43 protein-coding genes and 1 tRNA gene are annotated in these 46,297 nt (G+C 69.9%); 19 read left to right on the top strand and 25 right to left on the bottom strand.

From position 1 onward, the window contains the following. Positions 1–154 precede the first annotated feature (154 nt). Positions 155–451: a (2Fe-2S)-binding protein gene (locus ACFVIU_RS10085; protein ID WP_385841770.1), complete on the bottom strand. Its 297-nt coding sequence runs from the start codon at positions 449–451 to the stop codon at positions 155–157. 40 nt (positions 452–491) lie between these two features. Continuing rightward, positions 492–653, bottom strand: a complete 162-nt coding sequence (locus ACFVIU_RS10080; protein WP_385841769.1) for a hypothetical protein — start codon at positions 651–653, stop codon at positions 492–494. 104 nt (positions 654–757) lie between these two features. Here ACFVIU_RS10080 and ACFVIU_RS10075 point away from each other — a divergent pair, with 104 nt between their 5' ends. Next, positions 758–1,771 (top strand): helix-turn-helix transcriptional regulator, encoded by a 1,014-nt coding sequence (locus ACFVIU_RS10075; RefSeq protein WP_385841768.1) that lies wholly within the window; start codon positions 758–760, stop codon positions 1,769–1,771. A gap of 21 nt (positions 1,772–1,792) precedes the next feature. Here the strand turns inward: ACFVIU_RS10075 and ACFVIU_RS10070 are convergent, their stop codons facing one another. From ACFVIU_RS10070 to ACFVIU_RS10030, 9 genes are all read right to left on the bottom strand, one after another. Next, positions 1,793–2,815, bottom strand: coding sequence for a LuxR C-terminal-related transcriptional regulator (locus ACFVIU_RS10070; RefSeq protein WP_385841767.1), 1,023 nt, complete (start codon positions 2,813–2,815; stop codon positions 1,793–1,795). Between the two features lie 212 nt (positions 2,816–3,027). Continuing rightward, positions 3,028–4,131 (bottom strand): sugar ABC transporter substrate-binding protein, encoded by a 1,104-nt coding sequence (locus ACFVIU_RS10065; protein ID WP_385841766.1) that lies wholly within the window; start codon positions 4,129–4,131, stop codon positions 3,028–3,030. A gap of 283 nt (positions 4,132–4,414) precedes the next feature. Beyond that, complete coding sequence (locus tag ACFVIU_RS10060; protein WP_385841765.1) at positions 4,415–6,145, bottom strand: type IV secretory system conjugative DNA transfer family protein; 1,731 nt, start codon at positions 6,143–6,145, stop codon at positions 4,415–4,417. An 89-nt stretch (positions 6,146–6,234) separates the two neighbouring features. Further along, complete coding sequence (locus ACFVIU_RS10055) at positions 6,235–8,376, bottom strand: peptidoglycan DD-metalloendopeptidase family protein (protein ID WP_385841764.1); 2,142 nt, start codon at positions 8,374–8,376, stop codon at positions 6,235–6,237. 7 nt (positions 8,377–8,383) lie between these two features. Next, positions 8,384–9,052, bottom strand: a complete 669-nt coding sequence (locus ACFVIU_RS10050) for a hypothetical protein (RefSeq protein ID WP_385841763.1) — start codon at positions 9,050–9,052, stop codon at positions 8,384–8,386. Positions 9,053–9,254: 202 nt separating this feature from the next. Continuing rightward, entirely contained in the window at positions 9,255–9,620 is a 366-nt protein-coding gene (locus tag ACFVIU_RS10045; RefSeq protein WP_385841762.1) for a DUF4913 domain-containing protein, read from the bottom strand. Next, positions 9,617–10,627: a hypothetical protein gene (locus ACFVIU_RS10040; RefSeq protein ID WP_385841761.1), complete on the bottom strand. Its 1,011-nt coding sequence runs from the start codon at positions 10,625–10,627 to the stop codon at positions 9,617–9,619. The genes ACFVIU_RS10045 and ACFVIU_RS10040 overlap by 4 nt, the downstream gene beginning before the upstream one ends. A gap of 41 nt (positions 10,628–10,668) precedes the next feature. Continuing rightward, positions 10,669–11,286 carry a hypothetical protein gene (locus ACFVIU_RS10035; protein WP_385841760.1) on the bottom strand — a complete coding sequence of 206 codons (618 nt, stop codon included), beginning with the start codon at positions 11,284–11,286 and terminating at the stop codon, positions 10,669–10,671. A gap of 42 nt (positions 11,287–11,328) precedes the next feature. After that, on the bottom strand, positions 11,329–11,838 hold the full coding sequence (locus ACFVIU_RS10030) for a hypothetical protein (RefSeq protein ID WP_385841759.1): 510 nt from the start codon (positions 11,836–11,838) through the stop codon (positions 11,329–11,331). Positions 11,839–12,155: 317 nt separating this feature from the next. Between ACFVIU_RS10030 and ACFVIU_RS10025 the strand changes: the two genes are divergently transcribed. The 12 genes from ACFVIU_RS10025 to ACFVIU_RS09970 all read left to right on the top strand — a co-directional run bounded on the left by ACFVIU_RS10025 (position 12,156) and on the right by ACFVIU_RS09970 (position 25,822). Beyond that, positions 12,156–13,925: a conjugal transfer protein gene (locus ACFVIU_RS10025; protein WP_385841758.1), complete on the top strand. Its 1,770-nt coding sequence runs from the start codon at positions 12,156–12,158 to the stop codon at positions 13,923–13,925. Between the two features lie 56 nt (positions 13,926–13,981). Beyond that, complete coding sequence (locus tag ACFVIU_RS10020; RefSeq protein ID WP_385841757.1) at positions 13,982–14,257, top strand: TrbC/VirB2 family protein; 276 nt, start codon at positions 13,982–13,984, stop codon at positions 14,255–14,257. Positions 14,258–14,353: 96 nt separating this feature from the next. Beyond that, positions 14,354–14,836: a hypothetical protein gene (locus ACFVIU_RS10015; protein WP_385841756.1), complete on the top strand. Its 483-nt coding sequence runs from the start codon at positions 14,354–14,356 to the stop codon at positions 14,834–14,836. 36 nt (positions 14,837–14,872) lie between these two features. After that, entirely contained in the window at positions 14,873–17,863 is a 2,991-nt protein-coding gene (locus ACFVIU_RS10010) for an ATP-binding protein (protein WP_385841755.1), read from the top strand. Positions 17,864–17,892: 29 nt separating this feature from the next. Then, complete coding sequence (locus ACFVIU_RS10005; RefSeq protein WP_385841754.1) at positions 17,893–18,519, top strand: hypothetical protein; 627 nt, start codon at positions 17,893–17,895, stop codon at positions 18,517–18,519. Between the two features lie 52 nt (positions 18,520–18,571). Beyond that, a complete protein-coding gene (locus ACFVIU_RS10000; RefSeq protein ID WP_385841753.1) occupies positions 18,572–20,872 on the top strand; it encodes a hypothetical protein in 2,301 nt (766 codons plus the stop codon). 36 nt (positions 20,873–20,908) lie between these two features. Next, positions 20,909–21,538, top strand: coding sequence for a hypothetical protein (locus ACFVIU_RS09995; RefSeq protein WP_385841752.1), 630 nt, complete (start codon positions 20,909–20,911; stop codon positions 21,536–21,538). Positions 21,539–21,563: 25 nt separating this feature from the next. Beyond that, positions 21,564–22,187: a hypothetical protein gene (locus ACFVIU_RS09990; RefSeq protein WP_385841751.1), complete on the top strand. Its 624-nt coding sequence runs from the start codon at positions 21,564–21,566 to the stop codon at positions 22,185–22,187. Then, the gene (locus tag ACFVIU_RS09985) at positions 22,184–23,407 is read left to right on the top strand and encodes a hypothetical protein (protein ID WP_385841750.1); all 1,224 of its coding nucleotides are present in this window, start codon (positions 22,184–22,186) and stop codon (positions 23,405–23,407) included. The genes ACFVIU_RS09990 and ACFVIU_RS09985 overlap by 4 nt, the downstream gene beginning before the upstream one ends. Continuing rightward, complete coding sequence (locus tag ACFVIU_RS09980) at positions 23,404–24,015, top strand: hypothetical protein (RefSeq protein WP_385841749.1); 612 nt, start codon at positions 23,404–23,406, stop codon at positions 24,013–24,015. The genes ACFVIU_RS09985 and ACFVIU_RS09980 overlap by 4 nt, the downstream gene beginning before the upstream one ends. Before the next feature lie 127 nt (positions 24,016–24,142). Continuing rightward, positions 24,143–25,522, top strand: a complete 1,380-nt coding sequence (locus ACFVIU_RS09975; protein ID WP_385841748.1) for a WhiB family transcriptional regulator — start codon at positions 24,143–24,145, stop codon at positions 25,520–25,522. A gap of 39 nt (positions 25,523–25,561) precedes the next feature. Continuing rightward, positions 25,562–25,822, top strand: a complete 261-nt coding sequence (locus ACFVIU_RS09970; RefSeq protein WP_385841747.1) for a hypothetical protein — start codon at positions 25,562–25,564, stop codon at positions 25,820–25,822. A 99-nt stretch (positions 25,823–25,921) separates the two neighbouring features. Here the strand turns inward: ACFVIU_RS09970 and ACFVIU_RS09965 are convergent, their stop codons facing one another. The 5 genes from ACFVIU_RS09965 to ACFVIU_RS09945 form a co-directional block, all read right to left on the bottom strand. Further along, positions 25,922–26,371 carry a heat shock protein transcriptional repressor HspR gene (locus ACFVIU_RS09965; protein ID WP_385841746.1) on the bottom strand — a complete coding sequence of 150 codons (450 nt, stop codon included), beginning with the start codon at positions 26,369–26,371 and terminating at the stop codon, positions 25,922–25,924. 5 nt (positions 26,372–26,376) lie between these two features. Then, entirely contained in the window at positions 26,377–27,546 is a 1,170-nt protein-coding gene (gene dnaJ / locus ACFVIU_RS09960; protein WP_385841745.1) for a molecular chaperone DnaJ, read from the bottom strand. Positions 27,547–27,585: 39 nt separating this feature from the next. Continuing rightward, positions 27,586–28,251: a nucleotide exchange factor GrpE gene (gene grpE, locus ACFVIU_RS09955; protein WP_385841744.1), complete on the bottom strand. Its 666-nt coding sequence runs from the start codon at positions 28,249–28,251 to the stop codon at positions 27,586–27,588. After that, positions 28,248–30,080 (bottom strand): molecular chaperone DnaK, encoded by a 1,833-nt coding sequence (gene dnaK, locus ACFVIU_RS09950; protein WP_385841743.1) that lies wholly within the window; start codon positions 30,078–30,080, stop codon positions 28,248–28,250. The genes grpE and dnaK overlap by 4 nt, the downstream gene beginning before the upstream one ends. A 94-nt stretch (positions 30,081–30,174) precedes the next feature. Then, positions 30,175–31,218, bottom strand: coding sequence for an MraY family glycosyltransferase (locus tag ACFVIU_RS09945; protein WP_385841742.1), 1,044 nt, complete (start codon positions 31,216–31,218; stop codon positions 30,175–30,177). 205 nt (positions 31,219–31,423) lie between these two features. On the opposite strand from ACFVIU_RS09945, the gene ACFVIU_RS09940 reads away from it, so the two are divergent. Further along, positions 31,424–33,706, top strand: coding sequence for a (Fe-S)-binding protein (locus ACFVIU_RS09940; RefSeq protein WP_385841741.1), 2,283 nt, complete (start codon positions 31,424–31,426; stop codon positions 33,704–33,706). Between the two features lie 165 nt (positions 33,707–33,871). Here ACFVIU_RS09940 and ACFVIU_RS09935 read toward each other — a convergent pair whose 3' ends face one another. Further along, the gene (locus ACFVIU_RS09935; RefSeq protein ID WP_385841740.1) at positions 33,872–34,198 is read right to left on the bottom strand and encodes an antibiotic biosynthesis monooxygenase family protein; all 327 of its coding nucleotides are present in this window, start codon (positions 34,196–34,198) and stop codon (positions 33,872–33,874) included. 198 nt (positions 34,199–34,396) lie between these two features. Between ACFVIU_RS09935 and ACFVIU_RS09930 the strand changes: the two genes are divergently transcribed. Beyond that, a complete protein-coding gene (locus ACFVIU_RS09930; protein ID WP_385841739.1) occupies positions 34,397–35,452 on the top strand; it encodes a Yip1 family protein in 1,056 nt (351 codons plus the stop codon). 64 nt (positions 35,453–35,516) lie between these two features. On the opposite strand, the gene ACFVIU_RS09925 is transcribed toward ACFVIU_RS09930, so the two are convergent. Together ACFVIU_RS09925 and dcd are read right to left on the bottom strand one after the other, a co-directional pair. Next, positions 35,517–36,014, bottom strand: a complete 498-nt coding sequence (locus ACFVIU_RS09925) for a phosphoribosyltransferase (RefSeq protein ID WP_385841738.1) — start codon at positions 36,012–36,014, stop codon at positions 35,517–35,519. Between the two features lie 13 nt (positions 36,015–36,027). Then, positions 36,028–36,603 carry a dCTP deaminase gene (gene dcd / locus ACFVIU_RS09920; protein WP_362111351.1) on the bottom strand — a complete coding sequence of 192 codons (576 nt, stop codon included), beginning with the start codon at positions 36,601–36,603 and terminating at the stop codon, positions 36,028–36,030. A gap of 550 nt (positions 36,604–37,153) precedes the next feature. On the opposite strand from dcd, the gene ACFVIU_RS09915 reads away from it, so the two are divergent. Then, positions 37,154–37,227: transfer RNA gene (locus ACFVIU_RS09915), tRNA-Gly, on the top strand. Positions 37,228–37,329: 102 nt separating this feature from the next. On the opposite strand, the gene ACFVIU_RS09910 is transcribed toward ACFVIU_RS09915, so the two are convergent. Further along, on the bottom strand, positions 37,330–37,626 hold the full coding sequence (locus tag ACFVIU_RS09910) for a hypothetical protein (RefSeq protein ID WP_385841737.1): 297 nt from the start codon (positions 37,624–37,626) through the stop codon (positions 37,330–37,332). After that, positions 37,623–40,025: an N-6 DNA methylase gene (locus tag ACFVIU_RS09905; RefSeq protein WP_385841736.1), complete on the bottom strand. Its 2,403-nt coding sequence runs from the start codon at positions 40,023–40,025 to the stop codon at positions 37,623–37,625. Before ACFVIU_RS09905 ends, ACFVIU_RS09910 begins: the two co-directional genes overlap by 4 nt. A gap of 1,024 nt (positions 40,026–41,049) precedes the next feature. Between ACFVIU_RS09905 and ACFVIU_RS09900 the strand changes: the two genes are divergently transcribed. From ACFVIU_RS09900 to ACFVIU_RS09890, 3 genes are all read left to right on the top strand, one after another. Next, positions 41,050–41,298, top strand: a complete 249-nt coding sequence (locus tag ACFVIU_RS09900; RefSeq protein WP_385841735.1) for a helix-turn-helix transcriptional regulator — start codon at positions 41,050–41,052, stop codon at positions 41,296–41,298. Further along, positions 41,295–41,825 carry a hypothetical protein gene (locus tag ACFVIU_RS09895; protein ID WP_385841734.1) on the top strand — a complete coding sequence of 177 codons (531 nt, stop codon included), beginning with the start codon at positions 41,295–41,297 and terminating at the stop codon, positions 41,823–41,825. The genes ACFVIU_RS09900 and ACFVIU_RS09895 overlap by 4 nt, the downstream gene beginning before the upstream one ends. 661 nt (positions 41,826–42,486) lie before the next feature. Next, a complete protein-coding gene (locus ACFVIU_RS09890; RefSeq protein WP_385841733.1) occupies positions 42,487–42,927 on the top strand; it encodes a hypothetical protein in 441 nt (146 codons plus the stop codon). Between the two features lie 238 nt (positions 42,928–43,165). Here ACFVIU_RS09890 and ACFVIU_RS09885 read toward each other — a convergent pair whose 3' ends face one another. From ACFVIU_RS09885 to ACFVIU_RS09870, 4 genes are all read right to left on the bottom strand, one after another. After that, on the bottom strand, positions 43,166–44,236 hold the full coding sequence (locus tag ACFVIU_RS09885) for a CU044_5270 family protein (RefSeq protein ID WP_385841732.1): 1,071 nt from the start codon (positions 44,234–44,236) through the stop codon (positions 43,166–43,168). Then, a complete protein-coding gene (locus ACFVIU_RS09880) occupies positions 44,233–44,853 on the bottom strand; it encodes an RNA polymerase sigma factor (protein WP_385841731.1) in 621 nt (206 codons plus the stop codon). Before ACFVIU_RS09880 ends, ACFVIU_RS09885 begins: the two co-directional genes overlap by 4 nt. A gap of 212 nt (positions 44,854–45,065) precedes the next feature. Continuing rightward, complete coding sequence (locus ACFVIU_RS09875; protein ID WP_385841730.1) at positions 45,066–45,272, bottom strand: hypothetical protein; 207 nt, start codon at positions 45,270–45,272, stop codon at positions 45,066–45,068. 186 nt (positions 45,273–45,458) lie between these two features. Next, complete coding sequence (locus tag ACFVIU_RS09870; protein ID WP_385841729.1) at positions 45,459–45,833, bottom strand: hypothetical protein; 375 nt, start codon at positions 45,831–45,833, stop codon at positions 45,459–45,461. Between the last annotated feature and the right edge of the window lie 464 nt (positions 45,834–46,297).

The following is a 46,297-nucleotide window of genomic DNA, read 5'->3' as shown; positions in this document are numbered from 1 at the left end:
GTGGGTCGGTGGTGCCCGCCTCGCGGCCCCACCCCCCCCCCCAGATCCTCTCTTCACACCCCCGTGCGGGCCCCCCCCCCCCCCCACCCCCCCCCCCCCCCCCCCCGCTGCGGGGGGAAGCACCTGAGCGATCTTTTACGACGGGGGAATCGCGTCAGGCACTGCGGGGGGTGGCTGAGATGGTCGTCAGGTCGGGGTCCGTCGACTCGCACTGCCGGTGGTCCCGCTGGTCCAGGTTCACAAAGATCATTCCGTACCGGATGGCACAGCGCACCGGCTGCGGAGCACCACGCGGCTTGCGCAGGCACCGGAACGCCCGCACGTCCCCGTCCTCGTCCCGCGTGACGACGACCGGCTCACCGAACACTGTCACCATCAGCGAGTCACCACTGTGGGGGATGGCGGTGACCAGATCGATGAAGTGCCAGCCCGACCGGTAGGCGGTGGCCATTTCACGACGGAAGGAACGGTCGTCGGGTGGAGTTGTCACGTCAGCTCCCGGCTCCGTTTTCCGCCGTGTGCGCGGCTACCGTGGGCCACTCGGTGATCGCCTGAACGTCGCCCTTGACGCCGGCCACGCCGCTCAGCACACCGAGGGCAACCAGGGCGGAAAAGGCGGCGCCGAGCACCGAGCGAAGCAGTCTGTTACGCATAGTCGGCTTCGTCCTCACTTGAAGGTCCCCTTTTCCCCCGTCGGGTACGACGATGGCTTATTCGGGCACGTGATGGCCACACAATCAGTGCATCATGTTCCTGCATGTTCAGGACCCTGGGGGGTGGAGATTTGTCAGCAAATCAGGGGAAATCGGGACATCCCCATGGCGTAGCCGAGTTGTGCGACGCGGGTAGTCGCCTTTACGCCACCGCCCTGCGCGCGGGACGCGTCGCCCGCGCGGACGCGGAGGACGCCCCCTGCCTGATGGAGTTCGCGCTGCTCCACCCCGATCCCGACGATCCGGCCTGGCTGCTGCCGGTGCCGCCGTCCATCGCCCTGGCCCGGCGGCTCAACCCGATCGAGCAGGAGATCACGGACCGCCGCCAGCTGTCGCTGGAACTCGCGCGTGTCTTCGAGCCATTCATGGCGCTGAGCGCGGAGACCAGCACCTCCAGCGACTACCTCACCGTGCTGGAGGGCGGCGAGCGGATCAACGCGGCGCTCAACCTGGCCACCGCCCAGGTGCAGACCGAACTGCTCACCGTCCAGCCCTCCGACCGGCTCTCCGAACACAGCCTGTTGCAGGGGCTGGAGCGGGACCGCCCGCTGCTCGAACGCGGCGTGAAGATCCGCAGCCTGTACCAGCACACCGCCCGCTACAACCCGGAGAAGCTGGCCTACGCGGCCCAGTTGTCCGGCGGCAGGGTCGAGTACCGCACCATCGACGAACTGGTCGAACGGCTCATCATCTGCGACGGCGCGGTCGCCTTCATCCCCGCCCGCGACGACCAGAAGATCGCCCTGGAACTGCGCCACCCCGGCCTGGTCCGCTACCTGGTGAAGGTCTTCGAGTACCTCTGGGCCCGGGCCGTGCCGATGAGCGCGGGCGGCCCGTACGAGACGGACTCCGACGGCATCACCGAGATCCAGCACTCCATCGCCAAACTCCTCGTCGAGGGCCATGTCGACGAGGCCATCGCCCGCCGCCTCGGCATGAACGTCCGCACCTGCCGCGCCCATATCGCCAAGCTCGCCCAGGCCCTCGGCAGCGGCAGCCGCGCCCAACTGGGCTACCTCATCGCCCAGTCGGGCATCCTGGACCGGGACGGCCCCTGAGGCGGCAGCGGACCGGGTCGGCTAGCGGATGCTCGGCGTCTGCTGGTCCGGGCTGGTGAGGCGGCTGCCGTCCAGGCCCACCTGGGCGATCCGGACGCCGAGTTGGGTACGGCTGGCCGCGCCCAGGGTCTCCGACAGCCGGGCGATGTGCGCGCGGCAGGTGCGGACGCTGATGCCGAGGCGTTCGGCGATCACCGCGTCCTGGTGGCCCTCGGCGAGCAGCGCGGCGATGGACTGCTCGCGGTGCGAGATGCCCTCGATGCCGGTGTCGGGCAGCGGCGCGGTGAGCGGGATCGCGAGCCGCCACAGGCGCTCGAAGACGGTCACCAGATAGCCGACCAGGGCCGGGTGGCGCAGCTCCAGGGCCATCGTGCGGTCGGTGTTGGCGGGGATGAAGGCCACGGTCCGGTCGAAGAGGATCAGCCGGTCGATCACCTCGTCCAGGGTGCGGGCCTCGACCGCGTCACCCATCAGCTCCAGGTAGTTCAGCAGGCCCTGGCCGTGCCGGGCCACATGCGTGTACAGGTCCCGCATGTGCACCCCGCGGCCGCGCAGCGCCAGCGCCCGGTGCAGCCCCTCGGTCAGCTCGGCCTCCCGCCGGATGCCGCCGGGCTGCACGGTGAGCACCTCGGTGGTGCACGCCTCGGTCGCCTCGTCCATCGCGGCCTGGATCCGGGACAGCCCGTCCAGGACCCGGATGGAGCTGCCCTCGGCGGGTGCGGTCACCGCGTTCAGCTGCCGGCCGAGGCCCGCGTACCAGTCGAAGGCGGCCACCGCCGAGCCCACCCGTCGCTGGCTCGCGCTGACCTCGTCGTAGACCCCGCGCAGCAGCCGGGTCATCACCTCCTGCGGGGAGGTGGGCACCAGCCAGTCCATGTCGTCGGGGTCGGGGTGCAGCAGGGCCAGTTCCAGCAGGCAGGGCACCGGTTCGGCGTCCGTGCGCGGCACCCGGCCCCGGCGTACGGCCCGCGCGTACACACGGTCCCCGGCCGCGCACAGCCGGTCGGCGCCGTGTGGATGCTCCTCCGTCCCGCGCCCGGCCATCGCCCATCCCACCCCCGGTGTGCTGCCACTTCCGCAGCGCAACTATGCGCGGCGCCGACCCGGTCCGCAACACGGCTCGTCCGGGGCGGACCAGCGAGTTGCACCGGTATGCCCCGATTCGCTCCAGGCTTCGCCCCGCGCGGGACAGCCCTCGCGGACAGCCCTCGCGGGACGGGAGGAGCCGGCGCACCGGCGGGTCGGCGTCGCGGGTGTTACTTCAGGCCGATCGTGGCGCACGCCGCCCGGTACTTGGCGGTGCAGATCTCGTCGACGGTGTAGATGCCGTCCTCGATGACCGTGTTCTTGATGGTGCTCTTGGTCAGCGCGCTCACGGAGACCAGCTTGGCCGGGATGTCCTTGTTCGTCGGGCTGTCGACCTTGTCCTGGGTCAGCGCGTCGAACTGGATGTCCTTGCCCTGCACCTTGGCCACGGCCATCTGCGCGGCGGCCTCGGCCTCGTCCGGGTAGGACTTGTAGACGCTCATGTACTGCTCGCCGGCCACGACCCGCTGCACGGCGTCCAGTTCGGCGTCCTGGCCGGTGATCGGCGGCATGCTGGTGACACCGGCGGCCTTGAGGGCCTTGATGACGCCGCTCGCCATGCCGTCGTTGGCGGCGTAGACACCGGCGATGTTCGCCTTGCCGATCTGGGCGATCGCCTCGGTCATCTTGGCCTCGGCGTTCTCCGGCTTCCAGTCCTTGATGTCGTAGCTGTCCGCGATCGTCACCTTGCCGTTCAGCTCGGACAGCGCGCCCTGCTTGAACTGCTTGGCGTTGGGGTCGGTCGGCGAGCCGTTCACCATGACGATCTTGTCCGTCAGGGAGGCGCCGCCGATCGCCGCCAGCAGGGTGCGGCCCTGCACCTCGCCGACCAGCTCGTTGTCGAAGGAGATGTAGGCGTCGATCGGTCCCTCGGCGAGGCGGTCGTACGCGATGACCGGGATGCCCGCGTCCTTGGCCTTCTTCACCTCGCCGGCGATGGCGTGCGAGTCGACGGCGTCGAGCAGGATGACGTCGACCTTGTCGTCGATCATCTTCTGCATCTGCTCGGCCTGCTGCGAGGGGGACGCGGCGGCGTTCTCGTAGGCGACCTTGCCCTGCTTGCGGGTGAGTTCGGCCACCTTCTGCTTGATGATGGGGTAGTCGAACTTGTCGTAGCGGGAGTTGGTCTTCTCCGGCAGCAGCAGCCCCACGGTGACGTCGTCGCCCTTCGAGGGGCTCGCGCTCGCGCCGCCCCCGGTCGCGTTCAGCATGCCGCAGCCGGCCAGCGAGAGGGTCATCGTGGACGCGGCCACGGATATGGCGATACGACGCATTCGGGGGCTCACTTCAGGTGCGATCCGGACGTGGGTGCTGCTATACGACCCAGGTGTCTGAAAAGACAACGCGGAGCGCCCACCCGGCGTCAAGAAGAACCACTTAACGAAAGCGCAACATCACCCTCCGCTTCCCCCGTGAAGGCCCTGGAGACCCCCGCAAATTGGCCTTCAAACGCCCTTTACGGACCCTTCACCGGAGCACACCGACCTCGCACATGCGACCGAACATTCCCGGCCAGCCGAGACCTCGTCACCGGCCGGCCGGGCAGGGGCGCACGGGTTACCGCGCCCCCGGGTCGTACTTGCGCAGGGAGGCCTGGACCTCGGCCGCGTACGGGCCCTCCCACCAGGGGATCGTCTCGACCAGCACCGGCTTGGTGCCGGAGGCGAGGACCAGGGCGCGGCCGGGGGGCATGGCGCCGAGGTCGGAGACCTGGAGCACCCGCTCACGGCGGACCGACTCGCTGACCGTGCGGTTGCCGGACCAGCCGTAGGACTCCGACTCCCGGCTGGTCTGGTACTCGCGCAGTTCGAACTCGCCCGCCAGCTCGCTGAGGTCGCCCAGGAAGCGGGTGTCGGAGACACCGCCGCCGTACACCCGGACGTTCGCCGCGGACCACAGCTTCTCCATGCCGCGCTCGCCCCACACCTCGATGCCCTGCGCCCAGGACTGGAGGATCGTCATCAGGATGATGCCGCGCGAGCCGTAGTGCGAGTACAGGTCGGGCAGGGAGCGCCAGCGGCACACGTTGGCGGCCTCGTCCAGCACGCCCACCAGGGGCAGCGGGAGCCGGCCGCCGCGCTGGGTGGTGGCGTACTCCTCCGCGGCCTCGACGACGGCCACGGTCAGCGCCGTCACCAGCGGACCGGCCGAGTCGCGCCCCTCACGGGACAGCGAGTACAGGGTGCCGCCGGTGCGCACGAAGGCGTGCGGGTCGAACTCCGGGGCGCGCGGATCCGCGGGCGGCGTCACCCAGCGGTTGACCTCGGGGTTGATCAGGCAGGACGCCATCTGCTGGGCCACGCCGTAGATACCGCTGCGCTGCTTGTCGGGGGCGGTGATGACACCGTTCAGCCCGTCGGCGGCCATGGTGTGCCCGGCCGAGCGCAGGATCCGCTCCGGGGTGTCGTCCTTGGGGTTGGACAGCCAGGTGTAGATCTGCGTGATGGGCGCCTTGGCGCAGGCGGCCGCGAGCAGCAGGTTGGCCAGCAGGTCCTGGCCGGCCGGGTCGAAGAAGGCGTCGGTGGAGGCGTTCGCGTCCCGCGACCCGGACGCGAAGTGGTCGGCCATCTTGCGGGCCTTGGCGACGTCGGTGACGTACGACAGCGGGTTCCACCACCAGCTCGGCGCCTCCGCCGCGACCTGCTGCGGGTCGAACACCCACACCGGGCCGCGCGCGGCGCGCGGGCCGCGGGTGGCGTCCACGATGTCCCGCTTGTTGGAGGTGACGAGCACCGCGCCCGGGCCGTCCAGGATCGCCGGGATCGCCCGCCGCGTGGTCTTACCGGTGCGCGGCCCCCAGATGTCGACGTGCATGTCCTCGTACGAACCGAACAGCGGCTGGCGGCCCTTGACCGAGCGGCCGATGAACACGCCCGGCGTCTTCGCCTGCACGCCGAGCCGCTCGGCGGTGGCCGCCGCGCCCTTCATCGTCAGCTTGCCCAGCTCCTCGCCCTTGGCCAGGTGCTGGGCGGCGCCGTCCACATCGGGCTTGTTCCGCAGCCGCTGCCGGATCCGGTAGCCGGCCAGCAGGACGACACCGAGCAGCACGGCCTCACCGGCCGCGACCGCGCTGGCCGCCGAACCGGGCCAGCGGTAGTCGCCCTTGACCATCGCCACCAGGAACGACAGCGGGTTGCCGGGCGGTTCGGGGGCGTGGTCGAAGGACGCGCCCAGCTTGGCGGCCAGCCAGGCACCGCCGACGGCCAGCAGCACGATCGCGATGAGCAGGACGATCTCCATCGTCCAGTCGTCCTCGGCGCGGGGCTTCTTCTGCTGTTCTGCGGTCACCCGCGGGATCCTTTCTGGGGTGCGAAGACGAAGAGGTCGCGGCCGGCCAGGAAGCTTCCGCCGTCAGTGGTGACGTTTTCGGCCACCACTCAGGCTCCCTTTTCCTTGCCGTTGCCGTTGGTCTCCACGGGGTCGGTGCCCTGGGGGATCGGCACCCGGTACACGCCGGTGATCTGGGCCTGGTAGTCCCACTTGCTGAACTCGACCGTCTTGCCGGGCCGCGGAGCGTGGATGATCGTGTGGCCCTTGGGGTCCCAGACCAGGCCGACGTGACCGGAGCGGCCGCCGCCCTCCGGGTGGAAGAAGATCACGTCACCGGGCTGCGCCTTGTCCAGCGGCACCTCGTACTTGCTGAGGTACGGCTGCTGGTCGTACGTCGTGCTGCCGATGTCGATCTTCCCGCCGCTGGCCATGTAGTACGCCCACTCCGTGAAGCTGGAGCAGTCGAAGCTGGTCGGGTTCTGGCCCTGGAGGCGCGGGGCGCCGTACACGTAGGGCACGCCGATGCCGCGCTGGGCCCAGCCGAGGACCGCCCGGATGACCGGGTCGTCGGCGTCCGGGATGACCCCGGAGGCGCCGGCGCCGTCCGGCGGGACGTTCGCCCCACTGCCGCCCGCGGCACAGTCGGCGTACTGGCCGTCACGGCTCTTGCCGGAGCCGTTGCCGTTGTCGGAGCCCCCGGGCACGGTGCCGTAGTCCGGGTTGGCCGTGATCCGGCCCTTCATCCACTCCACCGGGTCGACCATGCCCGGCCCCTGGTCCTGGCCCGCGACGAACGGGTTGTCGACACCGGGGACCCGGACCTCCCAGTGCAGATGGGGGCCGGTGACATTGCCGGTGGAGCCGACCGTGCCGATCAGGTCGCCGCGCTTGACGGACTGGCCCATGGACACCTTGATGGTGGTCTGGTGGGCGTAGAGCGTGATGACGCCGCCGTCGTGCTCCAGCTCGGTCATGTTGCCGTACGCGCCGCCCGGGCCCGCGTGCACGACCTTGCCGTCGGCGGGGGCGTAGATCGGGGTGCCGGCGGACGCCACCAGGTCCTGGCCGGTGTGGTAGCCGAGGCTCCACATGTTGCCGCGCTGGTGGTAGGGCGTGCCGAGGGTGTAGGTGCCCTCCTTCATCGGCCACTGCCAGTCCTTGCCGCCGGTGGAAGGCTGCTTGGCCTGCGGGAAGGCGGCCGGGAGAACACCGGTGGAAGCCGGGAGGACATCGGTGGAAGCCGGGAGCACATCGGTGGAATAGGCCGCCGGGGCCATGGCCGTCGTGGTCGTGGCACCGCTGTCGGCCAGCGGCGGGGTCGACCAGGAGCGGGGCGTGCTGGCGGCGATCTTGAGCGCTTGGTCCGGCTGGGCGTTGTTGTCGACCGGCTCGGGAATGTCCGCCCTCTGGCCCAGGGTCGGGAAGGACGGGTTCTTGTCGATGGTGGCCTTCAGGTGCGCGTACCAGCGCTCGATCAGGTCCTTGTCACCGGTGAGCACACCGCGGTAGCGGGCGGCCTGAGTGAGGACGACGCGTGGGTAGACGGTGTTGGAGGCGGTGGAACCCGAGTAGGACAGCAGCGCCTGCCAGGGGTGCGCCTCGGCGTGCAGGGCGTGCAGGTAGTTGGCCGCGCCCCAGGCCGCGTCGTCGACGTTGTACAGGTCCTTCTTGCCGTCGTTGTTGCCGTCCGCGCCGTACTCGCTCCAGGCGGGGTGGCCGAACTGGAGGATGCCCATGTAGCCGAGGGAGTTGGCGCCGCCCGGCGCGGCCGAGGGGTCCTGGCCGTACTTGGTCTCCTGGTACATCTGCCCGGCGATGAGGGTCCAGTCGAGGCCGTCGTAGCGGGCGGCGGCGCGCATGGCAGCCAGGATCATCCGCGGCGGTACCTCGGCCCGGGCGGTGTCGCTCGGCATGTACATCTTGCCGGCCGGCATGATCGGATTGGTGGCTGCCGCGTCACCGGTGTTGCCCGCGTTGGCGTTGTCGCCGTAGTCGGAACAGGCGGCGTTCGTCGCCCCGTTGCCCACGCCGCCGACCATGCCGCCGATGAGCAGCAGCACGAGGAAGATGACGGACACAGCGGCAAGGCCGCCACCGCCGCCGAGGATCATCCAGATCTTGAAGCCGTTGTCCTTCTTCCCACCGCCGGATCCGCCGGCAACCCCTTGTCGGCGCTGAGCGGACTGCTTGGCCTTCTTGGCAGCCTTGGCGGCCTTCTGGGCGGCCACGAGTACGGCGGGTGCCACCATGCCGGACTCACTCCCCCGACTCGTCGGAGGCGCCGACGTCACCGAGCCCGAAGATGTTGAACCCATTGACGAGCCACTGCCCGCCGTTCTCCTTTGCGGACACCAGCCACTCGGTGGACTCGGTGGTGGACTTGCCGGAGGTGACGCGCGTGGTGGTCACCTTCACCAGGCTGGAGATGGTACGGCCGCTCCCCCGTACCAGGTCGTCCGAGATCACGGCGTCCCGCTCCACCACCGCGGTGCCCTTCGACGAGCAGCTCCCGGCCTTGCACTCGGCCCAGGTCTTCCCGCTCGGCAGAGCGGTCAACTGCTTCATCTGAAGCTCGCCGGTGGTCAGCTCGAGCAGGGGCGGGCTCCATGACGCCGTGCTGCTGTTGTGGTCATAGGTGTTCAGGCCGGCCATGTACTGGGTCATGACCGCATGGGCCTTGGCGAGTTCGGCCAGCGAGACGATCGGGGTGGCTGCGGGCGCACCCGGCCGGCCGGCACTGCCACTCGTGCTGCCGTCCCCCTGGTCCGCCGGGGCGGAGGCCGAAGGCGTCGTTCCGCTGCTGCCGCTCGTCTCCTCGTTGTCCCCGCTGAAAAAGGTCAACACAGCGAGCACGGCGACCAGCAGGACGCCGAGCACCGCAAGGGCCAGCAGTGCCGCGCGCTTGTTCTCCGCAGGCAACTCCACGTCTCCGCGTCTCCCTTGTCCTGATCCGACCGGCGTTACGGGGGATGACCGGGACACGGTAGGTGGCGGCGGAGCGGCGGGGGTGCGGGGAATTCCCCACGGGAAAACCCCGGGAAAGCAGGACGGAAAGCCAGGAAACCCGGGGACGGCCTCCGGGCAAGTCCCCGATCAGGGCAAGTCCCCGGTCAGGGCGAGGACCGGATCAGGCCGGGCGCGGGTCCACCGGCAGCGGGTCGAACGGGTACGCCGTATGGCCGCCCTTCGGCGAACAGGCCGCGAACGGGCCGCCGTCGGGATCCATGAGGACCCGCAGATGCGGGTCGGCGTGGTGCAGCCACCACGTGGACATCCCGAGCGCCGGGTCCTGGCGCAGATGCTCCCAGGCCAGCCACAGCGCGGACAGCCGCGCGCCCGCCTCCGGGTGCTCCCACCAGCTGGGGCACCAGGTGGTCGAGGAGCCGTTGACCCGGCGGCGGATCATCTGGGCGAGGTAGTCGGAGACGAAGGCGTACACGTCCGGGAAGTAGAACTGCGGCTCTTCCTCGGCCTGTTCGGCGGGTGTGGTCATCGCTCCACTCCTGTGGGCTGCTGTACGGCTGCGGGAGGCGGCAGGGTGAGGGCCGCGGCCGGGTTGATGACACCGTGCTGGGAGGCCGGAGCACGCGCGGCGGCGGGCATCGCGACCGGCCGGATCTTCACCCCGGGAAGGAACTCGTTCCGCATCACCGGCGTCCGCTGCTCCCGCTGCGGGGCGGGGGCGTTCAGCTCCTCGTAGGAGTTCGCCGCACCGAGCCGTCCCAGGGCGGCCGCGTGGGTCTCCTTCAGCCGCTCGGGAACGTCCATCCCGGCCAGCTTCTGCGCGAAGTCCTTGGGCGTGGACGCCGTCGGGTCGATGTCCTCCATCCGCCACTGCGAGCGCAGGGTCTTGTCGCCGATCAGTTCGTCGATCTCCCGCGGCAGTTGCTCGTGCCGGGGCATGTCGATCGGGAACTCGATGTTCTCCTTGCCGACCTTCTCGTGGGCCAGCAGCCGGGGCAGTTCGTCGGCGCCCAGGACCGAGTCCCGGCCGATGTCGGCCGTGAACGCCACCACCGGGCCGGTCGCCGCCTCGGCGTAGCGGCCGGAGACCGTCTTCCACACCTGGTTGGACGTCTCCTCCAGCTGGGCGGCGTCCACCTGGAAGTCCTGGGCCAGCGCCTGCCGCACCGGCCCCTCGAACAGCCAGTAGGAGTCCAGCTTGCGGCCGGCCGGGGTATCCTCCAGCACCTGCATGCCCCGGGACTCGCCGCAGGCCTGGGCGAGGTAACGGTGGCCCACCTCGCGCGGCGCCCCCTCCGGCTGCGACCGCCAGGACCAGAAGGCCCGCACCTCACCGCGGTCCGCCCGGGTCACCGAGTCCTCGGCCGCGACGCCCTTGATGTAGGACAGCAGGTCCGGGGCCGCGGGCCGGCCCTGGGGATCGGCCTGTGCGGCCTCGATCTGGGCCTGCCAGTCCTGGTAGATGCGCAGGGCGGTCTCCGCGCCCTGCTCCGGAGTGCGGGGCCGTCGGCTCTGGTGCTCCTCCTCCAGTGCCATGGCCCGCTGTATCTCGCCCTGGGAGGGGGGTGCCGCCTCGTTCACGGCCGGTCACTCCCGCCGTCGACGGGCCGGTGCACCGTCAGCCAGATCATGGACCCTCCGGGCGCGGCCTGGCCCCAGGTGGGAAATGACACGGACTGGTCGAGGACGACGAAGGGCCCGTCGGCGCCGGGCCGCCAGTAGGCGAACCGGTAGGGGCGCCGGCTCCGGAGCCGGAAGTCACGGCTCGGCCAGTAACTGCCGTGCGGGGGCTCCGGGAAGTCCGGGGCGTCCCAGGGACCGGTCCACAGGGGTGCGCCGAGCACGCCGGCGGCGGCGTCCAGGTACCGCGCCCATGCGTCCGCGGCCGCGCCGATGACCTGCTCGTTGTCCGCGGGGGTCGCTGCCGCCAGGTCCCAGGCGACATGGTCGAGCCGGTCCACGGGGTTCCACTGCCCGCCGGAGCCGAAGGTCAGCCGACCGCCTGCGGCGGTCCGTACGATCAGGTTCCCCTCGGCGTTCTCGGGCTCCCAGGCGTACCGCGCACACCACTCGCGGAACGCCGGCGAGCCGCCCTGCGGCGGGCCCGCCCAGACCCACGGCCAGTCCAGGCCGGACAGCGCCGCCAACTCGGCCGCCAGATCCTGCGGTGAACGGCCCGTCTTCTCCGTCAGCATGGCGCTCCTCCCGTTTCGTCGACCACGCGGATACCCGGGCGATCAGGTCAGGACGATACCGAGCAGCAACAGCACCACCACGATGGCGCCCATCACGATCCGGGCCGTCGGGTCCTCCCGCTCCCACAGGTCGTGCACCACCGCCCAGCCGGTCAGCCGGGCCGCGCGGCCGCTCTGGAGACGGGCGGCCCTGTCCTCGGCCATCTCGTCCGGCCCCTTGGCCGTCTCCTCCTCCGGCTCCGGTTCCGCGTCCAGTCCCACCGGCAGCCCCTGCTGCTCCTGGGCCACCAGGACCATCGGCTCCAGCAGGTCGGGAATGGTGTTCGGGGTGAGTGGATAGGCGACCGTGCCGTAGGGAGTCTCCAGGCACAGGCGGGCCTGCCACGGGTCACCGGGCTCATAGCCGTCGACCCACGCCCGGGACGCCTGGAGCGCCTGCGGCACGACCGGCACGTGCGGGACCGCCGGCTGCTGTGCTGCCGCAGGCGTCTGCGGGGCGTCGGCCCAGGTGCGCGGGTCGGGGGATTGCGGGTACCCGTTCTGGTCGGTCAACTCTCGTCCTTCGCCGGGGCCGTGGGATCCGTGTGTGATGCGTGGGGCACGCCACCCGGACCTGCCCCGCGCATTGTGGTCCGAGCGCGCGCTCGGACCACCATCGGCCTTCCCGTCGCCCCCACCAGTTTTCCTGGCTGGTTTCCCACGTCACCGCCTGTCGGGAATTCGCCCCCTCCCGCCGGGAATTCCTCCCCGGCCCGGTGGACGTGTCTTTGTCACACTGCCAGCGCACCTGGCCGGTCCAGGGCCCGTCGTACGGCGCGGTCGCGCCCGCCAGGCAGACGGGGAACCGACTCGCTGGAGTAACCGACTCGATGACAGACCAGAACAGCTCTGCTGGCGCGGTCGGCGCAGGCCAGCCTTCCGGGCAGCCCGGGTCCTTCGGTGCTCCGCACGCCCCGCAGCAGGCCCAGGCCCCGCAAGCGGCATGGCCGGCGCAGGGGCAGCAGGCCCCGCAGGCCCAGCCCCAGCAGCCCCAGCCCCAGCCCCAGCCCCAGCCGATGGCCTCGGACGCTGCCCGGGCGCAGGTGGCCGCCGCCTGGGTGCGCAGCCAGCCGCGGGCCAGCCAGGCCACCGTACCGGCGCTGCCGCCGCGCGAGACCACCCCGCGGACCGAGTCGAAGAAGGAGAAGCGGGACCGGGAGCGCGCGGCCCGCAAGGCGGCGTACGAGCAGAAGAAGGCGGCGAAGCAGGGGCGCAAGAACGGCGGCGCGAAGGCACCGGCCGCCCCGGCTCCGACATCGGCTCAGGCGCCGGCCGTCCCCGTTCAGGCGCAGCCGCAGCCTTACGCACCTGCACCCGCACACGCCGCCGTGTCTTCCGCGCCCGCGCAGACGACCGCCCCGGCCGCCGCCACCTCCTCCTCCGCCTCCCCCTCGGCTTCCGCACCTGCGTCCGCTTCCATGTCCGCCTCCGCGGACAAGGCCTCCGCCACCGAGGCGGCGGCCCCCACGCCCGCCCGCGCCTTCGACGTCCCCAAGCCCGGCGGCCGTATTCCCTCCGGCGGTTCCGGCGGACGCCGTACCCATGTCGCCCTGCGCGCCACGCTCCTGGTCACCACCTGTGTACTGGCCCTCGGCTCGTGCGGCGTCATGGGCCTGATGGTGGGCGTGTCCGCCCGGACCACGAACGCCGCCCTGGACCAGTCCGACGCCGCCCGGTACCGGCTCACGGACTTCCCGGTCCAGCAGGCCGCGACCTTCGCGGAGCAGTACGCGCTGCTGTGCCTCACGTACTCCCCCGAGAAGGACTCCGACCGGCGCGACAAGCTCGCCCACTACGCTTCCGCCGGCGTCGACCCAGAGTGCGGATGGAACGGACAGGGAACCAGCACAGCCGTCTCCGCCGTCTGGGACGGCACCATCGAGGACCTGCCCGAGTACGGCGACCACGGCCGCTACCTGGGAGTCCAGGTGCGCACCGCGGACGGCACGCTGACCGAGCTGACCGTCCCGGTCTACGTCAAGGACCTGAAGTCCGGCGAGGGCATGCGCGTCGCCGGTGACGTGGGCCAGATGCCGCTGCCCGCCCGCGCCGACGCGCCGGAGGTCAACCGGAACCACGAGGTCGTGGACGACAAGCTGGCCGCCCAGCTCAAGCAGCAGGTACTGCCCGGCTACTTCACTGCCTGGGGCGCCTCGGACAGCACGGCCATGGCCCGCTTCACCGCACCCGGCGCCACCCTCGCAGCCACCTCCGGACTGGCCGGGCGGCTCTCCAACCCGAACGTCACCGACGTCGACGCCCTTGTGCCCGGCAATGTGCAGCACACCGACCCGTACACCTACCCGGACGGGCAGGAAGTCCAGTTGCGGGTCGTCGTCGAGTGGGGCGACACCAAGGGCCAGACAGTGCGCCGCGCCTACCGGATGACCGTGGTGAACACCGCTCAGGGCTGGTTCATCAAGGACATCCACGGCGGCATGCTCGATCCCCAGGGCGGCCGGGCCGACGACGGCCAGAGCGACTCCGCGGACTCCTCCGACTCCCCCAGCGGCGAGCCGTCGGCCTCCGGCTCACCGTCCCCGTCGCCCTCCGGCACCACCGTCCAGTCTTCGAAGGGCAAGCGGAACGCCGCGCACTGACGCCGTTCCGCCACCCGTTCCCAGAACCACCACGTCAGCATCCGAGAGGAATCACCATGTACCTGGCTGCCAACGGCAACAACGAACTCGACAACATGTTCACCTCGATCGAGGGGATCCTCCGTGACGCCGGCACCATGGTCGCCGTCATCGCCCTCCTCATCCTGGGCATCCGCATGCTCATGTCCATGAAGCGCGGTGACGGTATGCGCGAGGCCTTCCAGGGCTTCGGTCTGATCGCCCTCGCCGCACTGATCATCGGTGGCGCCACCGGCCTCGCCGGTCTGCTCATCAGCCTCGGCGACCAGATCGGGGGCAGCACCAAGGGCTGACCGGTCCGCCGCCCGACATAGCCCGTCCTAGCCGGCGGACGCTCGGCAGACCAAGAGCAGAGACAGCAGCCACGGCACACACGGGAGTTCGCACCGATGAACCAGGACGCTCCGGAACCGCTGGTCGCGTACGACCACACCGACCTGGTCAACCGGCCCAAGCGCATCTGGAACTGGGGCAACATCCCGCTGCCCGGCCTGCTGCTGCCCGCCCTGGGCGCGGCCTTCGGCTTCGGGCTGCTCTGGCTGGTCGCCCTGTTCTCGCTGGCGGCGTTCGTGCCCTTCCTCGGCATGTCGTTCCTGACGTCGCCGCTGTACTTCGGGCCGCCGATCGCCATCTACTTCGTCTGGGGCCGGCCCCTGCCCTCGGCGCTCACCCTCAGCCAGCAGCTGGTGGTGTGGGCCGACTGGTGGTGGCAGCCCAAGCGGTTGCAGGGCCTGGCCGCGGACCGGGAGCCGGAGGAGCTGCACTGGCAGGTGATCCTCTGGACTCCCGGCTCGCCGCGCTGGCAGGCCCGCTACGACGCCGCCCGCCAGGCCGCCGCCGAGCGCGGCACCCCGTTCTCCGCCCGCTCCTGACCGACCGATCCACGTCTACTACCGCTAGGTGACCCCATGTTCATGCTGATCCTCCTGGGCGGCGCCGTCGCCTTCTTCGTGGTCGCCATGATCATGGCGTCCTCGTCGAGCAAGAAGAAGCAGAACGGCAACGGCGGTTCCGCCGGGAACCGTTCCCGCCCGTCCTCCTCGTCGTCCGGGGCCGCGTCCGCCCGCCGCGAGGACCTCCGGCTGCCCTACCGCTACGCCGACGACATGATCTTCGTGCACGGCGACTCGGTGTGGACCGGCCTGGTGCTGCCCAACGCCATCGACGAGTACCTGAACAGCACCGAACTCCAGGCGATGGCCGAGGGCCCGGCCCGCGGTCTGCTCAACCTGGCCCGCGGTGACCGCAACGTCGAGTGCCACTACCGCAAGGTGTACCAGCCGATCACCGCGCTGACCTGGGCGGAGGAGCTGAACGCGATCGCCTGGGACCCGACCGAGAACTACAAGGCGTACAACCTGCGCAAGGCCGAGTACCAGGAGCGGATCGGCGCCAAGCGGGAGCGGAACATCCTGCTGGTGAAGCTGGGCTCGCTCAAGCGCACCAGCGGCTCCACCGGCGTGCTCGGCAAGGACGACGAGCCGTACGACGAGCCCGGACTGCTCCGGGGTGTGCGCAGCACCGCCGACCGCGCGGCGGCCACCGCGACGGGCGTCGCCGACGAGCACCTGTCCCCGTCGGTCATCGCCGAGTGGACGCAGGTCGCCGTCGAGGTGCACGAGAGCCTGGAGAACCTCAAGGGCACCCCGCTGACCCGCGAGGAACTGGTCTGGCTGATCCGCAAGCCGCTGCACGGCGATCTGCCGGTGCCGCCGGAGCCGGTGCTCGGCTCGCGCGCCTGGGGACCGGACCAGTTCGACCTGGTCGTCGACTTCTCCGGCGAGAACCGCAAGACGCACATCGTGCTGCACCAGTACGACGAGGTCACCGGCGAACGTCAGACCAGCTACACCACCACCCTGGTCGCCGCCAACTGGCCCGCGGAGACCCGCTTCCGCCAGTCCACGGCCTGGGCCCGCTACGCCGCGCAGCACGTCGACTTCCCCGTCGAGATCGACATGCGGTTCACGCTCATCCCGTACCCGAAGTTCAAGGACCGCGCCGACAAGATCCGCGGCAACCTCGTGGACGAGATGAACGACATGGCCAACTCCGGCCGCACCCCGGACACCAAGCTGGCCAACCAGGTCACCCGTGCCCAGGAGCTCGTCGACGACATCGAGGAGCACAAGATGCCGGGCATGGAGGCGCAGATCCGCTTCACCATCTCGGCACCGGACGTGAAGGAGCTGGAGCGGCGCCGGCGCGTGCTGGAGATGCAGTTCAAGCAGGACCTGAAGGTCACGCTGCTGCGCCCGACCCGGATGCAGTGGCGGCTGCTCCAGGCGCAGCTCCCCGGGGACGCGCCCAAGCTGCCGATCGCGCCGTACATCCGGCTCCAGGAGGTCGAGCAGCTCGGCGCCGGGCTGCCCACCGCCGGCACCGAGCTGGGCGACAACCCGGAGACCCGCTCCGGCAAGCGCCTGGGCTGGGTCGGCAACCTGGTCGGCTGGGCGGGCAAGATGCCGGTCCACTACTCGCTGCACGTGGGCCCGGCCCGCAACGACGGCGGTGGCCTCGCCATCGTCGGCGCGTCCGGCGGTGGCAAGTCCTCGCTGGCGCTCCAGAAGTTCTACGAGGAGTCGGAGTCGGGCGTCCGCTGCCTGGTCATCGACCCCAAGACCGACTTCGCCCAGCTGTGCTACTACCTGGCCTTCGGCTCCCAGGTGAACGACCCCGCCTTCGCCTCCGACGCCGAGGCGGGCATCCTCGGCACCCCGGACAGCCGCTTCCAGCCCCTCAACCGGGAGTTCTGGGCGGAGACCGAGGTCGTCGACCTGCTCAAGGGCCAGGCCGGCGTCCTCGACCCCTGGGTCATCGCCCGCGACGTCCCCTCCGGCCGGCTGCTGGCCGAGTCGATGCTGCGCGGCTTCCTCGGCGACGAGGACTACCAGCGGGTCCGGCTGCCCGTCATCGAGGCGATGGCGGCCGTGGTCGGCCGCTACAACTCCGCCATTCGCCAGGCCGTCGAGCAGGGCCTGTCCGCCCGCGACGCCGAGCAGCAGGTACCGCGCCCGACCCTGTGGCAGGTGGTCGACGAGGTCGTGGAGTCGTACGACCACGCGGTCTCGACCGGTGACCGCGAGGCCGCCAAGGACCTCAAGCTCGCCCAGATGCTGCTGACCGAGCTGCGCACCCTGCCCTACGCCCGGCTCGCGTTCGCGGCCGAGCCGAAGCCGCTGAGCAGCATGCGCAAGCGCCGTACGGTCATCACCCTGCGCGGTTTCCAGTCCCCCGCGGCCTCCGACCCGCGCAACTGGAACCCGGCCGAGCGCCTCGCCGCCACCGCGCTGATGGCGGTCGTGGAGCTGGGCAGCCAGATGCTGGACGTCGGCTACGAGAAGAACCCGGTCACCGGCGAGGTCGGCCTGCGCCCCAAGGCGCTCTTCGTCGACGAGGCGTACGTCGTCACCGCCACCGAGGCCGGCCGCGACCTGATGCGCCGCGCGCTCAAGCAGGGCCGCTCCTACCTGGCCGTCACCGTGCTCATCACCCAGCAGGCCATCGACCTGGTGCAGATCGAGGACTCCGAGGCGCGCAGCGGTGGCGCCAACCAGATCCACACGGTGTTCGCGTTCAAGCAGAAGTCGGCCCAGGAGGCGTCCCTGGTCGCCCCGCTGCTCGGCCGCCCCGAGGACGACCCGAAGGTGATCGCCGCCCTCCAGGAGCTGCGCACCGGTGTCTGCCTCCAGCGGGACGCCGACAAGCGGGTCGGCACGGTCGCCGTCGACCTGGTCTTCAAGGAGATCCTCGCCGCCACGGACACCAACGGCACCACCCGCCCGGCCCGCCAGGGCATCGACCCGCCGCAGAGCGTGTGGCAGTGGACCTTCCTCCAGGAGGCGGAGGAGGACCCGGCGCAGCAGGCTGCCGCCGCTGTGGAACCGGCGGCCGTGTGAACCCCCCGACCCGAAGGATCACAAGCATCATGCGCTCGCTGAAAACCCTGATCCCCGCAGCCGCTTCCGCGGCGCTGCTGGCGTCGCTGACCGGCTGCGGCAGCGGTTCCGACGACCACGCTCTGCCCAGCGCCAAGACCGTGCAGGACGTGCAGCAGTTCATCACCAAGGCGGGTCTGCCCTGCAACGACCTCAGCAACGACCCGCTCGGCGCGCCGGGGGCGCCGGCAGAGGGCTTCATCAGCCCGACGTACCACTACGACGGCTGGGACAGCGCGGACCGCAGTGCGCAGGCCAAGAAGGATGCGGCCCAGTGGTCGGTGAAGGAGGGCGCGGCCTGCGGGAAGGACAACTCCGACGCCGGAGGCTGGGTCATCTACCTGACCAAGGACATGAAGGCGTTCCAGCGGGCGTACCGGGACGACGTGCGCGCGTCGGCGCGGGACGGCGGATGGGACAACGTGGCGCGCCGTGGCACGTTCCTCGTCGGCGACAACTTCGCCGTCGATCCGTCCGCCTCCCTCCAGGACAACCCGCTCCTCAAGACGGACCTGCTGGCCCTGAACTGCTGGCCCGACCTCAAGGTCCCCAGCGGCTACACCTCGCGGCCCGCGCTCGTCGACGGGTGCGTCCTGACCAACTACGTCCCCAGCTGATCCTGCGCCCGTTCCGCTTCCCTCCCTGTCCCCGCGTCCCGAAGGATCAAAGATGCCCTCGCGCACCGCGCTGCACCGCGCCCTAGGCAAGGCAGGTGTGGTCGTCCGCGCCCTCCTCTTCGTGGCTCTGACGCTGACGGCGCTCACCCTCGCCGTGCCCTCGTCGGCGTACGCGGACTTCGCCTGCGACTTCACCGGCGACGAGAGTTACCAGCTGGACTCGCCCGGCACCAACGGCGAGGGCATCATGCCCGCGGTCGCGCAGTGGCAGAACGGAGGCGGCGCCAAGAACCTCGGTGACGAAACCGGCATGGTCAGGGGCGCCTTCGCGGTGGAGGAGGCCGACGCCAAGCACTACACGCTTTACGAGCTGGACGGCATGCGCGGCCTCAACTGGTCCATGACGTTCAAGGGCAAGGGTGACGCCTCCGAGTGGAACGGCTCGTGGGGCAGTGGCGCCGACGACTGCCAGGTCATGGCGTATGTCAACGACGGCATCGCGAACGCGGTCTTCGACGGCACGAAGACGCTCACCCGGTTCGCCATCTCCATCAAGGAGATGGCCTCCAACCCGAGCCCCTTCTCCGGTCTGTACGCCGGCCGGAACAATGTCGTGACCACCCTGCACGACAATGTGCTGGCACCCGCCGTTCCGACCATGATCCTTCTGGTCGGTCTCTGGGTGTTCACCAAGTGGCGCAAGGGCGACATGCGTGAGGTGTGGGCGGGCATCACCTGGACGGTCGTGTCCGTCATCGCCGTCATGGCGTTCCTCACCGGGCAGAACTACGACAAGTTCGTGTCCAGTTCCGACAAATGGATAGCCGAGGCCAACTCCGCGCTGGCCTCGACGGTCCTGGCCGGCGCCTCCGGCCAGATGCAGAGCCCGTGCGACCTTCCGAACAACGGCAAGGGCGAATCGGGTGCGGTGGGCATGCGGCTGTCGAGCTGCGCCATGTACGACACGCTCGCCTTCCGCCCCTGGGCCATGGGCCAGTTCGGTGAGATTGGCGCCAACTGCATCCTTCCGAAGGGCACTGGCCATGTCGAACAGAACGGAGCCTGCCAACTCAACGCCGGCCAAGCTGCGCCGGCCTGCTATTGGGGCGAGGGGGTCCGCTGTGCGGACCTCCGCGTGGCACAGGCCGCGGCCCAGTCGGTGACCAATGTCGACGGCCACCGCAAGGAGAACAAAAATCCCAACCCATGGGCCGGCACATACGGACCGTTCATCAATATCAACAAGGATCTGGCTGCCGCGAAGTTCCACGACTGGCAGCAAATCCGCATCGATATCGCCAACGGCGCGAAGAACCCGGACAAGGCGAAGTATCCGGTCGGCTTCAGCGACTGGGCCGGCCAGAACTCCTCCGAACGTGTCGGCCTGGCCTTCTACTCCCTCGTGGCTGCCTTCATCGTCGGTGTGATGGTCATCGTGCTCAGCGCCCTGACCCTCCTGTGGCACGCCGTCACCCTGATCCTGGTCATGCTGCTGCCGCTGGTGGCGACCCTGGGCATCCACCCGTCCCAGCAGAAGCTCCTGAAGAGCTGGCTGGAGACGTTCATCCACAGCTTTGTGCTCCGCGCGGGCTTCGGCGTCATCCTCACCGTGCTGCTCGTGCTGTACCAGATGATCCTGCCCGCGAAGGTCGCCCTCGGCACGCAGTTGCTGATGCTCCTCCTCGTCACCATCGCCGTCGTGATGATGCTGAAGAAGCTGCTCGCCGGTAACTTCACCCCGCAGATCGCGGGCGGCGAGGACATGCTGGGTATCCGGGACACCGCGAACGCCGTCGCGAGCAAGGCGGGAATCACGGCCCCCGCTGCCGCCGCCGGAGCGGCGCGCGCCGGTGGCCGGGTGGCGGGGTCCACCGCCAGGGGAGTGTCCTGGGCCGTCGACCGGACGGCCATCAAGGGCAAGGGCCGCGAGAAGCTCCAGAGCTGGGGCGTGCTGGGCCAGTCCAAGCGGGAGCAGCGCAAGGCGGCGTACCAGAAGGCGAAGACGGTCCAGAAGAACTACGAGGACGCCATGGAGCAGCCGCCGGCCGCGCCACCGAACCTGGAGAAGCCGGCCACCCGCCGGCCCAGCGGCCGGATCAGCGCCTCCACGGCCGGAAAGGCGCCCCAGCAGACCACGGCACCGGAGCCGCGCCAGGCCCCGGCCCAGCAGCCGGCCGCCCCGGCCCCGGCTCCCCAGCCGCAGCCGCAGCCCCAGCCGCCGGCACCCCGGCCGCAGCCGGCAGCGCCCCGGCCCCAGCCGCCCGCTCCGCGCCCCCCGGCGCCCGAGCCGCCGTCCGCGCCGCACATGCCGCCGCCCCGCGACCCCCGCGACCCGCGCGGCCGCACCCAGTAGCCCGCCCCGCCGCCACCACCGAGAAGGAGCAGCCCGATGCCCGCCCTGACCGCCGACCGTTCGCCTGAGCAGCTGGTCGCGGAACTGGAACGCCTCATCGAGGTGTACTGGCCCACCGTGTGGGCGGGGGTCCCGAAGGACGCCGGGAAGCGGGCCTCCTGGTGCGCCGGGTTCGGCTGGCGCCCGCTGTGGTTCCAGGCCGGGCAATGGGTCCGCACGGCACCGGGCGGCCGTCTGCACCTGGCCTCGGCCGCCCCCGGCCGTCCCGTCACCCGGATCGAGCACGCCCTGTGGTCGGTACGCGCCAACGGGACGGCGGAGAACGGTGCCGTGACCGCCCTCGCGGCCCAGCGCTGGCCCGCCTATCTCGCTGCCACACAGGCGACACTGGGCGCGCCCACCTGGTCCGGCGACTGGGACACGGCCGGCTTCCCCGACCCGCCCGGCACCGGCTACTGGGGCGACGCGGAATGGCGGGCGGAACACCGGGATCCCTATCGACTGGCGATCTGGTCGTTTCGTACACCGGGAGCGCCTCTGTTCGCGCTGAAGGCGCGCCTCTCCGCAGGCACGGCGACGAACTGGGGGCCCGGCAGTGCAACGATCTCCCTGACCTGCCACGGTCCGGCCGGCTCCGAGGGCGACGGCCCCGGCTGGCTGCTGTGACGAACGACGAGACGAGAGACTGACCATGGGGCTGACAACAGGACGCGCGGACCGCACTCCTCAGGAGCTGGTGACCGAGCTGCGGGGACTCGCCGACGTGGACTGGCCGATCGTCTGGGCCGGCCCGCCCCTGCCGGGCCAGGGCCTGGACCTTTGGTGCGCCCAGCACGCATGGACGCCGCTGAGCTTCGAACGCGTCCTTCAGGTACGCACCGACACCGGCGGCGAACTCGTCCTCAACGCCTCGGGAGGCCGCTGGGCACCCGTGGACTCGGTCAGCCACTGGGTGTGGGGAGCCGGGGCCGAGAAGGCCGAGGACAACCCCACGGTGCTGGAGACGGCCGACCGGGCGTGGCCGCTCTACCTGACGGCGGCCTGCTCCGTGCTGGGGGAACCGACGTGGGAGGGGACCTGGGAGGCCGAGGACTTTCCCGACACGCTCGGTGGCCTCGAGCTCGCCGATCCGGAGGACCGCCTCGATGAGCGGGACCCGTACCGTCTTGCCTACTGGCTGCCCCGGTCGGGCACGGGACCGCTCGTCGTCATGGCCGTCGCCCTCGCGGTGGGAACTGCACACGCCGAATGGGACGGCGCCGCGAACATGTCCGTGACCTTCCGTCCGCGCCCGGTTGAGCTGGAGGCGATGTGAGCACACCGCTGATTCCGGAGGACGTGGAAACCCTCGCCGTACAGCTCGCCAACGAGGAGGCCAAACGCGCCGCGGACGCCCGCTCTCCCAAGGGCAGCAAGGCCATAGCCAAGCGCCTGCGGGCGGAGGCCGCCGCCAAGGGTATGCAGGTCAAGGAGTACATCGAGGCCCTGACCAAGAACTCCGAGGGGGTCAGGGCGCCCGAGGGGACTTCCCCCACCAGCGCCCTCTGGTCGTACGGCATCGAGCACCCCGACGCGCCCCTCAACAGCTGGGACCAGCACTTCCTCGACAACCGGTACATCGCCGAAGCCTGGGCCCAGATCCAGAACGGGACGAGCCCCGGTTCGGCCCAGACACTGGAAACCACCGCGGGTGGCCGCGCGCTCAACGCCATGTACCTGTGGGAATCGGAGGTGCTCGAGGCTCTCGGCGGAGCCGAAAAGGGCTTCACCATCGACTGGACCCGCGAGTGCTGGGGCACCATCTCCGAGACCTACGCCGCCGAGGCGAAGGGTCCGGTCGTCGTCTTCGCCCAGTACGCCGACACCCGTTCCATCCTCTACAAGCGTGAGCTGCCCACCCTGCACGCAAATCCCGATGTCGGCCTGGACGGCATCAACTTCGCCTACGAGGCGCCGGTTACCTGGCCGGAGCAGACGCGGACCGAGCTCGGCAGCAACGCGGCCCGTGCCCAGCTCCAGTTCAACGACCCTACGGCGGCTCACTACATCGACCCTGAGACGTACCCGGACCAGGACCCCGAGCAGCGCAGGGCCGCCGTGGAGGCGGAGTTCACCTCGGTGGCGAACGAGCGCGCCGAACGCGCGGCTGAGAAGAAGGCGCGGGAAGCGGCTGAACGTTCGACCGAGCAGACATCCGAGCAGACTGCGGAACAGTCGGCCGAACAGACCGCAGAGCAGACCGCAGAACAGACGACCGAGGCGGAGGCGGCCCCGCCGAACGCTGAGATCACGGAAGTCACCGAGGTCACCGCGGAAAGCGAGGTCACCGAGGTCACCGAGGTCACCGAGGTCACCGAGACCAAGCATCAGGTCCCGGAACAGACGGCCGCGCCGACGGTCTCCGTCCCGCTGTGGCAGCTCGGATTCCGCCCCAAGCCCGTACCCATGAAAGCCGCTTCCTACGACGCCGCGACCTCACCGGCACCCCCGGCCCCGGGTCTGGAGCAGCAGAACACAGGAGCTGAGTTGGGATGAGTACGACGCCGCTGTCAGGTCTGCGCCGCTTCCTCCGCCAGGACAAGAACGACACCTGGGCCGTCCGTCTGCTGCCCCGCATCGTCTTCGGCCTGGCCGCCGCCTACACACTGGTCGCCATCGCGGCCCAGAGCGGCTCCTCCTTCATCACGGTGTGCACCCTGCTGGTGCTCGGCGCGATCGTCTGGCTGCTGCGTCGCCGGGGGCAGCTGCTGCTGGCCCTGGGTTCGACCATTCTGACGGCCGCGGTGGCGGGTTATCTTTCCGCCGCCGGTGAGAGCGCGCGCGGCGCCGCGAGTGCCGTCCTCACCGGCCAGGCCGTCTTCGGCTACTGGGCGCTCGCCGGGATGGCGCTGCTCGGTGCGTGGATGGTGAAGGAGCACCCGGGACGACGCGGGGTGACGGTCGTACTCGCGGATGCGGTCCTCGTCGTCGCCTCCGTCATCGGAATGTTCGCGCCGCAGGCCGGCGTCCCGATCGGGTTCGTCGGCCTCCTCGCGGTGCTGGCGCTGCGCGGCGGTACAGCGAAGGCACTGCTCACACGGGTGCGCAAGAGGGCGCTTACCGGCAAACGGCGCATCAGGGTACGTAGAGGCAGTGGTGGTTGACACCGCTGTGAACGTTTCGTCGCGTCACTGTCTCAGCTCTGTACGCGGTTTGCACATGCGTTGCAGCCGTTTTGACAGGTGCTTTAGAGTCCCCAACGCTCAAGGATCACCACGGGGGACTTCACACATGCGCCTGGCACGTCGAACGACGCTGCCCGCACTGCCCGCGCCTCGCGTGCGCGAACGGCATCGGGAGGCGTACATACCTGACGCGGCACTGCCCTGCCGCCGCCGTCCGGACGTCTTCCAGCACCCGCTGCTGGAGAACGCCCCGGACTCCGCCGGGGTTCCCGGCACCACGCCCGAACAGCGGCGCCAGCATCTCGTCCTGCTGCGCACCGCCCGTGACCTGTGTGCCTCCTGCCCGCTGTGGGCGGAGTGCCTCCAGGACGCGGTGGCCTACGCCGAGCCCTACGGCTACGCGGCGGCCACCACCCCCGAGGACCGCCGCCGGATGCGCCGCGCCCTCGGCATCGGGGACGCCTCGGGCGACCTGCCGACGCGGGTCGCCGAGGGCGCCGACGACCAGGCCCGACGGCTGGCCCGGCTGCGCTCCCGCACCGCCGAAACGATTCGTCCCCGCCCCTCCGACCAGGGCCTGCCCAGCCTGGAGCAGATCCTCGACGCCTTCGACCTCCTCCAGGACGAGCCACCGCACGGCCCCGAGGAGCCGGAGCACCCCCTACCCACCCTCAGCACAGCAGACCCCGGGCCGACCGGGTGGCACACGGAAAGCGGGAACGAGCACATGGCAGCGGCCGGGGCCGGGGAGCGGACCCCCTTCTCGTACGAGGATCCCGCCCAGGCCGTACGACAGGCCCTGCTCGGCCCGCTGGTGCGCGCGACCCTGCCCGCGCTGGCCAGCCTGGAGCAGTTCGTCGCGATGCTGGCCTGCCTGCCCGGCAGCGACGTCCGTCCGGAGGCGCTCGGCGAGATCCGCGCCGTGAGCGCCGCCGTCACCGCCCTCGTCCCGGAGCCCGCCGACGACTCCGCGCCCGGACCCCGTCTGCTCGGCGGGTCGGTCTCGGTGGAACTCGCCACCAAGGACCCGGTGGCCGCGCTGCGCCGGGACGTGATCAACCCGCTGCTGCGCGAGCTGGCCGTGAGCCTCGGCAACATCGAGACGGTGGCGACCATGCTGGCCGCGACCGGGGACGGCGCCGACGACGGGCTCGCGACCATCCGCGGGGCCCTGCACCGGCTCCACACCCACCTTCCGCACCCGGCCCCGGACGGCCCCGTCACCCATGGCACCGGCACGGCGGCCGTCCCGGAGCAGCGCCGCCGTCCCGCCACCGTGCCCAGCATCCGCGCGGCGGTGGAACGCGCGGTGGCGGCCTTCCCGGGACCGTTCTCCGCCCGCGACATCCAGCGCGCGCTGCCGCCCGGCGTCTACGGCGACCCGTCGAAGACCATCAGCAACGTCCTGTCCGCCCTGGTGAAGTCGGGCCGCCTGGAACGCGTCTCACGCGGCACCTACCAGCGGGCCGAGGACCCCCTGTCCTGACCCGCCCCTTACGACCGACGGCACTCTGCGAGGATCCCGATGACCGAACCGACGCCCCCTGCTCCCACCCCGGGCACCGACGCCCAGGTGCACGTCTTCTCCCCCAACGCCGGGCTGATCGACGGCGTCCCGGTCACCGCCCCGCCCTACGGCGACATCCAGGAGGTCATCCTGTCGATCCTCCAGCAACGGGCCCAGCAGCTCGGCGCCCCCACCCCGGCGACGATCAACGACAACCGGTACGGGGGCGCCATCCGGCTGCTGGTGCACCCGGACGGCGTGACGGAGCAGCTGGACTGAGTCGGTTCGGGTCGCTCAGAGCGCCTGCCTCGCCCCTGGGCACGACGAAGGGGCCGGCGGGATCACTTCCCGGCGGCCCCTCGTCCTGTTCCACTCGAGTCAGTCCGTCTGCTGCCGCTTCGGTCGCCACACGACCAGCGCGCTGGTCTGCTGGACCTCCTGGTACGGGACCAGGTCGCGGCGGTAGGAGGCGTGGACGGCGGCCTCGCGCTGGCGCATGGTGGCCGCCGCGCCGTCCAGGGCCGCTTCCAGTTCCGCGACGCGGGACTGGAGGGCGGCGACCTGGTTCTCCAGTTCGATGATCCGCTTGATGCCGGCCAGGTTGATGCCCTCGTCCTGCGACAGCTGCTGCACCTGGCGGAGCAGCTCGATGTCGCGGGCCGAGTAGCGGCGGCCCCGGCCGGCGGTGCGGTCGGGGGAGACCAGGCCCAGGCGGTCGTACTGGCGCAGTGTCTGCGGGTGGAGTCCGGAGAGCTGGGCCGCCACCGAGATGACGTAGACCGGGGTCTCCTCGGTCAGTTCATACGGGTTACGTCGACGGCCGTCCATCTCTCTCAAGCTCCCTTCGCAGCCTCGAACAGCTCCGCCCGCGGGTCCTCGCCCGCGGTCGCCTCGCGATACGCCTCGAGCGCGTCACGAGCCTTCCCCGACAGGTCCTTCGGAACACTCACCTCGACGGTGACCAGCAGGTCGCCGTGGGTGCCGTCCTTGCGGACCGCGCCCTTGCCGCGGGCGCGCATGGTGCGGCCGTTGGGCGTGCCGGGCGGCAGCTTCAGGGTGACGGCCGGGCCGCCCAGGGTGGGCACCCGGATCTCGCCGCCCAGGGCCGCCTCCGCGAACGTCACCGGCACGGTGACCGTCAGGTTGTCGTCCTTGCGGCCGAAGACCGGGTGGCTGCCGACGTGGACGGTCACGTACAGGTCGCCCGCCGGGCCGCCGCGCTCGCCGGGCGCGCCCTTGCCGCGCAGGCGGATGCGCTGCCCGTCGGTCACCCCGGCCGGGATGCGGACCTGCATGGTGCGCGAGGACTTCGCGCGGCCGCTGCCCTTGCACTCCATGCAGGGGTGCTCGGCGATCAGGCCGCGGCCCTTGCAGTCGGGGCAGGGGTCGGTCAGCGAGAAGCCGCCGCCGGAGCCCCGGGCGACCTGTCCGGTGCCGACGCAGGTCGGGCACACGCGCGGTGTGCCGTTCTTGTCGCCGGTGCCGGAGCAGGCCTTGCAGGGGGCCTGGGAGGACATCCGCAGCGGCACCGTGGCGCCCTCGATGGCCTCCGTGAAGCTCAGCGTCACCTCGGTGTCGACGTCCTGGCCGCGGCGCGGCTGGGTGCGGGTGGCACCGGTGCCGCCGCGGTTGAACAGGCCCCCGAAGACGTCACCGAGTCCGCCGCCGAAGCCGCCGGCCTGGGCGCCGCCCGCGCCTCCGAAGAGGTCGCCCAGGTCGAAGTTGAAGGAGCCGCCGGCGCCCGGCCCGGGGCGGAAGCCGCCGTTGCCGAACAGGGCGCGTGCCTCGTCGTACTCCTTGCGCTTCTTGGGGTCGCCGAGGACGTCGTTCGCCTCGGAGATCTCCTTGAAGCGCTCCTCGGCCTTGGCGTTGCCCTTGTTGGCGTCCGGGTGGAACTCGCGGGCGAGCTTCCGGTACGCCTTCTTGATCTCGGCCTCGGTCGCGTCCTTGGGGACGCCGAGGACCTTGTAGTAGTCCTTCTCGATGAAGTCCTTGGTGCTCATCCCCGGCGTCCCTCCTTTCCGACTGCGCCGGTTGTCACGTCAGCCCTCGTCCGGGCCACCGCTCTCCTTGTCGTCGGCCTTGTCCGCCTCGGTGGCCTTCTCCTCGGCGCCCTCGGCCTTGACCGTCTGCGCGCCGGGCTGCGGCTCGGCGACGGCCACCCGCGCGGGGCGGATGGTGCGCTCGCCGATCCGATACCCGGGCTGAAGGATCGCCACGCAGGTCGTCTCGGTGACGTCCGGCGCGTACGAGTGCATCAGGGCCTCGTGGATCGTCGGGTCGAAGGGCTCGCCCTCCTTGCCGAACTGCTGGAGGCCCATCTTGGCCGCGACGGTCTCCAGCGACTCGGCCACCGACTTGAAGCCGCCGACCAGTTCGCCGTGTTCCCGGGCGCGGCCGATGTCGTCCAGGACCGGCAGCAGCTCGGTCAGGAGGTTCGCGATGGCGATCTCCCGCACCGCGACCCGGTCCCGGTCGACGCGCCGGCGGTAGTTCTGGTACTCGGCCTGGAGGCGCTGGAGGTCCAGCGTGCGCTCGTTGAGCGCCGTGCGCACCTGGTCCAGCTGGGCCACCAGGCCCGCGTCTGCACTTACGTCCCCGGCCGGGGCCGCCCCCTCCTCGGGGGCGGCCTTCGACTCGGCGTCGTCGGGGGTGGCGCCGGAGGGGACGTCGGACTCCTCCTCGAAGCCCGGGGTCTCCTCCGTCACGCGGCACCGTCCTTGCGCTCGTCGTCCACGATCTCGGCGTCCACCACGTCGTCGTCGGCCTTGGGGGCCTCGGCGCCGGCGGCGGCCTGCGCGGCCTGGGCGTCGGCGTACATGGCCTGGCCGAGCTTCTGCGAGACGGCCGCGACCTTCTCGGTGGCGGTGCGGATCTCGGCGGTGTCCTCGCCCTTGAGCTTCTCCTTCAGCTCGGCGACGGCGGACTCCACCTCGGTCTTGACCTCACCGGGGACCTTGTCCTCGTTGTCCTTGAGGAACTTCTCGGTCTGGTAGACCAGCTGCTCGCCCTGGTTGCGGGCCTCGGCGGCCTCGCGGCGCTTGTGGTCCTCCTCCGCGTAGCGCTCGGCCTCCTCGCGCATGCGGTCGACCTCGTCCTTCGGCAGCGAGGAGCCGCCGGTGACGGTCATCTTCTGCTCCTTGCCCGTGCCCAGGTCCTTGGCGGTCACGTGCATGATGCCGTTGGCGTCGATGTCGAAGGAGACCTCGATCTGCGGGACGCCGCGCGGCGCCGGCGGCAGACCGGTCAGCTCGAACATGCCGAGCTTCTTGTTGTACGCCGCGATCTCGCGCTCGCCCTGGTAGACCTGGATCTGCACGGACGGCTGGTTGTCCTCGGCCGTGGTGAAGATCTCGGAGCGCTTGGTCGGGATCGTGGTGTTGCGCTCGATCAGCTTGGTCATGATGCCGCCCTTGGTCTCGATGCCGAGGGACAGCGGGGTGACGTCGAGGAGAAGGACGTCCTTCACCTCACCCTTGAGGACACCGGCCTGGAGCGAGGCGCCGATGGCGACGACCTCGTCCGGGTTCACGCCCTTGTTGGCCTCCTTGCCGCCGGTCAGCTCCTTGACGAGCTCGGCGACGGCGGGCATACGGGTGGAGCCACCGACGAGGACGACGTGGTCGATCTCGTTGATGGAGATGCCGGCGTCCTTGATGACGTTGTGGAACGGCGTCTTGCAGCGCTCCAGCAGGTCCGCGGTCAGCTGCTGGAACTGGGCGCGGGTGAGCTTCTCGTCCAGGTGCAGCGGGCCCTCGGCGGACGCGGTGATGTAGGGCAGGTTGATCGAGGTCTCGGTGGACGAGGACAGCTCGATCTTGGCCTTCTCGGCGGCCTCGCGGAGGCGCTGGAGAGCCATCTTGTCCTTGGACAGGTCCACGCCGTGGCCGGACTGGAACTGCTTGACCAGGTAGTCGACGACACGCTGGTCCCAGTCGTCACCACCGAGGTGGTTGTCACCGTTGGTGGCCTTCACCTCGACGACGCCGTCGCCGATCTCCAGCAGGGACACGTCGAAGGTGCCGCCGCCGAGGTCGAAGACGAGGATCGTCTGGTCGTCCTTGTCGAGGCCGTAGGCGAGCGCGGCCGCGGTCGGCTCGTTGACGATGCGCAGGACGTTCAGACCGGCGATCTCGCCGGCCTCCTTGGTCGCCTGGCGCTCGGAGTCGTTGAAGTAGGCCGGGACGGTGATGACCGCGTCGGTCACCTTCTCGCCCAGGTAGGCCTCGGCGTCCCGCTTCAGCTTCTGAAGGATGAACGCGGAGATCTGCTGCGGGTTGAAGTCCTTCCCGTCCAGCGCGATCTTCCAGTCGGTGCCCATGTGGCGCTTCACGGAACGGATGGTCCGGTCCACGTTGGTGACGGCCTGGCGCTTGGCCACCTCACCGACGAGCACCTCGCCGTTCTTGGCGAAGGCGACGACGGACGGCGTGGTCCTGGCGCCCTCGGCGTTGGTGATGACGGTGGGCTCGCCGCCTTCCAGAACGCTGACGACGGAGTTAGTCGTGCCCAGGTCGATGCCGACCGCACGTGCCATGGTTGATTCCTCCAGCTGACTTGAGTGGAACAGGCTCAAGTGTGCCCGAGCGATGCGCCGGGGTCAACAGACCTGAGTCAGCCGGACTCAACTCTTATCCGTTCCTTACACGCAACTGGCTCCGCACCTGCCCTCTGACCTGCGAAGACGGAGCCTGTCGAGGCGCCTGGGCAGGGATACGGACACGGATACGAGCCAGCACCAGAACGGTGAGCAGCGCCCCGCCGGCCACCCAGAGCGCGGCCTCCCGCCCCGCCCACCCGGTGTGCACGAGCACCCCGACGGTCACCGCCGCGAAGGCGCCGGCCCCCAGCAGCACCACCGCCCCCGGCGGGGTCAGCCCGAGCCGCCGCAGCCGGTGCGCGAGATGGTCCGGGCCGCGCCGCAGCAGCGCGCGCCGGGACAGCCGCCGTACCAGCACCACCAGGACCGCGTCCGCGAGGGCGACCGCGCCGAGGCAGAACACCACCGCCGCGCTCGGCCCGAGGCCGTACCCCGCGCGCGTGAAGACCACGGACGACGACAGCAGGAACCCGGTGAACAGCGAGCCGCACGCGCCGAGCCCGATCCGCGCGGGATGCCAGTTGTGCATCAGGAAGCCGGTGAGCGCGGCCGCGAACACGCTGAGCAGCACCGCGAGCCCGTCCATCACCTCGGCCGCGGCCAGGGCACCGGCCCCGAAGGCGGTCACCACGCCGACCGTCCCGGCCAGCCCGTCCGCATGGTCGAGCCCCTTGAAGGCGAGCGACGCGAGGACGATCCAGCCGACCGCGAGGATCCCGCCGGGTACCCCGGTCTCGTCGTACGGCACCACACAGACGGCCGCCACCGCCGTACCGACGGCCAGTACGCGCGCGCGAAGCCGCCAGACGTCGGCCACCAGGCCCAGCGCGGCGAGAGCGGCGGCGGCGACGAGCAGCCGCACGACCCCCTCGCCGAGCGGGGCGACCCGGGTCCACTCACCCACCCAGGCCACCAGACAGGTGACGGCCACGACGGCGAGCCCGCCGAGCAGGGGCAGGGGCCGCTGCCGGCGCCGGTCCACGATGCCCGCCCGCAGCGCGGGCACCCGGAGCAGCGCCGCCAGTACGGCGGCGAGAAGTAGGGCGGCGGTGGCGGCGGCGATCCCGTAGAGCACGGCTCTAAGGTAGGGGCGAATGTAGCAAATCGGGATGAATAACACGATCCGATTGGAGCGCGGCGACCCAGATCACTCCGCGCTCTACTGCATCCCGAAGGAAGATGGGGGTAGTCTCAAACGGACTACCTAAGTTACCGCTTAGTAATGTCCGCCCGACAGCACCGATAGTTCCCCGATAGTTCAGGCCGCTTCAGGAGCCCCAATGCAACTCGCCGCGATCATCGTGTCGCTGGTCCTGATCGTGGTCGGCGTGGCACTGTTCGGCCGCGCCCTCCTACAGATCTTCAACTTCATGCGGCTCGGCCAGCCGGTCCCGGCCGGGACCAGGACCGACGATCCCGCCCAGCGCACCGTCACGGTGGCCAAGGAGTTCCTCGGCCACACCCGGATGAACCGCTGGGGCGTCGTCGGTGTGGCGCACTGGTTCGTGGCGGTGGGCTTCTTCACCCTGCTGCTGACGATCGTCAACGCGATCGGACAGCTGTTCAAGGCGGACTGGATCCTGCCGGTCCTCGGCGAGTGGGCGCCGTACAACATCTACGTCGAGTTCATCGGCACGATGACGGTCGTCGGCATCCTCGTCCTGATCGTGATCCGCCAGCTGAGCCACCCGCGCACCCCCGGGCGCAAGTCCCGCTTCGCCGGCTCGAACTTCGGCCAGGCGTACTTCGTCGAGGCCGTCATCCTCATCGTCGGCGTCTGCATCTTCATGCTGCACGCCCTGGAGGGCGCCCAGCACCACGTGGACGGCTACGAGGCCTCGTTCTTCATCTCGTACCCGGTCGTCGCGGCGCTGAAGGGCCTGAGCGTCGGCACGCTCCAGAACCTCACCTACTTCTTCGCCGGCCTGAAGATCGCGACCTCCTTCATCTGGATGATCACGGTCGCCCTGAAGACGGACATGGGTGTCGCCTGGCACCGGTTCCTGGCCTTCCCGAACATCTGGTTCAAGCGGAACGCCGACGGTTCCACCTCGCTGGGCGAGCTGCTGCCGATGACCTCGGGCGGCAAGCCGATCAACTTCGAGGACCCGGGCGAGGACGACGTCTTCGGCGTCTCCCAGATCGAGCACTTCTCCTGGAAGGGCCTGCTGGACTTCTCCACCTGCACCGAGTGCGGCCGCTGCCAGTCGCAGTGCCCGGCGTGGAACACCGGCAAGCCGCTCTCCCCGAAGCTGCTGATCATGTCCCTGCGGGACCACGCGCACGCCAAGGCGCCGTACCTGCTGGCCGGCGGCGGCAAGACCGTGGAGGGCGAGGAGAAGGCGTCCGAGGAGGCCCTGAAGGACGTCCCCGCGGCCGCCCTGGCCGAGGCCGAGCGCCCGCTGATCGGCACCGCCGAGGAGAACGGCGTCATCGACCCGGACGTGCTGTGGTCCTGCACCACCTGCGGCGCCTGTGTCGAGCAGTGCCCGGTGGACATCGAGCACGTCGACCACATCGTCGACATGCGCCGCTACCAGGTCATGATCGAGAGCGCCTTCCCCTCCGAGGCGGGCACCATGCTCAAGAACCTGGAGAAGAAGGGCAACCCCTGGGGCCTGGCCAAGAAGCAGCGCCTGGAGTGGACCAAGGAGGTCGACTTCGAGGTCCCGGTGGTCGGCAAGGACATCGAGGACCTGTCCGAGGTCGAGTACCTGTACTGGGTCGGCTGCGCGGGCGCCCTGGAGGACCGCGCCAAGAAGACCACGAAGGCCTTCGCCGAGCTGCTGCACATCGCGGGCGTCAAGTTCGCGATCATGGGCGGCGACGAGAAGTGCACCGGTGACTCCGCCCGCCGCCTGGGCAACGAGCCCCTGTTCCAGGAGCTCGGCATGGAGAACGTGATGGCCCTGAACACGGCGTTCGGCGAGGAGCTGGACGACGAGGGCAAGGTCACCGCGGAGTCCAGGAAGCCGAAGTCGGCGAAGAAGATCGTCGCCACCTGCCCGCACTGCCTCAACACGCTCGGCAACGAGTACCCGCAGCTCGGCGGCGACTACGAGGTCATCCACCACACCCAGCTGCTCCAGCACCTGGTGGACGAGGGCAAGCTGATCCCGGTCACCCCGGTCGAGGGCATCATCACCTACCACGACCCCTGCTACCTGGGCCGCCACAACAAGATCTACACGCCTCCGCGCGAGATCATCGGCAAGGTCCCGGGCCTGCGCAACGAGGAGATGCACCGCCACAAGGAGCGCGGCTTCTGCTGCGGCGCCGGCGGCGCCCGGATGTGGATGGAGGAGCGGATCGGCAAGCGCATCAACAACGAGCGCGTCGACGAGGCCCTCTCCCTCAACCCGGACATCGTCTCCACCGCCTGCCCGTTCTGCCTGGTCATGCTGACCGACTCGGTCAACGGCAAGAAGAACGACGGTACGGCGAAGGAGTCCATCCAGGTCGTGGACGTCGCCCAGCTGCTGCTGGACTCCGTCAGGACGCCGGTCGACCCGGCGGGCGAGGCGGAGCAGGAGAGCGAGCCGGAGCCGGAGCCGGTGAAGTAACCCCGCGCCGGTGAGCTGACCACCGGTCCGACAGACGCACGGCGCCCCCTGACCCGCACAGGCAGGGGGCGCCGTCGCGTCTGCCGCTATGGCAGCCGGCTACGGCCGCCGATTAAGGCTGCCGGCTACGACCGCCGATTACGGCTGCCGATTACGGCCGCCCTCTCACTCGCTCTTCGGCGCGGCCTGCTGGACGACCTCGAAGGACCACAGGGTGGACCCGGAGGCGGCCGGCTTGGGCCGCTCGGCGCCCTCGCCGCCGCCCTGGTGCGCTGCCTTCATCGGCCCCTCCATCCAGGCCTGGAAGGACTCCTCGTCGCGCCAGCGGGTGTAGACGAGGTACTGGTCGGTGCCCTCGACCGGGCGCAGCAGCTCGAACCACTCGAACCCGTCGGAGCTCTCCACCGCGTGGGCCCGCGAGGCGAACCGCTTCTCCAGCACCTCCCGCTGCTCGGCGGGCACGGTCAACACGTTGATCTTCACTACGCTCATGCGCCCATCCTGGCCCAGACCCGGCCCCGGCACAGGCTCGGGGTCACTCCCGCCACGCCGCCGCATGGATCAGAGGGCGGATATCGGCCAGGCCGACCTGGACTCGGCGGCGAGGAACCGTACGCCGTGCGCAGCCTGACGCACCCTCAGCGGGCCGGGCCTGCGGCCCTTAAGGGACCGGCGTCGGCCCCTTAGGGGATGTCACAGGTCGGCCGCAAACCCGGCCCCGGACCGCCGGGCCCGGCACGTCGTCCCCCGGGACCAGGTACGTTCGATGACGTGGCTGGATTCAGGATCGGAGGCGGGGGCCGGGACAACCGCACCCCCCAGGGACAACAGGCGCCGCAGGGACCGTCGTACGGCCGGCAGGGCCCACCGCACGGGCAGCCCTCGGGGCCGTCGTACGGCTACCCGTCGGCACCCCAGCCGCCGCACCAGCAGCCGTACGGTTACGGCGCCCAGGGCGGCGGTCGCGGTGGCCACGGCAGTCACAACGGCGGGTACGGGTACCAGGCCGGCGACGGCCCGGAGTACTTCGGCGACGCCGACCCCGGGGGCTACCCGAACGGGTCGGCGGGCGCACCGGGCCCGGACCCCTACGCGGCCGACAGCCCGGGTCACACCCAGGCCTTCTCGATCGACGAGGCCGCCGGCTACACGCAGGGCGCGACCTACCAGGCCGGCTCGGCCGCCGCGCCCGCGGCCCCGCTGGGCCCGCCGCTGCACTGGAAGGACCTGCTGAAGGGGATCGTCACCGCCCCCGACCCGACCTTCCTGCGGATGCGGGACTACACGATGTGGACCCCGGCCCTCATCGTCACCTTCCTCTACGGCCTGCTCGCCGTCTTCGGCTTCGACAACGCCCGCCAGGACGCGATCAACGCGACGCTGTCCAACGCGGTGCCGATCGTGCTGATCACGGCGGTCGTGATGGTGCTGAGCATGTTCATCCTGGGCGTGGTCACCCACACGCTGGCCCGCCAGCTCGGCGGTGACGGCGCCTGGCAGCCCACGGTGGGCCTCTCCATGCTGATCGCGTCCCTCACGGACGCGCCCCGCCTGATCGTGGCCATGTTCTTCGGCGGCGACGCCGGCTTCGTCCAGGTGCTCGGCTGGGCCACCTGGATCGGCGCGGGCGCCCTGCTGACCATGATGGTCTCCCGCTCCCACGACCTGCCCTGGCCGAAGGCGCTGGGCGCGTCGGCGATCCAGCTGATCGCGCTGCTGTCGATCGTGAAGCTGGGCACGTTCTAGTCCAGGTGGCATGCGAGAGGGCCCCCGGCGACACCGCCGGGGCCCTCTCACACGTCCGGAACACTCAGGCGTCGAGAACCTGCCCGGCCCGCTTCACCACGGGCGGCTCGACGCTCCACGGGAAGTTGATCCACTCGTCGGTGCGCTTCCAGACGTACTCGCACTTCACGAGGGAGTGGGACTTCTCATAGATCACCGCGGAGCGCACCTCGGCGACGGTGTCGAGGCAGAAGTCACGCACCAGCTTCAGCGTCTTGCCGGTGTCGGCGACGTCGTCGGTGATCAGCACCTTCTTGTCGGAGAAGTCGATGACGTTGGGGACCGGAGCCAGCATGACCGGCATCTCCAGGGTCGTCCCCACGCCGGTGTAGAACTCGACGTTCACCAGGTGGATGTTCTTGCAGTCCAGGGCGTAGGCGAGCCCGCCCGCGACGAACACGCCACCCCGGGCGATGCTGAGCACGATGTCCGGCTCGTACCCGTCGTCGGCGATGGTCTGTGCCAGCTCGCGGACGGCGGCGCCGAACCCCTCGTACGTCAGATTCTCGCGCACTTCACTCATGTCGCTGTGGCCCTCACACCTGGGTCCGATGGAAATTGACGTAGGACCGAGAGGCGGTCGGTCCGCGCTGGCCCTGGTACCGGGAGCCGTACCGCTCGCTGCCGTACGGGAACTCGGCCGGCGAGCTGAGCCGGAACATGCACAGCTGCCCGATCTTCATACCGGGCCACAGCTTGATCGGCAGGGTGGCGAGGTTGGACAGCTCCAGGGTGACATGGCCGCTGAAGCCGGGGTCGATGAACCCGGCGGTGGAGTGGGTGACCAGCCCGAGCCGCCCGAGCGAGCTCTTGCCCTCCAGCCGTGACGCGAGATCGTCCGGCAGGCTGATGACCTCGTACGTCGACGCGAGCACGAACTCACCGGGATGCAGGATGAACGGCTCGTCGCCCTCCGGCTCCACCAGCCGCGTCAGGTCGGGCTGCTCGACCGAGGGGTCGATGTGCGGGTACCGGTGGTTCTCGAACACCCGGAAGTAGCGGTCCAGCCGTACGTCGATGCTCGACGGCTGCACCATGGATTCGTCATAGGGATCGATCCGTACCCGCCCGGCGTCGATCTCGGCCCGGATGTCCTTGTCTGAGAGAAGCACGTAGCGAGGATACGCAAGGCGCGCGGAGCCGTGACAATCGTGACGACTCCGCGCGCCCGGCACGTGACCTTCCGTGCAGCCGCAGCTGTCTCTCCGGCTACCTCTTCGGCTACCTCTTCACCAGGACGACCGGCACCGCACTGCGGAGCCGGGCGCACCGGGGACACCTCATGAGCCGGCCGGGGCCGAGCCGCTCGGCCTGCTGCATCGGGAACGAAGCGGTGCTGAAGACGTGCCCATCCGCACAGCGGACGACGGTGCGTTCCATCAAGTCCCTTAAGTCCCTTCCCCAAGAGCCTCGTCGGGCGTACCGACCCGACGACAAAAGCCACATTACGGGATCAAAGAGAGGACTCTCCAGGCGGCACTCCGACCCCACCCGGACCCGCCACCAGGCCCCCACCGTACGCCCCAACTCCGGTCCCCCGCAGCCGGATCCCCCCGCTGAAACACACTCAGACCCCCGGGGGTCGAGCACCGGGGGCCTGCGATGAGGTACAGTGAGCGAGCGTCGGACACCGACCCCTCCGGGGCCCGGTTCCGTACTTACGCGGGTGTAGTTTAATGGTAGAACATCAGCTTCCCAAGCTGAGAGCGCGAGTTCGATTCTCGTCACCCGCTCCAGAGAAAAACCCCAGGTCAGTGGCCTGGGGTTTGTTTGTTTCAAGAGCAGGTTGGGGTGTCGCTATTCACGGTCCATGGCCGGGACACCGGCCCGGCCCTCCATCAGGCAGAGCCAGTAGACCGGTTCGTGTCGTTCGATTCACGCGGCAGGTTGCGATGGTCGTCCGTCATAGTCCAATTACGTAGCGTCGTAACTGCTCCTACCGCGGCGAAGCACAGCCCTGCCGTCGTACCGAACGCGCCCCCCGCGTAAAGGATCAAGTCAGCGATGCCCGTCCCGGTCGCGTACTTGAGAGCGGCGACGCACACGGCGACCAGCAGGGAGAAGAGCACGATCACCAGAAGCCAGAGTGCCCAGGCGACGGACCGGGACAGGCGCGTGGGGTCGGTGGTGGTCATGATCGGGGCTTCCTTTCGCTGTCCCGAGAGGAGGGCGAGGCGCTCGCCAGCTGGTCGACGAGCAGCCCTCGTGCGTAGGTGATGGCTGCCGCCAGTTCCCGGTGGGCATCGGAGCGCTCGCCGAGGAGCGTCAGCAGTTCGGCGATCTCCTGCTGCACGTCGAGGGGCGGAAGCAGGACTTCCTGGCGCCCCAGTGCGTCCTTGGTGATGAACGGAGCCGCAGTGGCGGCCGCTCGATCCCTGACCCAGTTCACGGCGTCTGGACGGCTCAGCACGGCGAGCAGGTAGGGAGGCAGGACTCCGACGTCCTGGCGGCAGCGGAGCCTGATCACGTTGGAGCTCATGAGCCACCCCGTCTGGTCCCCCCGCACCATGGCCGGTGGCCCCATGGCGCCCGAGCGGACACAGACGAGGTCACCTGGCGCGAGTCGGTAGCGCGTCAGCCGTTCTGCGAGCTCCGGCGAAACGCGCTCGTCGGCGCTGTCGGTCACCCGCCCGTCCCGCAGGTGTTTAGGGAAGACGACCGGCACCACGCCGTACGGAGTCCGGTCCCGCGGCGCCAGCAGCGCGTGCGACGGGCCGGTCTGGATCTCGCATAGCTCCGCGAGCGTGGCCCTGTGCCGAGGCGCCTGACGCACCCGGCTGGTCTCCAGCTCGGCGAGCAGGCCGACGGTGCGCTCGTCCAGTTCGGCGCATCTCTCCCTCAGCCACGACACCTCGGCCCAGGCTTCCGCCTCCGCCATACCGGCCGTGCCGGAGTCCGGGGCCGGCGACCGACCGATGTGGTCGATCGGATTGAGCGAGTAGTCGTTGCGGCGCAGCGCCTCCTTGTCGACGCGCGCGCTGGGTACGGTCGCCGGAGGTGGGTCGTCCGGTCGGGCAGGTCCTTCCCAGGGGCTGAGAGCCAGGTACGAGTCGAGGACGGCTTGGACGTCGTCGTAGGCGAGCACTCTGCGCCCGCCGCGCCGCATGGCGCCCAGGTCCCGCGCGTCCAGGAACAGGACATGGTCACCGGCGTCGGCCGGGTGCCGCAGCAGCCACACGCACACGGGTACCGGGGTGCCGGAGAAGAGTTTGTCGGGTAGCGCGACAACGCACTCCACGACACCCTGCTCCACCAGTGCCCGACGGATCGCCCGCTCCGCCGCGTTCCCGGAGTTGCCGGCCTTGTTCGGCATGACCACCGCTGCGCGCCCGCCCTCGGCCAGGACGGACAAGGCGTACTGGGGATAGGCAAGGTTGTCATTGCCTACCGGAGGAGCCCCATAGGGCCAGTGCCCGGTGCGCGTTGTCTCCTGCGAGGTGTCCTTCATATTGAAGGGCGGGTTGGTGAGAACCAGATCGACCGGCTCCTGGGGCCAGTTCTCCTCCCAGGGACGCCCGCGTGTCTTCAGCTGCAGAGCGAACGGGACTCCGCGCAACGCCAGGCCCATACTGGCCAGCGACAACGTCACTCGCTTCGGCGTCTGTCCCAGCAGCCTGGGCAAGGGAGCGTCGGCGGCGCCGGGCCTGCGTCTCGCCCACATGGCGGTGTCGGCTGCCGCGCCGAGGAGTTCCCCACCACGGAAGTACAGGTCGTACACGCTGCTCGGGGGGCTTTTCCTGGCCGCCCGCCCCAACGCCGCCATCAGGCGTGCCACCGGGAGTGGTGTGAAGAATTCCCGGCTGCGCAGCTGCGCGCGCTCCTCGTAGTCCTCGATCAACAGCTGGAAGGCATTCGGGCCGAGCGCACCGACCAGTCGGACGACCTGCGCGAGGTCCTGGAACCGCCGGGGCTCCAGGCGAGCGAGTGCATTCTGCATCTCGGGCAGCGATCCCATGCCGCGCAGCACCGCGTCCGTTTCCGAGCCGACCAGCTTGAGCAGGGCGATGCTGGACCGCGGCTCGGCACCGGTCATGACGTACGCCTGCACCTTCTGCCAGCAGCCCGGGCTCGTCTCCCGCAGGAAGAGCAACGCGGCCAGCAGGCTCAGATAGGTGACCGCCTGATCCGCGCCTCCCACCCGCTCGGCCAGGGGCCCCATGAGCTTGCGGACGATCTCGGCATCCCGCGGATCCGGCCTTTCGCAGGGACCGAGCGTGGGCCCGGCGTGCTCTCGCGCCGTCCCCTCCCGCGCGACGGAGGTGCCCGGCCAGTGCCGCCGCGCCCGGTCTCCGTAGGTGGTGAGTTCGCCCTCCCCCGATTCCCGGCGGTGCGACGGCACCCGCCTTCCATCGAGCCAGCCGAGGATCTCGGACGCGTTGAAGTAGTCCTGGCCAGCGGTACGTCGGGGGGTGGGAAAGTCCGCCGCCCGCCGCTCCCATGTGGTGACCGCCGCGCGTGTCACCCCTGCCATGGCCGCAATCTCCGTGCGCGTCAGAAGGCGATCACCGTCAGACATGCCCGTTCTGTTCTTCATCACGCCTCGTATTCCTTCGAAGTAGCCCTGGAGTGGCGTTCGTTGGGCATGAGCCTAGGGCGGTCGTCGCGCTGCCGTCTCATGAGTACTTCAAGTACTCAGATACCGGCTCCTGGCGCACCCGTGAACGGGCCAAGAGCAAGACGCCAGTTTTGTACATATTCGACTCTCTCTGCTCTCGCCATCGACGCTGGTTCCCGGCCTAAGGATGACGACGGGCTTAACATTTCGGATGAGGCGGCAGCTTGTGGCGACATCGATCCCCGCTGCGAGGAAGGCTTACGCAAGCGGTGCCAGCCCGGGATGTCGACCGCAGCGATCCACTCCATCGGGCTGCCTCCCCACCTCGGGCAGCAGGGTCCTCGCATTGAGGACCGAGGTCTTTACCCGGCGAGGTAAAAACGTCGATCTTGAGCCGCTGAATCTCGCCGCGCTCGCCACCTTGGGTACCAGGCTGCCCGTCGTGGAGATCGAAGTCTGCAGCGTAAAACCAGCTTTTTGTGATCTCCCAAACCAGGGCAGAGAATCGACATCCATGTGCAGTCGCGACGACTTCCCCCCAGTCGGCCTACATGTCGACGAGTCCCGAGCACAGAGAAGGCGACGCAGGCACGACACTCCTGCGCCTCGCGACCTCGTGCCCACAGCGTGCCCTTCAGAGCGGGCAACCACGGTCAGCAGCGGTGCCACCAGGCCCACCACTCCTGCCGCAACACAACGAATTCGCCCCGTTCAGCAGCCATACCGCCACGCAAGCGCTGTCGCTTCCCAAGCTGAGAGCGCGAGTTCGATTCTCGTCACCCGCTCTGTGATTAAGGCCCAGGTCAGAGACCTGGGCCTTGTTTGTCGTGCGGCGCGACAGGTGGGCTCATGCCACAGGCATGCCGGTTCCGCACCACAAGGTGCACCACAGAGTCCCCCCCGTCAGTGGCGCCGCCGCCTGCCTTGGGCCGGTGGGGTTCGTAGGAGCCGATCAGCCATGCGAGTGTTGCAACCCTCTCTCAACCTGTAGTAGTTCTTATACATGAGCGAGCAGGTACACAACAGGCTGGCCGTGGTTCGCGCCGAGCGGAAGGTGTCGCGGCAGAGCCTGGCTGAAGCGGTGGGAGCGCACTACCAGACCATCGGCTACATCGAGCGGGGGCAGTACAACCCGAGCCTCGACCTGGCACTGAAGATCGCGAGGTTCTTCGAGCTGCCGGTGGAGGCACTGTTCTCACTCGACCCGTTCCGGCCGCTCACGGATGAGATCTACGGGAGGAAAACGTCATGACCACGACGCCGCTCACGCGCTACGACCGCAGCATGCTGCGGCTGATGAACGATCGCCGAGGCCGGCCCCTGTACGCCACGGCCGCCCGGCGCCGCTCGGTCGTGGCCGCGCACCTGGTACTGACCGCAGCCATCGGCGCTCTCATGGCCTACAGCTTGCTCACGGAGGGCAAACCGATCTGGGCCGTCATCGTCATGCTGGTGCTGCTGCTGCCGTGGATGGTCGCGACCGGGGCGATCAATGCGGCGACCCGTGGCCTGCTCGAACTGCGCGGACGAGCACTGGACGAACGGCAACTGGCCGAACGCGCTCGGGTGCAGGCCTACGCCCACCGCATGATGACCCTGCTCCTCGCCGCAACCGCCGTCGGCCTGTTGATCACGGGCGCGACAATCGGTCATGCCCCGACGACGTACGCCGCGCCTGCATTCATCGCTGCCCTCGCAGTGCACTGGCTGATGCCCTTGTGGGTGGCCGGCCTGACGACTCAGGACGAACCGGCCGAGGACGACGCCCCCACGGCCTGACCAGTTCGCTACGCCCGGCCGACACATCGCCACCGCGCAGAAAGCGCCAGCGGCCCGGCGACCCGAACACTCAGAGGCCGGCCGGAGCGCGCAGCCACAGCCACGGTTGCTGTACAGCAGGGGAGTACAGCAACCACCGCAACCACAGCCGCCCACCCGCCGTCGTGGCCAACGTCGTCGGCTGAGGACTCGAACCTCCAAGACTGAGCTTCCGCTCAGGGGTTCTTCGGGGCGAACGGGTCGTGCCATGCGCGTGCCAGATCGTGCGGGCACCACGGGAAACAGCGGGGAGTGGCCACGGGTGCGATCTGCATCCAACACCGCTTCGCCGCAGGTCAGTCAGCAACTGCCCCAGAAAACCCACGCTTCCCAAGCTGAGGCCCCACCGCAGTTGAGGGCCCGTCAGTCCAGCCAGATTTCCGTCTCGTTCAGCCCGGTTCAACGGCGGTCAGCCGAGACGTGGAGCCGATCCCGGCTCGGCATCGACCCGCCAATGAACGCAGGTGAACGCCCCTGCACGTCCTGCGCTGCCCCACCAGCACAGTTGGAAAGCGTGCGTCCGCTCCACCGGCAGTCGTCATGCTCGGTGCGCGGCTGGGAGTGGAGCGCCCACGGGTTCGTTCCAGTGGTCCGTGCGGGAGTTGCTGACCCCGTCCGCCTCATGAGCTCTTCGGACCACTACGTCGAGTGGCACCTGCCTGGCTGTGACCCGATCCTGGAACTGGGCGTGGCGCCCGCGTGGCTCCAGGCCGGCGAGCAGATTCCGACCACAGGACGGAGAACGATCATGGCCAACGTCACATGCTTTTCGGTCCGCCCAGAACCACAGTCCATTCCGCCCGACGGGACGGTCTTTTTCAGCGTAGGCCCGGATGATCTTCTCGGCGGCGCCGCGATCACGGCCACTGTCCAGGCAGGCTCAGGCTCGGGAAGGCCCGTGTTTGCCGAGGTGACACAGCTGGCCACGCGGAGTCAGAGCGACTCTCCTACACCTACGACGAGCCACTTCCTCGACATCGTCGTCAGGAACAACGGTCACGTCGGCGACGGCGCCGCGACCATCGACTTCTACGAAGTTTTCATCACCTCTGTCACTCCGTAGCTCGCTCCGGCGGGGGCTTCAGACAGTGCTGCGAGGGGAGTGTGGACAGAGCCGGGGATGCAACTGCTCGACAGAGCTGGACACCTCGGAGCCGGCCGCGCGTCTGAGACCCGATCCTCGCTGATCCCGGACAGCGGGATCAGCGAACTCGGCGGCCACGGTAGTCCCCGCTCCCTGGCCGGCGAGGTCGATCGCCGCAGCGTCACCGGCTTCGGGAAGATCTCGGTGTCCGAGAACCTCAGCTGTCGGTCTTGACCGGTGCCGGGCGGGGTGTCTTGCCGTGCTGGTCCACGACTGCACGCTTCATGACAGCGTCGGTGCCGTACAGCGTGTCGGTCGTGATGCCCTTGGCCTTGTCATGCGTGATGTACGAGCGCGAGCCGAGGTAGGCGAGTGTGGCCTTGTCGAAGATCCACTCGTCGCGTGTCGCGGAGGCGTCCTCGCGCGTGACACCGATGCCGTGACGGCCGGCGGCGTCGACGGCGTCGGGGATCACGGTCACACCGGGTATCCGCTCGACCGCCTTGTAGAGGGCGGAGGCATTCGCGGGCGGCATGATCGTCGAGCTGAGCAGGCTGCCGATCGTCCCGAAGACGGCCTGGTCCTTCGACGTACCCTTCTTCGCCGAGGTCTGGGCGTAGAGCAGCTTGAGCAGGGCGTCGGGGTCGGTGGGCAGCGAGGCCAGCCACTTGTGCGTGGGGCGGTCGATGCCCGCCGGCACGGGAACGGTGGATTCGACGGGGATCTCCTCGCCCGGCATCACGGCGTCCTTACCGGTCTCTCGGAGCCAGCCCGTCCTGGTGACGGGGCGGGGGCTCTGCGACGTCCAGGACTCCCGCGTGTGCAGGGCGCCGAGCCGCACAGGGCCGTTGAAGGTGCCCGTGTTCTCGCGGACCAGGGTCTTCACGTAGACGAACTGGTCGTCCTTCACCGGTGTCGCATCGGTTTCCATGGCCGCGGCAGCGATCCGGTCGAGGGTGACGGACGCACTGTTCACCTTGGCGGCCCCGGTGTTGGCTCCGGCCGCCGGAGAGGAGTCGTGACCACCACCGGAGAGCGTGATGACGAGCGCCCCGGCCAGCGCCATCGAAGCGATGGGCAACACCAGTGCCGGGCGCCGCAGTCGGCGGATGCGCGGTGCCGGGCTCGCCTGCGCGGAGGAAGTGAGGTCGCGGTCGATCTGCTGCATCAGAACTTCCTTGTAATGGAGATGACTGCTCGGCGAGAGGTCCCATTCGGTGGGAGCCGCCAGCAGCTCCTCGGCCTCACTCCGGGGCGAACCGGCGTGGTGCAGGTTGTCGGCGTTCATGGGGTGTCCTCCTGCAGAAACAGGGCCGCGAACGCGGCCTCACTCTCCATCTCTCCGCGAGGGCTCCGCGGTTCCGCCTTTCCGCGGCCGGGTTGACCGGAGCTGAGCCGGGCCAGTCGCGCCCGGGCTCGCGACAGCCGCGAACGCACGGTGCCGACCGGGATGCCGAGGGCCTCGGCGGCCTGCCGATAGTCCAGCCCGGCCGCAACGCACAGGGCGAACACCTCCCTGTCCTGGCGCCGAAGTCGGCGAAGTGCTTCGTGGACCGCCGCGAGGCGGCGCGCGTCGTCGATCCGACCTGCTGTCTCGTCCGCGAAGTCCTCGACCGGAGGTGGGGGCGGCTGACGGGCCAGGAAGGAAAGCCGACGGCGCAGACCACGGTTGGCGTTGTGTGCCTTGTGCGTGGCGATGCCGAGCAGCCAGGGTTTGAGCGAACCGCCCTCGGGCTCCACTGCCTCCCGGGTACGCCAAGCAGCGAGGAAGGTCTCGGACATGGCTTCCTCGGCCTCTGACCAGTTGCCTGTCAGCCTCAGGGCATGGTTGTAGACCGCCCGCGCGTACTCGTCGTACAGGCCGGCGAACGCCGCACGGTCCCCTGCCCGTATGCGCGCACGCAACGACTCTCCTGGTTCTGTATGCCTCACACTCGTTACTCACTCCGCACGCGCACGAGTTCCTGTGGCCTTCGCCACACCCGGCCCGGGGGAGGCTCAGCGCCGACCTCTGCCTACAGCGTGCCCGCACGAGGGGAAGGCTGCGGTCAACCAAGGTGTGATCGCGGGGGGCGTGTCAGTCGCCAGACCCTCGCCGTCCAGGACCAGGGCACCGCTCACGCGGCTGTCCCGGCATGTGAAGCGCCACCGGCCAGCCGGGCACGCCTGGCCGCCACGGCCTCGGGATCGGCCGGTCCGGGCACCCTGGCGAAGTCCGCGATCGGCTCATGCAGGCTGTCCCGTTCGATCTGCCGCTGGGCGGCCTTCTCCAGGTAGCAGATCGGTTGCGTGCCGGGCGATGGCCCGGTGTCGTCGTGGAGCACAGCCAGGCCTGGGTGGGGGCAGGCGCTCGGCGTCCTCGACGGCACCCCGCTCACGCACACACTCGACGTGACGGCTGATGCGCGCCGCCCGCTCCTGCCCACCGACGACCCCGGCTACACGAGGGCGTCACCACCGCTGCCGTCAACCCGCCGGCCCACTGATCCGGCCCCGGGCCGGCCGGCGCCTCACCGGTCGAAGTGGACGAGATCTCCCACGGTCCACGCGCTGACGTCCTTGATCGCAACGCGGTACATGCCCCCCGTCTCCGGGATTCCGAGGCTGCCCTGGAGGATCCGGGCGAGATGGAAGTGCAGATGCGTGGGCGCCTCGTCGCGGCCGGGCCGGTTGCCTCGCGGTTCGCGGGCGAAGACGTCCGCGAACGGGCCGAGACGGTCCGAGTCCTTCAGGACCTCCGCCACCCGCTCCCGCCACACGGCCTCCGGGGCCAGCCGGCCGGTGATGACGGCACCGCCGACGATCACGGTCAGGGACATCTGATTGCTTCGCTCGGACTCCACAGCGGCGGAGATGGCGACGAGCAGCTCATCAGGGTTCGACATGTCAGCAGAGCTTATGCGGTCCATCCGCGTTCACGCCCGGTGAGGGTCGATCACGGCAGGTTTCCTTCTCCTCCACGAGAGTGAAATCTACTCTTGCCGGGATAGCTTTTCGGTGTCGTCGTGGGTATGGTTCTTCTCGTAGAGAAGGTCGAACGAGAGCCGAATGGAGGAGCAGACGCCATCAGGATCGCCCGGCCCGGGTAGCTCTCGGCCGGGTACCGCAAGACCCCGGATTGGATGGTGGTCCCCGGTCACGCAGCTGCGATCCCCCGCTCCGCCCTGCTGGGCCGGGAAGCGGACATAGAAGGTCGGCACCGCAGTAGGGCCGACAGATGGTGTTCAATTTCCTTCGGGGCCCTGGTGCCGTACGGCACCCGGGCCCCCCCACGCGTTAAACAACGACGTGACATAACAAAGCACAAACCCCCCAATAAAAGCCGAGACCACGAACACAATACCGCCTA

It is taken from the genome of Streptomyces sp. NPDC127190, from assembly GCF_042672505.1.
Lineage (GTDB): Bacteria > Actinomycetota > Actinomycetes > Streptomycetales > Streptomycetaceae > Streptomyces.
The sequence above is the reverse complement of the archived record's forward strand: the minus strand, read 5'-3'. Positions and strand labels throughout refer to the sequence as shown.

Excerpts from the sequence above, each read along its gene's own strand:
- ACFVIU_RS10085 (WP_385841770.1), bottom strand. The coding sequence starts at position 451 with ATGGCCACCGCCTACCGGTCGGGCTGGCACTTCATCGATCTGGTCACC.
- ACFVIU_RS10080 (WP_385841769.1), bottom strand. The coding sequence starts at position 653 with ATGCGTAACAGACTGCTTCGCTCGGTGCTCGGCGCCGCCTTTTCCGCC.
- ACFVIU_RS10075 (WP_385841768.1), top strand. The coding sequence starts at position 758 with ATGTTCAGGACCCTGGGGGGTGGAGATTTGTCAGCAAATCAGGGGAAA.
- ACFVIU_RS10070 (WP_385841767.1), bottom strand. The coding sequence starts at position 2,815 with ATGGCCGGGCGCGGGACGGAGGAGCATCCACACGGCGCCGACCGGCTG.
- ACFVIU_RS10065 (WP_385841766.1), bottom strand. The coding sequence starts at position 4,131 with ATGCGTCGTATCGCCATATCCGTGGCCGCGTCCACGATGACCCTCTCG.
- ACFVIU_RS10055 (WP_385841764.1), bottom strand. The coding sequence starts at position 8,376 with ATGGTGGCACCCGCCGTACTCGTGGCCGCCCAGAAGGCCGCCAAGGCT.
- ACFVIU_RS10045 (WP_385841762.1), bottom strand. The coding sequence starts at position 9,620 with ATGACCACACCCGCCGAACAGGCCGAGGAAGAGCCGCAGTTCTACTTC.
- ACFVIU_RS10040 (WP_385841761.1), bottom strand. The coding sequence starts at position 10,627 with ATGGCACTGGAGGAGGAGCACCAGAGCCGACGGCCCCGCACTCCGGAG.
- ACFVIU_RS10035 (WP_385841760.1), bottom strand. The coding sequence starts at position 11,286 with ATGCTGACGGAGAAGACGGGCCGTTCACCGCAGGATCTGGCGGCCGAG.
- ACFVIU_RS10025 (WP_385841758.1), top strand. The coding sequence starts at position 12,156 with ATGACAGACCAGAACAGCTCTGCTGGCGCGGTCGGCGCAGGCCAGCCT.
- ACFVIU_RS10020 (WP_385841757.1), top strand. The coding sequence starts at position 13,982 with ATGTACCTGGCTGCCAACGGCAACAACGAACTCGACAACATGTTCACC.
- ACFVIU_RS10015 (WP_385841756.1), top strand. The coding sequence starts at position 14,354 with ATGAACCAGGACGCTCCGGAACCGCTGGTCGCGTACGACCACACCGAC.
- ACFVIU_RS10010 (WP_385841755.1), top strand. The coding sequence starts at position 14,873 with ATGTTCATGCTGATCCTCCTGGGCGGCGCCGTCGCCTTCTTCGTGGTC.
- ACFVIU_RS10005 (WP_385841754.1), top strand. The coding sequence starts at position 17,893 with ATGCGCTCGCTGAAAACCCTGATCCCCGCAGCCGCTTCCGCGGCGCTG.
- ACFVIU_RS10000 (WP_385841753.1), top strand. The coding sequence starts at position 18,572 with ATGCCCTCGCGCACCGCGCTGCACCGCGCCCTAGGCAAGGCAGGTGTG.
- ACFVIU_RS09995 (WP_385841752.1), top strand. The coding sequence starts at position 20,909 with ATGCCCGCCCTGACCGCCGACCGTTCGCCTGAGCAGCTGGTCGCGGAA.
- ACFVIU_RS09990 (WP_385841751.1), top strand. The coding sequence starts at position 21,564 with ATGGGGCTGACAACAGGACGCGCGGACCGCACTCCTCAGGAGCTGGTG.
- ACFVIU_RS09980 (WP_385841749.1), top strand. The coding sequence starts at position 23,404 with ATGAGTACGACGCCGCTGTCAGGTCTGCGCCGCTTCCTCCGCCAGGAC.
- ACFVIU_RS09975 (WP_385841748.1), top strand. The coding sequence starts at position 24,143 with ATGCGCCTGGCACGTCGAACGACGCTGCCCGCACTGCCCGCGCCTCGC.
- ACFVIU_RS09970 (WP_385841747.1), top strand. The coding sequence starts at position 25,562 with ATGACCGAACCGACGCCCCCTGCTCCCACCCCGGGCACCGACGCCCAG.
- ACFVIU_RS09965 (WP_385841746.1), bottom strand. The coding sequence starts at position 26,371 with ATGGACGGCCGTCGACGTAACCCGTATGAACTGACCGAGGAGACCCCG.
- dnaJ (WP_385841745.1), bottom strand. The coding sequence starts at position 27,546 with ATGAGCACCAAGGACTTCATCGAGAAGGACTACTACAAGGTCCTCGGC.
- dnaK (WP_385841743.1), bottom strand. The coding sequence starts at position 30,080 with ATGGCACGTGCGGTCGGCATCGACCTGGGCACGACTAACTCCGTCGTC.
- ACFVIU_RS09940 (WP_385841741.1), top strand. The coding sequence starts at position 31,424 with ATGCAACTCGCCGCGATCATCGTGTCGCTGGTCCTGATCGTGGTCGGC.
- ACFVIU_RS09935 (WP_385841740.1), bottom strand. The coding sequence starts at position 34,198 with ATGAGCGTAGTGAAGATCAACGTGTTGACCGTGCCCGCCGAGCAGCGG.
- ACFVIU_RS09930 (WP_385841739.1), top strand. The coding sequence starts at position 34,397 with ATGTCACAGGTCGGCCGCAAACCCGGCCCCGGACCGCCGGGCCCGGCA.
- ACFVIU_RS09925 (WP_385841738.1), bottom strand. The coding sequence starts at position 36,014 with ATGAGTGAAGTGCGCGAGAATCTGACGTACGAGGGGTTCGGCGCCGCC.
- ACFVIU_RS09910 (WP_385841737.1), bottom strand. The coding sequence starts at position 37,626 with ATGACCACCACCGACCCCACGCGCCTGTCCCGGTCCGTCGCCTGGGCA.
- ACFVIU_RS09905 (WP_385841736.1), bottom strand. The coding sequence starts at position 40,025 with ATGAAGAACAGAACGGGCATGTCTGACGGTGATCGCCTTCTGACGCGC.
- ACFVIU_RS09900 (WP_385841735.1), top strand. The coding sequence starts at position 41,050 with ATGAGCGAGCAGGTACACAACAGGCTGGCCGTGGTTCGCGCCGAGCGG.
- ACFVIU_RS09895 (WP_385841734.1), top strand. The coding sequence starts at position 41,295 with ATGACCACGACGCCGCTCACGCGCTACGACCGCAGCATGCTGCGGCTG.
- ACFVIU_RS09890 (WP_385841733.1), top strand. The coding sequence starts at position 42,487 with ATGAGCTCTTCGGACCACTACGTCGAGTGGCACCTGCCTGGCTGTGAC.
- ACFVIU_RS09885 (WP_385841732.1), bottom strand. The coding sequence starts at position 44,236 with ATGAACGCCGACAACCTGCACCACGCCGGTTCGCCCCGGAGTGAGGCC.
- ACFVIU_RS09870 (WP_385841729.1), bottom strand. The coding sequence starts at position 45,833 with ATGTCGAACCCTGATGAGCTGCTCGTCGCCATCTCCGCCGCTGTGGAG.